The following is a 56,444-nucleotide window of genomic DNA, read 5'->3' as shown; positions in this document are numbered from 1 at the left end:
CCGCTCGCAGTCCGTCCTCGACCCACCCGCCGCACGCTCGGTTCCCGTCAGGACGGGCAACCGACCGCTCGGACGCCCGTCAGGACGACGAGCGACCGCGAGGGGCGATGCAGGTGGGGCGCGGCGCAGCAGGGCTGTGCCGGGCCGACCAGAGCAGTCTCACCACGCCGTCATGGCAGCGGTGCGAGAGCCTCGGTCGATCGAGGAGAACGGCTGGAGCGGGACGTCCCGCGTCAGTGCGAGCGGAGCGGGGTGCCGCCGATCCCACGGATTCCACGGAACGGGTTCGTCGTGAAGATCATCATTGTGTCGGCCCCCTCTCGGTCTCGTACAGCCGGTGATGCTCGTGAACACTATCGGTGTCGGGAATGCGAGCGCAACCCCTTTCTCGAACATTTCCGGAATTGCATCCACGAGGACGTCGCAGGACGCGGAACGGCCCCGGTACCGATCGGGTACCGAGGCCGTTCTGTGCGAGCGGGTCGGATCAGACCGTCGCCGGGGCGGACACGTGGGCGACGAGCCCGCCGTCCTCGACGTCGATCCGGACGGTGTCGCCGTCGTGCACCTGCTCGTCCACCACAAGGGTCGCGATGCGGTCGTCGACCTCGCGCTGGATGAGCCGACGCAGGGGGCGGGCGCCGTACTCCGGCTCGTGGCCGTGCTCGGCCAGCCAGTCGGTCGCCGCGGCGGACACCGACAGGGTCATCCCCTGCGCGACCAGCCGGAGCGCGGTGTCCTGCAGCAGCAGGTCCACGATCGACCGGAGCTGCGAGCGCTCCAGCTTGCGGAAGAGCACGATCTCGTCGATGCGGTTGATGAACTCCGGTCGCATCGCCTCGCGCAGCCTGCCCATCACGCGGGCGCGGAGGTCCTCCTCGGCGTACCCGTCGGAGGACCCGACTGCCGAGAACCCGAGCGCACCGGAGCGCGACGCCAGGAACTCGGACCCGATGTTCGACGTCATGATGACGACCGTGTTCCGGAAGTCGACCGTCCGCCCCTGCCCGTCGGTCAGGCGACCGTCGTCGAGCACCTGCAGGAGCAGGTTGAAGACGTCCGGGTGGGCCTTCTCGACCTCGTCGAGCAGCACGACCGAGTACGGGTTGCGGCGCACGCGCTCGGTGAGCTGGCCGGCCTCGTCGTAGCCGACGTACCCGGGAGGGGCACCGACCAGGCGCGACACGGTGTGCCGCTCGCCGAACTCGCTCATGTCGAAGCGCAGCATCGCCGACTCGTCGCCGAACAGCGACCCGGCCAGGGCCTTCGCGAGCTCGGTCTTGCCGACGCCGGTCGGGCCGAGGAACAGGAAGCTGCCGACCGGGCGACGCGGGTCGCCCATGCCGGTCCGGCTGCGCCGGACCGCGGTCGCGATCGCGCGCACGGCGTCGTCCTGGCCGACGACGCGCTCGTGGAGCTCGTCCTCGAGCGCAGCGAGCCGGGACCGGTCGCCCTGGGACAGGCGGGTGGCCGGGATGCCGGTGGCGCGGGACACCACCTCCGCGATGTCCGCCTCCGTGATCACGCGGTCGGCGGTGGTCGGACGGGAGGCGCTGCTCGCGTCACCCGTCGAGGCTGCGGTGATCCGCGCCTCCAGGCCGTCGATCTCGTCGCGCAGGCGCGACGCCTCCTCGTACAGCTCCTCTGCCACCGCACGGTCCTTGTCGGCCTGCAGTTCCGCGACCTGGTCGCGGAGCGCCTCGACGTCGACGTCGCCCGACAGGGCGAGGCGACGACGGGCACCGGCCTGGTCGACGAGGTCGATGGCCTTGTCCGGCAGGTGTCGGTCGGTGACGTAGCGGTGCGAGAGCTCCACCGCGGCGCGCAGGGCGTCGTCGGTGTAGGTGACGTCGTGGTGCTCGGCGTACCGAGGGGCGAGCCCCGTGAGGATCGCAACGGCGTCCTCGACGCTCGGCTCCCCCACCGTGACCGGCTGGAAGCGGCGCTCGAGCGCGGCGTCCTTCTCGATCCGGCGGTACTCGTCCAGGGTCGTCGCGCCGACCAGGTGCAGGTCGCCGCGGGCGAGACGGGGCTTGAGGATGTTGCCCGCGTCCATCGAGCCGCCCTCGCCACCGCCACCGGCGCCGACGACGGTGTGGAGTTCGTCGACGAACACGATCAGCTCGTCGGCGTGCGCGGCGATCTCGTCCATCGCCGTGGTCAGGCGCTCCTCGAAGTCACCGCGGTACCGGGTGCCGGAGAGCATGCCGGCCAGGTCGAGCGCCACGACGCGCTTGCCCTGGAGCAGCGCGGGCACGTCGCCGTCGGCGATGCGCTGCGCGAGCCCCTCGACGATCGCGGTCTTGCCCACGCCGGGCTCGCCGATGAGGACGGGGTTGTTCTTGGTGCGGCGGAGCAGGACCTCGACGGTCTGCTCGATCTCGTCCGCACGGCCGATGACCGGGTCGATGCGCCCGTCGCGGGCGCGCTCGGTCAGGTCGGTGCCGAACCGGTCGAGCGTCGGGGTGTCGCTCGTGGACTCGGCGGTGGTGTCGGTGGCTCCGGGCATCGGACGCCCCTCTCGTGCTGCTGCCGCGGCCTGCTGGGCGTGCTCCTGCAGGTGCTGCGGGGTGACGCCGGCGCTCGCGAGCAGCTGCCCGGCGACGGTGTCCTGGTCGGTGACGAGCGCGAAGAAGACGTGCTCGGGGTCGGTGTACGTGCTGCCGAAGGCCCGGGCGGCCTGCGTCGCCTCGAGCAGGATCCGCTGCGCGGTGCCGGTCAGCGCGGGCTGTCCGGTGCGCTCGGGACGGGACTCCGCCGGGACGGGGAGCCGCTGCTCGACCTCGGCGGCGAGCTGCTCCGGGTCGACGCCGGCGCTGCGCACGACTGCGGTGAACGGCTCGGTGTGCACGAGGACGTGCAGGACGTGCAGGGCGTCGATCTCGAGCTGGCCCTGCGCGACGGCGTACTCAGCGGTGCGCTGGAGCAGTTCGTGGGTGCGTCGACTGAGGAGTCGCGTGATGTCGACCGGGCGTCCCAGCGGTACGGATCGCTGGGCACCGGCCTGCTGGGCCGCGATGAGCCGGGCGAGGAACGCGTCGAACGCGTCGTCGCCACCGGTCGGGCCGAACGTTGCTGGCAAAGGGACCTCCTGGGAACTTGAGTGCCTTCGACTCAATGCAACGCAGGGGGCCCGCTCCATTCCCGGCAGGCGCAGAAAGTTGCGTCAGACCGACTCAGGTCCGAGCGATGGGCGCCGTCGAGGCCTCGGTGACCCGGACGAGATCCTCGGGAGCGACCTCGATGTCGAACCCGCGGCGGCCACCGGAGACGAAGATGCTCGGGTGCTCGAGGGCGGATGCGTCGACGACCGTGCGCAGGCGCGTCTTCTGGCCGACCGGGCTGATCCCGCCGACCACGTAGCCCGTCCGCTTCTCGGCGAGGGCCGGCTGCGCGAGCGTGGCCTTCTTGCCGCCGAGTGCCGCTGCGATCGCCTTGAGGTCGAGCCGGTTCGCGACGGGCACGACCGCCACCGCCAGCTGACCGTCCACGGAGACCACGAGGGTCTTGAACACCTGGTCCTCGCGGAGCCCGAGCGCCGCGGCTGCTTCTTCCCCGAAGTTCGTGGCGGTCTCGTGGTGCTCGTACACGTGCGGGGTGAACGGGATCCCCGCCCGCTCGAGGGCGAGGGTCGCTGGGGTGCTCGGCGATCCTGCGGTCATGGCCCGATCCTGCCCGTTGCGGACCTGCCGGTCCGCTGCGGCACGCGGGGGTTACGCTGAACGGACCATGACCGTCGTCGAACTCCTCCTGCGCGCCCTCGCGGTGCTGCAGACCGGCGACGCTGCCCTGCTCGGCCCGGGTGGGTCGCCGGCACCCCTGCTCGCCGTGGCGGCGCTCGGGCTCGCCGCGGTCGCAGTCACGGTGCTCGTCGTCCGGCTGCTCGCGACGGCGCTCGGTGTCGATCCCGACGTCGGGGCCGCCGAGCGGACCGGCGCGGCGGTGGAACGGCCGACGCGCATCGCGTGGAGCCACCCGGACGCCGACGGCCAGGTGCGGTCGCGAGCACCGGGAGTGCCGACACCGGCCTGACCACCCGCGAGTGGTCGGGTCACGTCGTCACCGACCCCTCCACCGAACGGAACGTCATGGACCTCTCCACCCTGCCCGTCGTCAGCGGCCTGCTGCACGTCGGCGCCGACCTGCTCACCACCCTCACCGACGCCCTCTCCCCCGTCGCCGGGGGCACGGCCGCCGCACTGGCGGTCGTCGCGCTCACCCTGGGCGTGCGCATCGTGCTCGTCCCGCTCTCCGTCCTGCAGGTCCGGGCCGAGCGCGACCGTCGACGGCTCGCGCCGCAGCTCGCCGCACTGCGCCGACGGTACGGGTCCGACACCCGCCGCCTGCAGGAGGCCGTGCAGCGGCTGTACACCTCGGAACGCGTCTCCCCGCTGGCCGGCTGCCTCCCGGTGCTCGCGCAGGCACCCGTGCTGTCGCTCGTGTACGCCCTGTTCACCCACGCGTCGATCGCCGGCGCCGCGAACGCCCTGCTAGACGCGACGCTGGTCGGGATCCCGCTGGGGCACACGCTGCTCGCCGTCGTCACGTCACCGCTGTGGGGTCACGCCTGGGTGGTGCTCGTGCTGCTCGCCGTCCTGGCGGTCGCGATCGAGGCGTCGCGCCGGGCCGCGGCACACTGGAACCCGGTCGAGGCCCCGGCAGCCGGGCAGCCGGGAGCCGGAGCGACCGCGGTGCTGGTCCGGTGGGTGCCGTTCGTGTCCGTCGTCTTCGCCGCGGTCGTCCCGCTGGCCGCCACGCTGTACGTCGTCACGAGCGCCGTCTGGGCCGTCGGTGAGCGCGCCGTGCTGCGGCGTCTGGTGCACTGAGGACGAAAGGCGTCAGCCGCCCTGGCCCTCCTGCTGCGGGCCCTGGTCGACCGGGTCGTACTCGGTGCCGCGGCCCTGTTCCTCGTCGGGGGTGGGGACGTGCCGTTCCGTGCCGGTGCCGCCCGGACTGGTCGCCACGTAGTCGGCCTCGCCGGACTGCGTGTCGTGGCTGAGCGCCTCGAGGGTCTCGGGATCAGCGTCGTGGCGGACGGTGTCGTGCCGGGTGCCGTCGTGCTCCGGGGCGCTGGGGCCGGTTCCTGCGTCGGTGGTCATGCGTCCCGTCTACCCCTCGGGCACTGGACGGCACCCCCTCGGCGACCGGACAGCACCCACTCGGGGGCCGGACGCGACGCCGTCGGGGTGGGAGCATGAGGGTGTCCGGTGCGTCCGGACCGGGAGCGCGCATGGCCGACGAGGACGTCACGGCGGAACGGGCACGACTCGAGGCCCTCGCCTGGGGTGCCGGGGTCGAGCCCGAGGTCGCCGCGCGCGCTCGGCTGGCACTCCGCGACCTCGGGGGTTCCGGGGCCGACGTCGCCCGCGGCACCGTGTCGGCAGCGACCCCGACCACCGCGGAGTCGGACGCGACGCGACCGGCACCGGCGCCCGGCGCGACGCGACCGGAACCGGCGCCCGGCGCGACTCGAGCGGTACCGGTGGCGGCGCCCGACGCGATGCGACCGGCAGCGGACGCACCGCTGACCGCCACCGGACCGGGCGGGCCGACCGTGGACCGGCAACCGACCACGGGACCGGGCGTGCTCCCCGACGACGGTGGGGCGGGCCTCCCGGCCGAGCGGACCACGTGGCGGACGCGGGCGAGCGGGCTGCTCTGGACCGCGCGACCGCGCGTGTGGATCGCGCTCGGCGCGGCGGTCGTCGTCGGCCTGGCGTTCGCGGCGGGCACGCTGGTCGGGACCTCCGACGGGCAGCAGGTCGCCGCACCGAGCACGACGCCGACGCCGGGGGCGATCACGCTCGAGGAGCTCCTCGACATCCCGCAGACCTACGCGGACCAGCTGCCCGGTCCGGTCGAGGCCCCGGTGAGCCTCCGGTCGACGCGACTCGTCTTCACGAACCGGGCCCTGGACGGCAGCTCGTTCGAGACCCCCTGGAACGTGTGGGCCGGGGTCGGGACCGACCGCGAGACGATCTGCCTGGTGGCCACCGCGAACCGCCTCGAGTCGACCACGGCCTGCTACCCACGCGAGGACGCCCTGCACGGGAACGTGTCGCTCTCCGCACAGTCCACGAGCGGGACGCTGACGATCACGCTGCGCGGTGGCGGCGTGCAGGGCACGGTCACGAACGAGAACTGACCGGGCCCGATCGGGAATGTGTTCCCGTGCATCTCGTTGGAGCGCTACAAGAATCTTCGGCGACCCCCTCGCGCGATCCGGATGCTCCGTGCAAGACTGGAGGAGCGCACTCGCCGTGGAGTCGTCACATCACCGGGTCGTCCGACCCGCACCACACCCACCGCGAGCGCGCTCCGCGCACCGCCGTCACGACGGCCGGTCCGACGCGCGCTCCGGCGTTCCCCGGAGGAGGTCAGCAGCGTGTCCACGAACACCACCACCTCGGCCGTGTCGACGAACACGCGGCCGATCACCGTCACCACCCAGTCGATCGTCGGCATCGCCGTGCTCGGGCTCGCCACCTTCTTCGCGATCACCACGGAGCTCATGCCGGTCGGGCTGCTCGGCACGATGAGCCGTGACCTCGACGTCAGCGAGTCGACGATGGGCATCGTCGTCACCGTCTACGCGGCGGCCGTGGCGATCCTCGCCCTCCCGCTGACCTCGCTGACGGCACGGCTCCCCCGCAAGGCGGTGCTGGTCGCGACGCTCGTCGGCTACGCGGTCTCGAACGTGCTCGTCGCCGTCGCACCGAGCTTCGCCGTCGTGTGCGCGGGCCGCGTCGTCGGCGGTGTCGCGCACGCACTCTTCTTCTCGGTGGCGTCCGCGTACGCAACGCGCATCGTGCCGCCGCGACTCGCGGGGCGGGCGATCGCCTTCGTCTACTCCGGCAGCTCGCTCGGGTTCGTCCTCGGCGTACCGCTCGCCACGTGGGTCGCGCAGACGATCGGGTGGCGCCCCGCCGTGGGCGCCGTGGCGCTCGCCGCGGCCGTGCTCGCGGTGGTCGCCCTCGCGTTCCTGCCGGCGGTGAGCGGGACCGCCTCCCCGCACATCGGCTCGCCGCGGGCCTGGGCACGGACCGGCCTGCTCTCGGTCGTCGTCGCGGACCTGCTGCTCTTCGCCGGGCACTACGTCGTCTACACCTACATCGGCCCCTACGCGATCGACGCCGGACTCGACGCCGGCATGGTGAGCGGCGCGCTGCTGGTGCTCGGCGGGACCGGCATCGTCGGGCTGTGGCTCGCGGGCACGTTCGTCGACCGGGCACCGCGGCAGACGCTGATCGTCGCCGTCGCCGTGATGGCCGTCGCGTTCGCGGTCCTGCCGTTCGTGCACGGGTCGCTGCTCGGCACCATGGTGGTCGCGGGCGTCTGGATGGCCGCGAACGGCACGACGGGCACGCTGTTCATGGCTGCGGCGATCCGGACGGGAGGCGTCTCCCCCGACATCGCCGGTGCCCTGGTGAACGGCGCGTCGAACATCGGCATCGCGGGCGGTGCAGCGGTGGGCGGTCAGGCGCTCAGCGCGGTCGGTCTGCAGTACCTGCCCTTCGCCGGAGCCGTCGTCCTGGTCGGCTCGCTCGGCGTCGTGCTCGCGGCGCGCCGTGGCTTCCCGGTGCACACGCACGCGCAGGAGCACCTGTCCACCACCTCGGTCGAGGCGATCACCTCGTCGCTCGCCGTCGTCACGTCCTCGGTGCCCGTCGTCGGTCGGGCGATCGCGACCATCACCGGGTCCGTCGGCGTGGTCACCGGATCCGTCTCGACCGCGACGGGGTCGATACAGGCCCAGCGGCGGCGCTGACGCGTTCGGACGGGAGCGGGGCGGGTCGACCGGTGTCGACCCGCCCCGCTCGCGTGTCCCAGCGTCTCGGCGTCCGGGTCAGCCCTCCGGGAGCGGCCGCTCCACCGCCACGAGCAGCCGGTCGAGCGCGGCGACCTGACCGGCCACGAGCAGCTCGCGCGCCTCGTCGACGGTCACCCACCGTGCGTCGTCGACCTCGGGCACCTCGACGAACCGGCCGGACCCGCGCGGCAGCTCGACCAGCGCCGTGTTGCTCCGGACCGCGTCGACCGCGAAGTCGTCCGCCCGCACGGCGAAGACCCGGACACGCTTCCCCGACGCCTGTCGGACCTCGCCGAGGTCCAGTGCCGGGCCGTCCGGCGCGGCGACGCCGATCTCCTCAGCGAACTCGCGGCGGGCCGCGGCCAGGGGGTCCTCCCCGTCCTCGAGGAGCCCCTTGGGGATCGACCACGCCCTCGCACGACCCCGCCACAACGGTCCGCCCATGTGCGCGACGAAGACCTGCGTCGTCCCGTCGACGCGTGCACTGCGGTGGAGCAGGAGTCCGGCGCTGGTGACCACGCCCCGAGCGTACGACGACCGGCCCCGGACCGGCCGGCGACGGCCAGTGCGGCGTACGCTGCGCCCCAGGAGCGCCAGGCGACGCCCCGCTGGACCTGCACGACGAGGAGGTCGGTCGGGATGGACGGACGGTGGAGGGCGGTCACGCTCGCGGCGGACGCGGCACGACCACACGACGAGGCGGTCCGGTGGCTCGCTGCACGTGCCGGGACCGGTGTCGAGCGGGTGCACGTGATCGGGGCGGACCCGGCGAGCGAGAGCAGGACCGGACCGACCGGTGCGGGGGTCGCGGACGCCGTCGCGGCAGCGGTCCGGTCGGCGCTGCCGCAGGCCCGGGTGGTGGTCCGTCGGCATGCCGGGCACCCGGCGCACGCGCTGGTCGAGGAGTCCGACGACGGTGACGTGCTCGTCGTCGGGACCTTCCGGAACCGGCGCGGATCGACGGCCGGCGGCGAGGCGGCCCGGATCGCCGAGCGTGCGGCGGTGCCGACCGTGGTCGTGCCGGAGGGGCCGCACCCGATCGCGGGCGACGTGGTCCTGGCGGTCGACGAGCCGGTCGACGAGCACGCCGAGGCGATCGCCGTCGCCGAGGCACGCCGCACGCACCGCCGGTTGACGCTCCTGCGCGCCTGGGAGATGCCGGTGCTCACCCGCACCGGGCTCACCGACTTCGCCGAGGACCCCCTGCGGTGGCGGTCCCGGAACGCCGAGCTGCTCGAGCGGATCACCGTCGAGGTCCGCGCTCGACACCCGGACGTCCGGGTCCACGCGCTGCTCGTGGAGGGCCACCCTGGTCGGGCGATCGCCGCGCACACGCGGCGGGCCTCGCTCGTCGTGCTCGGCGTCGGCCACGTGCACGCGCTGTCGGGGTCGGTCCTGCACGACGTGCTGCGCGAGACCGTGGCGCCCGTGTGCGTCGTGCCGCCCGCGGCCCACACCGGTGCGGCCGCCGGAGGCACCGCCTGACGCCGACCGCCGCCGTCGAACGCCGGTGGTCAGCCCACAGCCGTCGGCCGTCAGGGGCGGGGTCGTCCGCTGTCCGCCGCAGGGTCCGACCGTCAGCCCGCGAGCGTCCGCAGCTCCGCCGCGAGCTGCCGCGTCAGCCAGGCGACCCCGCGACCGTTCGGGTGCAGGGCGCCGGGCTCCATGTCGATGCTGCTGAGGTCGCCCGTGCCGGAGAGCGAGACGCCCGACACGTACGGTCGGTCGGTCGCGCACGCGGAGTGCGCCTGCGACTCCGCGAACACGTCGACGAACGGCACCCCGGCCGCCTCGGCCGCGGACGCCGAGACCTCGTCGAGCGACTCCTGGATCCCGTGCAGGTACCGGACGTCGCTGTTCGTGAACGGGTACGTGTCCCGGGGGAACGACCCGACGAGCGACCCGAGGTCGAGCGCCGAGCGGAAGCAGCCCTTCGCCGGCGTGTGCGCTGCGTCCGGGAAGATCGCCGGGTAGCCGAGGAACACCACGACCGCGTTCGGGGCGGCCTGTCGGACCGCGGCGAGGGTGTCCGCGATCCCGAGGGCCACCCGCGACCGGATGCGCACCTCGAGGTCGTCCACGCCGTCGTGCACGAGCGTGCTGCGGCAGGACGGCGCGTCCCGGCCGGAGAACACCGGGCCGCGGGACGACAGCGCGAGGCAGGACGCGGCGGTGCCGAAGAGGTCGGCGTCGTTGCCGCCGATCGTCAGCGTGACGAGCCGGGTGTCCTCGGACAGCGCACGGACCTGCGGCGGCACACCGCGGAACTGGTACCCGGACACGACGTCGCGGCTGGTGGCGCCGGCACAGGTCACGTCGGTCAGGGCGAACCCGAACCGCGCGGCGAGCCGGTGCGGGTAGTCCCGCGCCGACTGGCCGCACGCGCTCGTCGGCAGGTGCGTGGGGTCGGACAGGCCGTAGCCGGCCGAGTACGAGTCACCGAGTGCGACGTACTCGCTGCCCGGCGGCAGGTCCGCCAGGGTCTCGACCGGGTCGCCCGTCACCGGGTACGGCGCCGGCACGGGCCACATCGGCGCCGCCACGGCACCGTCGGTCGACGCCCCCACGACGGGACCCCACGGTGCGACGACCGCCGCGGCGAGGACCGCGAGCACGGCGGCGACGGCGGTCAGGCGCTTCGGGCGGGCGGTGCGGTGCAGGGGGGCCTCCGGATGAGCGCGACGACGGGACGGGCAAGGGTACCTGCCCGACCCGAGCGTCGGTGTCAGCGGCGTCCCAGGCGCCGCTCCCCGTTGCTGCCGGTCTGGTACTGCAGGCCGTAGTGCTCGTACAGCACCGGCTCGGTCGAGGCCTCGAGCTCACCGTCGGTCGGGATCGACGGCGCGTCCTTGACGAGCTTCTTCGGGAAGGTCACGAGCAGGTGCTTCGGCGCCACCGTCGCGCCGACGAGCGGGACGAAGAGCAGCTTCTGGAACCCGGGCAGCCCGGTCGTGACGGCGCCGAACGCGGGCTCCGACGTCGCGGTGTCGTAGTAGATGCTCTCGAGCGTGCCGATCTTGTCCTCGGTCTCGTCGACGACGGGCAGGCCGATCCAGTCACGGATGTTGGCGGCTTCGAACACGGGGCGCTCCCTTCGAGCAGGACAGGTACTCCTCGACGCTACCGACGCATGCCCGGCGCGTTCACGGCGACGGGACCGGTCCGGCCGGAGCGGCGGCGGCGGCGGCAGCGGCAGCGGCGGGATCGACCGGCAGCGAGTCGACCGCGGCGAGCACGTCCTCGACCCCGACCGCGAGCAGCGCCGGGTCCGGGTCCTCGGCGAAGACGTCGCCCCGCCGGACGGATGCATCGGTGAGCACCACGTGCGGACCCGTTGCCGGTGGGCCCCACGCCTCGGGCGGCGCCGGACCGAACACCACCACCGACGGGATCCCGTAGGCGGAGGCGAGGTGCGCTGCCCCGGTGTCGACCGTGACGACGAGCGCGGCCGACGCGATGACGCCCGCGAAGGCCTGCAGTTCCAACGCACCGGCGAGGACCGCCTCCGGCGGCAGGCCGGCTGCCTGCGCGACGGCGGTGGCGCGCTCGACGTCGTCCGCGCCTCCCGTCAGGACCACGTCGAGGCCGCGCTCGCGCAGGCCGCGCACCACGGCGGCGAAGCGGTCCGTCGGCCAGTGCCGCGCGCCGTGGAAGGCGCCGATGTGCACGACCGCCGCGCCGGGCGCCACCGACGGGGCGACGGGGCGTGCGATGGCGACCTCGTCCGGGTCGGCCGGGATGCCGTGCCAGGTGAGCAGGTCCGCCCAGCGCTCCCGCTCGTGCACGTCGTCGGGCCACACGGGACCCTCGTACCCGTGGGTCGGGTCGGCGTGTCCGATCACGCGACGGGCACCGAGGGCGGCGACGAGGTCGGACGACTCGGGACCGGCGCCGTGCAGGTTGACCGCGACGTCGACCGCACCGGCCGGTGCGGCGATGGGGTGGTCGAGCCCGTGCTGCGCGAGGTGCACGTCCACCGGCAGGAGCTCGACGACCGGGGCCAGCCACGCGGTCGTGGCCAGCGTGATCCGGTGGCCGGGGAACGCCCGGCGCAGCGCGTGCAGGGCGGGGACGGCGACGAGTGCGTCACCGAGCTTGATGGCGCGGAGGACGAGCAAGTCGGGGCGTCCGTCGGACGGGGGCAGGGCGGGGACTGCGGTCACGGTCCGACGGTATCCGGCGACGCCTGGGCCGGTTCCCGGCCTCCGGGCGGTACCAAGGAGCATGGCTCTCGCGAAGGACCGCACCGTCCGCGGTCTGCTCTTCGACCGTGACGACACCCTCGTCATCGACGTCCCGTACAACGCCGACCCGCACAGGGTCGTCCCCGTGCCCGGAGCGCACCGCGCGGTCGAACGTGCCCGCGCGGCCGGTCTGCGCGTCGGGGTCGTGACGAACCAGTCGGCGATCGCGAAGGGCCTGGCCACGCGCGAACAGGTCGACGCGACGAACGCCCGCGTGGACGAGCTGGTCGGCCCGTTCGACGTCTGGTGCGTCTGCCCGCACGACGCCGGGGACGGCTGCGACTGCCGGAAGCCCCGCCCGGGCATGGTGCTCGACGCGGCCCGCCGCCTCGGGCTCGACCCGTTGGAGCTCGTCGTCGTCGGGGACATCGGCGCCGACGTCGCGGCTGCCGCCGCCGCGGGCGCGCAGGGGATCCTGGTGCCGACCCCGCGGACGCGCACCGAGGAGGTGGACGCGGCCGAGACGGTCGCGGGATCCCTCGACGACGCGGTGTCCCTCGTTCTGGCACGCGTCCCGGCAGCACACGCGTGAGCGGCGCCGAGGAGTCCCGACGCACCGACGCCGCGCGCTCCGGCCCCCGCATCCTCGTCGTCCGGCTCGACTCGTTCGGCGACGTCCTGGTCGCCGGTCCCGCCGTCCGTGCCGTCGCCGCCGGCGCCTCGCACGTCACGATGCTCTGCGGCCCCCAGGGCTCCCCGGCCGCCGACCTGTTGCCCGGTGTCGACCGGGTCCGGGTCTGGGCGGCCCCGTGGGTGACCGAGACCGCCCGTCCGATCGACGACGCGCTGCTCGGCGAGTTCCGCGCGCTCGTCACCGAGGAGCAGCCCGACGAGGCCGTCGTGCTCACCTCGTTCCACCAGTCACCCCTGCCGGTCGCCCTGCTGCTCCGCCTGGCCGGGGTACCGCGGGTGTCCGGCGCGTCGGTGGACCACCCCGGGTCGCTGCTCGACGTCCGGCTCCGTCCGGGCGAGGACCTGCCCGAGGACCTGCCCGAACCCGAGCGTGCCCTCCGCATCGCCGAGGCCGCAGGGTTCGTCCTGCCGCCGGGTGACGACGGGAGGCTCGCAGTGCGGCACGACGCCGTCGCACCGCCCGAGGTGGCCGCGCTGGACCGCTACGTGGTCGTGCACCCCGGAGCGAGCGTCCCGGCGCGCTCCTGGCCGGAGGACCACCACCGCGCCCTCGTCGCGGCCTACGCCGAGCGCGGGGTCCCGGTGGTCGTCACCGGCAGCCCCGGCGAGCGGGCGCTCACGGCGGCCGTCGCAGGCGACAGCGCGGTCGACCTCGGCGGTCGCACCTCGCCCGCGGAGCTCGCCGCCGTGCTCGCCGGCGCCGAGGTCGTCGTCGTCGGGAACACCGGGCCGGCGCACCTCGCCGCCGCGGTCGGCGCGCGGATCGTCAGTCTGTTCTCCCCGGTCGTGCCCGCCGTGAAGTGGGCGCCGTACACGCCGGACGTCGAACTGCTCGGTGACCAGGCGGCTGCCTGCCGCCTCAGCCGTGCGCGGGAGTGCCCGGTCCCGGGGCACCCGTGCCTGTCCGGAGTGCGCGTCGAGGACGTCCTCGCGGCGCACGATCGCCTGCTGGCACGCGGTTCCGGGTCCCGGCCGGTCGCCCGCGGCACTGCGCTCAGTGGATGAAACAGGAGAAGCTGCGAGGAGCGCCAGCAGTGCGTGCGTAGCGTGCGCCACTGCTCCTCCTGCTCCTCGCACGGGCGCCCGCGCACCTCGCGCGGACCCGCGTCACGAGCCGTCCGGAGGGGCACCGAACGAACGGAAGGCCCTGCATGCGGATCCTCGTGTGGCACGTGCACGGCGGCTGGATGGACGCCTTCGTCCGCGGCCCCCACGAGTACCTCATCCCGACCACCCCGGCCCGCGACGGCTGGGGGCTCGGACGCGGCGGGCGCGACTGGCCGACGAACGCGATCGAGATCGACCCCGCGGACGTCGCCGACGCCGAGGTCGACGTGGTCGTGCTGCAGCGCACCGAGGAGCTCGAGGAGGCCAGACGACTGCTCGGTGGCCGCGAGGTGCCGATGGTCTTCGTCGAGCACAACGCCCCGCGGACCGACGTCCCGAGCAGCCTGCACCCGATGCGGGACCGCGACGACCTGGTGATCGCGCACGTCACGCACTGGAACGCCCTGATGTGGGAGTGCGGCACGACCCGCACCACGGTCGTCGAGCACGGCGTCGTCGACCCGGGCCCGCTGTACACCGGCGAGCTCGAACGCTTCGGCGTCGTCATCAACGAGCCGGTCCGTCGCGGCCGGGTGGTCGGCACCGACCTCCTCCCCCGCTTCGCCGAGGTCGCACCCGTCGACCTCTGGGGCATGGGCACCGACCGGCTGCCCGAGCTCGGCTTCGGCGACCGCGTCGTCGCCCTCGGTGACGTCCCTGCCGACCCGATGCACGCCGCGCTCGCGCAGCGACGCGCCTACGTGCACCCGAACCGCTGGACCTCGCTCGGTCTCTCGCTCATCGAGTCGATGCACATGGCGATGCCGGTCCTCGTGCTCGCGACGACCGACGCACCCCGGACGGTGCCCGCCGAGGCAGGCGCGATCGCGACCGACGTCGACGAGCTGGTCCGCGCCTCCAGGACGCTCCTGGAGGACCCCGAGGAGGCCCGCCGCCGCGGTGCCGTCGCGCGTGAGGCCGCGCTCGCGCGGCACGCGCTCGGCCGGTACCTGGCGGACTGGGACGACCTCCTCGACGACGCCGTCGCGCGGGGTGCGCGGCGCGGACGCGCGGCGGACGCCGCGCTGGAAGGGAGCCTCCGATGAAGATCGCGATGGTGTCCGAGCACGCGAGTCCGCTCGCGGTGCTCGGCGGAGTCGACGCCGGTGGACAGAACGTGCACGTCGCCGAGCTCTCCGGGGCCCTGGCGGACCGCGGCCACCAGGTCACCGTGTACACGCGGCGCGACGACGCCGACCAGCCCGTCCGGGTGCTGTTGCGCCCCGGGGTCGAGGTCGTGCACGTCGACGCCGGTCCCGCGCGGCACGTGCCGAAGGACGACCTGTTCCCGTTCATGGACACGTTCGCCTCGGTGCTCGCGGCGGAGTGGTTCGTGGACCGCCCGGACGTGGTGCACGGCCACTTCTGGATGTCCGGGCACGCCGCGCTCGAGGCGGTCAAGCAGGTCCACGCCCGCACCGGCGGCGTCCGGATCCCGGTCGTGCAGACCTTCCACGCGCTGGGCGTCGTGAAGCGCCGCCACCAGGGCACCGCCGACACGAGCCCCGCCGAGCGCGAGTGGATCGAACCCGCGGTGGGTCGGAGCGTCGACCAGGTCGTCGCGACGTGCTCCGACGAGGCGTTCGAGCTCAAGGCGCTCGGCGTCCCGCTGCACGCGATCTCGGTCGTGCCGTGCGGGGTGGACACGGACCTGTTCCGGCCGGACGGCCCCGTCGAGGAGCGCGGCCGCCCCTTCCGGGTCCTCACCGCGTCCCGCCTGGTGCGCCGGAAGGGCGTCGGCACGACCATCGCCGCACTCGCGAAGCTGCTCGACGAGGGCCGCGAGGCCGAACTCGTCGTCGTCGGCGGTGCCGGCACCGCCGGGGCGGACCTGGCCGACGACCCGGAGTACCAGCGCCTCGACGCCCTGGCCCGGTCGCTCGGCGTCCGCGAGCACGTGACCTTCCGCGGCCAGCTCGGGCAGCACGACATGCCCGCCGTGTACCGCAGCGCCGACGTCGTCGTGTGCGCGCCCTGGTACGAGCCCTTCGGCATCGTGCCGCTCGAGGCCATGGCCTGCGGTCGTCCGGTCGTCGCGTCGAGCGTCGGTGGCCTGATCGACACCGTCGTCGAGGACGCCACGGGCCTGCACGTCCCGCCGCGCGACGAGGACGCCGTGGCCGCCGCCGTCGGTGCGATCCTCGACGACCCCGAGCGCCGAGAGGCCTACGGGCGCGCCGGACGCGAGCGCGCCGAGGCCCGGTACACCTGGCACAAGGTCGCCGCCGAGAGCGAGCGCGTCTACGAGCGGCTCGTCGCCGGGGCCGCGAACGCCCTCGCCGCCCCCGCGGCTGCGGCCACCGGGACCGACACGGCCCCCGTGTCGAACGACCCCGTCACGATCACCCCCGCCACCACCATCCCGGGCGCCCGTCCCGGACGCGCCGGACGGACCGCCCGCCCGACGCCCGCGGTGCTGCCGCACCAGACGGAGAGGACCGCACGATGACCATCGAGCAGCAGACCGGCACCCGCGAGCCGGAGACCGGGAGCGCCAGCGTCCGGACCGTCGTCGACCACATCGCCGCCTCGGTCCCCGTGATCGCGTCGCTCGTCGACCACAAGGACCACATCGCCGCCTGGGCGGACGACATCGCCGCGCGCCTCGTCGCCGGTCGCCGCCTGCTGGCCGCGGGCAACGGCGGGTCGGCCGCCGAGGCGCAGCACCTGACCTCCGAACTGACCGGCCGCTTCGACGGGGACCGTCCGGCGTACTCGGCGATCTCCCTGCACGCCGAGAGCTCCGCCGTCACCGCGATCGGCAACGACTACGGCTACGACCAGGTCTTCGCCCGGCAGGTCACGGCGCACGCCCGCGCCGGCGACGTCGTCGTGCTGCTCAGCACGAGCGGCAAGAGCCCGAACCTGCTCCGTGCCGCTGAGGCCGCGCGGGCCGTCGGCGCCCGCTCGATCGCGATGACCGGCCCCGGCCCGAACCCGCTCGCCGACGCGGTCGACGACGCGATCTGCATCGAGGGGCCCTCGGCCAACGTGCAGGAGGCGCAGCTCGTCCTCGTGCACGCCCTCTGCCGTGCGATGGAGCCCGCCCTGCGCCGAGGCGGCCGCCGGTGACCGCGCACGACGGCGTCGCCCCACTGCGCGCCGAGGAGTCCGGGACCGCGTCGCAGCGCACGGTCGACCGCGCGCAGGCCGACGGCACGCGGCGCCGCATCGTCGTCGTCGGCGACACCCTGCTCGACGTCGACGTCTCGGGCACGAGCGAGCGGCTGAGCCCGGACGCCCCGGTGCCCGTCGTCGACGTCCGCACCGACGACCGCCGCGCCGGCGGTGCCGGTCTGGTCGCCTCGATGCTCGTGCGCGACGGCCACGACGTGACGCTCGTCACCGTCCTGAGCGACGACGACCGCGCCGAGGAGATCCGCGCCCTGCTGCCCGACGTCCGGGTGGTCGCCGGTCCCTCCGGCGCCCCGACCCCGGTGAAGACCCGTGTCCGCGTGGTGGACCACGCACTCGTCCGCATCGACGAGGGGTGCGCCACCCCGCCGGTACCCGAGGCGACCACGGAGATGACCGCTGCGCTCGAGGGTGCCGACGCGATCGTCGTCGCCGACTACGGCCGCGGTGTCGCCGCGTCCGAGGGGCTGCGGAGCGCCCTGGCCGCCGCTGCCCGCACGACGCCGGTGGTCTGGGACCCGCACCCCAAGGGCGCCGCCCCCGTCGCCGGGACCGCCGTCGTGACGCCGAACACCAGCGAGGCCCGCCGCTTCACCGACCTGTCCGGCGAGGGCGTCCCGTTCGCCACCGACGCCGCCGCCGAGCTGGTCCGCACCTGGGACGTCGACGCGGTCGCCGTCACCATGGGCGACCGCGGTGCACTCGTCGCGTCGCGCCGCGGCGGTGACGGCACCGAGCCGGGAGCGCTGGACAGCCGCTTCGTCCCGGCCCCGTCCGTCACCGCGGGCGACCCCTGCGGCGCCGGCGACCGCCTGGCCGCGGGCGTCGCGATCGCCCTGGCTGAGGGTACGGACGTCGCCGAGGCCGTCGCCGCGGGCGTGCTCGCGGCGTCGGAGTACCTGGCGGCCGGCGGTGTCACCGCGCTCTTCGCCGACGACGGTCCGGCCCCGGTCCCCGTCCCGGGTGTCGACCGCGACGCGCTGCGCGTCGTGCACGAGGTCCGCAGCGCCGGCGGGACGGTCGTCGCGACCGGCGGCTGCTTCGACCTGCTGCACGCCGGGCACGCCCGCACGCTCTCCGCCGCCCGGGCGCTCGGCGACTGCCTGGTGGTCTGCCTCAACTCGGACGAGTCGGTCCGCGCGCTCAAGGGCCCCGAGCGACCGATCATGACGCAGGACGACCGGGTCGAGCTGTTGCTCGCGCTCGACTGCGTCGACGCGGTCGTCGTCTTCGACGAGCACACGCCGGACGAGGCGCTCCGCCGCTTCCGGCCGGACGTGTGGGCGAAGGGCGGGGACTACGCCGCGAGCGAGCTGCCCGAGGCGGCCACGCTCGCCGAGTGGGGTGGTCGGGTCGTCACGGTCCCGTTCCACCCCGGTCGGTCCACCACCCGGCTCGCCGCGGCACTCGCCGCGGTCGGCTGACCCCCGACACCCCCGACCACGTGCCGGACGGGAGGCGCGGTGCACCGCCGCCACGAGCCTCCCGTCCGGCACCGGTCACCACACACGTCCGTCGGCACCGCCGACGGACCGGCACCACGCCACTCCCGGAAGGAAGTCCATGCCCGTCCCCACCACCCCCATCGGCCGCGTCCTCGTCACCGGCGGCGCCTCGGGTCTCGGCGCGGCGGTCGTCGCCGCGGTCGCCGAGGCCGGCGGCACCCCGATCGTCCTCGACCTGCGCGTCGACGGCGTGCCGGAGGGCACCGACGCCGTCGCCGTGGACGTCACGGACACCGAGGCGACCGAGCGCGCCGTCCGCGAAGCAGCCGAGCGCCACGGCGGCCTCGACGCCGTCGTGACCGCCGCGGGCATCGACAAGCCCGCGCCGATCGGCGGGATCTCGTCGGGCGACTGGGAGCGCATCGTCGGCGTGAACCTGCTCGGCACCGCCGCCGTCGTGCGCGCCGCGCTCCCCGCCCTCGAGGCGACGCACGGCCGCGTCGTGACGATCTCGTCGTCGCTCGCGCTGAAGGGCGTCGGCGACGGAACGGCCTACTCGGCGTCGAAGTTCGGTGTCCGCGGGTTCTCGCAGGCGCTGGCCGCCGAGACCGCGGGCCGCATCGGCGTGACGAACATCATCCCCGCGGGCATGCGCACCGCGTTCTTCGAGGGCCGGACCGAGCAGTACAAGCCGGGCCCGGACGCACAGCTCATCGAGCCGGAGTACGTGGCGAACTCGATCCTGTTCGCGCTGTCGCAGCCGGCCGGGTGCGAGATCCGGGAGCTGTCGATCATGCCGGCGACGGAGCCCAGCTGGCCGTAGGCCCCGCGTTCACTGGCCGGACCCGCTCGGGGTCGCACGACATGCCGCTCGACTTCCGGTCGGGCGGCATGTCCCGCCCGCTCGAAGTTGCACGACGTGCCGCTCGACTTCCGGTCGGGCGGCACGTCGTGCGACCTGAGCGACCGCTGTTGCCGCGTCAGGCGACCGGCGCGGCCTCGCGCTCCCGGGGCCGCACCGTGGCGAGCAGGTCCTCGACGTCGGCGAGCACGGCCTCCGGCTGCACCTCGTCGACGTAGGACGGGTCGTGCTCGCAGCGCTCCGCGGTCCACCCGACCTGCGTGACGTCGACGCCGCACACCGGGCACCGGGTGACGAAGGACAGGTGCACCCGGTGCCGGCCACGGTCCACCGGGCCCGCGTTCACCACGTTGCCGAACCAGAACACGCCGACGGTGGGAGTACCGACCGCGACGGCGAGGTGCCGCGGGCCTGAGTCGTCGCCCACCATGACGTCCGCCGCCGCGAGCACCGCGGGGAGCTCGGCGAGCGGCAGGGCGTCGGTCAGGTCGTGGAGCCGGTCGTGCAGCGCGGTCGGCACCGCCCCGCGGATCGCCTGCGCGGCGGGGACGTCGGTGGCGTCGCCGACGAGCACGACGTCGTCGCCGGCGTCGAGCCGGGCGGTGACGACGGCAGCGAACCGCTCGGGGCTCCAGCGCCGGCGGGGGTCGGTGGCGCCGGGGTGCACCGCGACCAGGTGCCCGCGCACGCCGAGCCGGTCCCGCACCTCGTGCCGCTCCTCGGCGGTCACGTGCACGCGCGGGTCGAGGGTGATCGGTGCGGCGCCGGCCAGCGACACGACCTCGAGCCCGCGGAGCACCTCGTGCTGGTAGTACACGTAGCGGACCCACCGCTCGAGGACCTCGGCGTCCTCGGTGGCGGTCCCCACGGTGTGCGGCGCGGCGAGGCGCAGCAGGAACGGGTTCGAGTTCCGACCGCCGCCGTGCAGCTGGACGGCGAGGTCGAACCGCCCCCGCACCCGCGACTCGAAGTCCTCGAGTGTGGGGGCTCCGCTGCCGCCGTCGCGCACGCCGGGGACGACCGGGAGCTCCTCGAACGCGTGCACGGCGTCGGTGCGTCCACGCAGGACCGCCGGTGCCAGCGGGCTGCCGAGCAGCGTGATGCGGGCGTCCGGGTACGCCGCGTGCAGCGCCTCGATCGCGGGGACCGCGAACAGCAGGTCTCCCAGGCCACCGCCGCGGAGCACCGCGATCTCCCGGACGTCGTCGAAGCGGTCTCCACCGTTGCCGATCAGTTGCACCAGACCCGTCTACCCGGGACCAGCCGTGAGGACTGCCGGGACCGACCCGGCGGGGGCCCGGGCAGTGCGTTCCGCGGACCTCGTGCGCGGAACCGTGACCCCGCACAGGTACCTCCGGGCAGCGTGGAGCGGTACGCCAGTCTCCGGAAGGACACCATGAGCATCGCCACCCCGTCAGCGACCGCGACCGACACCGACCACCTGGTCGTCACCGACCCCGTCGACGGGTCGATCGCCACGACGACCCCGCGCTCCACGAGCGAGGACGTCGCGAACGCTGTCGCGCGCGCTCGGGCGGCCGCCCCCGGCTGGGCGCGCACGGCCCCGGCGGAACGGGGCGCCCTGCTCCACGCCGCAGCCGCGCACCTCCGTGACCACGCGAAGGAGCTCGCCGACCTGAACACCCGCGAGACGGGCAAGGTCCCCGGCGACGCGATGGGCGGGGTCGAAGCCGGCATCGGGACCCTCGTGCAGTACGCCGAGCTCGGCCCGGTCCACCGCGGCGAGGCCCTCCGCGGGCGGTTCGGCGCCGCGGACTGGTCGGTCCCCCACCCCCGTGGTGTCGTGCTCGCCCTGACCCCGTGGAACGACCCGGTGGCCGTCGCACTCGGCATCCTCGGTGCGGCGATCGTCACCGGCAACACCGTGGTGCACAAGGGCAGCGAGCGGTGCTCCGGCACGATCGCCCGCCTGAACGCGCTGCTCGCCGAGGTCCTGCCCGAGGGCGTCCTGGTGGGCGTCGACGGCGATGCGGCGACCGGCGAGGCCCTGCTCGAGCAGGACGGCATCGACGTGTACGCCCACGTCGGCTCCACCGCGACCGGCGACCGCCTGACCGAGGTCGCCGCCCGGACCCGCGCGCACGTCATCCGTGAGAACGGCGGCAACGACGCGGTCGTCGTGGACGCCGACGTCGACCCGGCCTGGGCCGCAGCGCAGGTGGCACTCGGCGCGTTCGCCAACACGGGCCAGATCTGCACGAGCGTCGAGCGCGTCTACGTGCACCGCGACGTCGCCGAGGAGTTCACCGCGGCGCTCGTCGCCGAGGCCGAGCGTCGGACGGCATCGCCCGCCGCGGAGTTCGGTCCCCTCGTCGACGACCGGCTCCGCGCCACGGTGCAGGCCCACGTCGACGACGCGGTGCAGCGCGGCGCGGTGGTGCGCACGGGCGGCACGACGCCCGGTGGCGTCGGCACGTTCTACCCGGCGACCGTCCTGGCCGACTGCACGGACGACATGGTCGTGATGACCGAGGAGACCTTCGGCCCGATCGCCCCCGTCCGGGTCGTCGAGTCGTTCGACGAGGGGCTGCGCCTCGCGGCGGCCGACCGCTACGGCCTCGCCGCGACGGTGCTCACCGGCGACACCGGCCACGCGCTCCGTGCGGCGGCCGAGCTGCCCGTCGGCACCGTCAAGGTGAACGCCGTGTTCGGCGGTGCTCCGGGCGGCAGCGCCCAGCCCCGTGGCGCGTCGGGTGCCGGCTTCGGCTACGGCCCGCACCTGCTCGACGAGATGACGACCACGACCGTCGTGCACCTCGAACCCGCTCCCGCCCGCACCACCTCCGGAGGAACCCGATGACCGCCGACGTCCGTCTCGTCCGCGACCTGGTCGCCTCGGTCGACGACCGTGAACCCCTCGTCGTCGTCATCGGCGACTGCATCCTCGACCGGTGGACCGTCGGCGAGGCCGAGCGCGTCTCCCGCGAGGCACCGGCTCCGGTGGTCCGCGTCACCGAGACGGTCGCCGTGCCGGGCGGCGCCGCGAACACCGCGGTGAACGCCCGCGCCCTCGGCGCCCGCGTCCGCATGGTCGGCCTGATCGGCGACGACGAGTCCGGCCGCGTGCTCCGCGAGCGGCTCGAGACCGCCGGTGTCGACACGAGCCACCTGGTCGAGGTCACTGGCGCACGCACCACGACGAAGTCGCGGGTGGTCGGCGGCGACCGCGTGGTCGTCCGTGTCGACGAGATCGCAGCGACCCCCGACGCGCACGCCGGAGCCCGTCTCGCGGAGGCCGTCGCCCGCGCCGTCCGCTGCGCCGACGCCGCCGTGGTCTGCGACTACGGCCTCGGCGTGCAGCCCGACGACGTCGTGCCCGTGCTCGACCGCGACCGCCCCGGTGCCGTCGTGGTCGACGCCCACGACCTCACCCGCTGGGCCGACCTGCACCCGGACCTCGTCACGCCGAACGCCGGCGAGACCGCCGGGCTGCTCGGACGCGACCTCGGCGCCGGCTCCGCGCGGGTCCCCGTCGTCGTGGACGCCCGCCACGAGGTCCTCGCCCGCAGCGGCGCCCGTGCGGCCGTCGTCACCCTCGACCGCGACGGCACCGTCCTGCTCGAGCCCGGCACCGACCAGGCCTTCCGCACCCGTGCCACCCCCGCGTCCGAGCAGCAGGCGTCCGGCGCCGGCGACACCTTCTGCGCCGCAGCCACGGTCGCCCTCGCCGTCCGGGCCCCGCTCCGCGACGCGATCGCCGTCGCCCAGGCAGCCGCCGACGTGGTCGTCCGCGAGGCCGGCACCTCGGTCTGCACCGCCGCCGCACTGATCGACTCCGTGACGGCGCCCGCCGCGACGGTCGTCGACCACGAGGACCTCGCGCTGGCCGTCGAGGCGGCCCGCGCCGCCGGACGCCGGGTGGTCTTCACGAACGGCTGCTTCGACGTCGTGCACCGCGGACACACCACCTACCTGCGGCAGGCCCGCGAGCTCGGTGACCTGCTCGTCGTCGCCCTGAACGACGACGACTCGGTCCGCCGACTGAAGGGGCCGGAGCGCCCGATCAACACCGCCGAGGACCGTGCCGGTGTCCTCGCCGCCCTGGCCTGCGTCGACCTGGTCACCGTGTTCGCGACCGACACCCCGATCCCGCTCATCGAGCGCCTGCGACCCGAGGTCTACGTCAAGGGCGGCGACTACTCCCCCGAGATGCTCGAGGAGACCGGCGTCGTGCGGGCGTACGGCGGCGAGGTCGTGATGGTCGACTACGTGCCGGAGCACTCGACGACCGCGGTCGTGCGCCGCATCCGCGAAGCCACCGCAGCGGCGGCCGCCGCAGCGACCGGTCCGGCGCAAGCCGACACCACGGACGCACCGGCACCCGCCGTCGAGCCCGACCCGGCACCGTGACCGCCGCCCGCTGGTCCGGCGCCTGGGCGCGTCCCCTGACGGACGACCGCGGTCCGGCCGAGGTCGACGTCCTGGTGCCGACCGTCGGGAGACCCGCCGAGCTCGCCACGACGCTCGCCGGGCTCGCCGCACAGACCGACGTCGACCTCCGCCTGGTCCTCAGCGACCAGTCCGCGGGCCAGGACGCCGCCTCCGAGCCGGCGGTCGCCGCCATGCTGCGCGTCCTGGAGGCGCAGGGCCGGCCCGTCACGCTCCTCGCCCACCCGGAACGGCGTGGCCTGGCAGAGCACCGCCAGCACCTCCTGGACCACGCCACCGCCCCCGCGGTGCTCTACCTCGACGACGACGTCTGGCTCGAACCGGGCACCGTCCGCCGGATGCTCGACGCGCTTCGCGACCTCGGGTGCGGGTTCGTCGGCAGCGCCGTGCAGGGGCTCTCGTACCTGCAGGACCGCCGTCCGCACGAGACAGCCGTGTTCGAGCCGTGGGACGGCCCGGTCGTGCCCGAGGTCGTCCGTCGCGGCACCCCCGGCTTCGACCGGCTGTCGCTGCACAACGCGGCGAACCCGGCGCACGTCGCTGCCGACCTCGACGTCGAGACCGGCGGGTGGGTCCCCTACCGGGTCGCCTGGGTCGGCGCGTGCGTCGTGTACGACCGCGCCGCCCTCGAGCAGGTGGGAGGCTTCCGCTTCTGGGACGCCCTGCCCCCGCAGCACTCGGGCGAGGACGTCGTCGCGCAATGGCGGGTCATGGAGCGCTTCGGCGGCGCCGGCATCCTGCCGTCGGGCGCCGTGCACCTGGAGAGCCCGACCACCGTGACCGACCGACGGGTCGACGCGCCCGACGTGCTCTTCGACGACCACGAGACGGCGCCGCACCGCCGCTGAGCGCCGCCCCGCCGTGCCGGGACCGGCCCCGTGGCGGACGCGCGCCGTCCCGAGGAAGCACCACGAGCCTCCCGGCCGGTCCACGTGACGCGGAGCGCACCGGACAAGCGCTGGGCCGCGGACCGGTCCACCGGGCAGGATGGCCTCACCACCAGTGACCAGGAGGACCACGATGGCGACGTTCACCCGCGGATTCGGCGGCCGACGCGACGACCGCGACGACTCCCGCATCCCACCCGGTCAGACCCTGGTTCGCGACTGGCCCGTGCTCTCCGCCGGGGCGACCCCGGACATCGCGCCCGAGGACTGGAGCTTCTCGATCCGCACGGAGTCGGGTCTGCACACCTGGTCGTGGGACGAGGTGCACGCGCTCGGCGTCGAGGACGTCACCGTCGACATCCACTGCGTCACCCACTGGACGAAGCTCGACATGCCCTGGCGCGGCGTCCCCCTCGACCGGCTCTTCGCGGAGGTCGAGACGTCGCTCGACTTCTGCACGGTGCACAGCTTCGGCGGCTACACGACGAACGTGCCGCTCGACGAGCTCCTCGACGGGCAGTCCTGGATCGCCTTCGAGGCGGACGGCGAGCCCCTGACCCCCGAGCACGGCGGTCCGGCCCGGCTGCTCGTCCCGCACCTGTACTTCTGGAAGAGCGCGAAGTGGGTGCGCGGCATCGTCATGCAGGCCGAGGACGAGCCCGGCTTCTGGGAGAACGCCGGCTACAACATGCACGGCGACCCCTGGAAGGAGGAGCGGTACTGGTGAGCACCTCCCCCGTCGACGGCCTGGAGGCGCGGGTCACCCCGCGCGGGACCGCCCCCGTCCGGAGGCGGCCGGCCTGGCACCCCGCCACCGTCGCCGCCGTCACGCCCGAGACCCCGGACGCGCGCCGCCTCGTCCTCGACGTCCCGACCTGGCCCGGCAACGACCCGGGTCAGCACCTGGACGTGCGGCTCACCGCCGAGGACGGCTACCAGGCGTCCCGCTCCTACTCGATCGCTTCGTCCGGCGAGGGCACCCGGGTGACGCTCGCGGTCGACCGTGTCGAGGGCGGCGAGGTCTCGCCGTTCCTCGTCGATGCGATCGAGGTCGGCGACGCCCTCGACGTGCACGGTCCCCTCGGCGGGTGGTTCGTCTGGCGTCCCGGCGAGTCGAGCCGTCCCGTGCAGCTGATCGCCGGAGGGTCGGGCATCGTCCCCCTGCTCCCGATGGTCACCGCGCACGCCGAAGCTGACGATGCGACGCCGTTCCGGTTGCTCTACGCCACCCGTACCCCGGAGGACGTGTTCTTCCGCGAGGAGCTCGAGGCCGCGCAGCACGCATCCGCGCCGCTCGAGGTCACGCACGTGTTCAGCCGGCGGGCCCCACTCGGGTCCGACGAGCCGGTGGGCCGGCTCACTCGTGAGCGTCTCGGTGCGTCGGTGCTGGGGCCCGACGTCGGCGCGCTCGTGTACGTCTGCGGCTCCACGCCCTTCGTCGAGCAGGTGCTGCGGTGGCTCGGCGAGCTCGGGCACGACCTGTCGGAGGTCCGGGCGGAGCGGTTCGGCGGCGCGTGACGGCGAGGAGCGGCTGCTGCACGACGAAGGCCCTGGTCGGTGACCAGGGCCTTCGTGTTCCGAGCGGATGACGAGATTCGAACTCGCGACCCTCACCTTGGCAAGGTGATGCGCTACCGCTGCGCCACATCCGCGTACGGGAACACCCTACCCCGGATCGGTCCCGTGCCCGTGATCTGCGGGGCGGCCGGGCGCGTCGTCCGGGCTCACGGCGGGCGGGGCGGCCGGGCGCGTCGTCCGGGCTCACCGCGTGCGGGGCGCCGCGGGATCGCGATGAGGGCGTCCCGCGCTTCCGGTGAGGGCGTTGCGGGATTGCGGGAAACCGCAAGGCCATCGGGTCCACCAATCCGAGCCTCCGTCGTCTCCGGATCACTCCTCGGTGCCCGGACCTACCCGACCGGAGCACCGGGGCCACCCACCCCTCGTCCGGCCGTTCGCGGCGACCCGAACCCTGCGAGCGGCCGGGCGGTCCCGGGCTCCCAGCGCCGACCGGGTTGACTCGGGGCATGAGCTACGTGCACGACAACCCCGGCGGTACCGAGGCCCACGGTGTCGACCTGATCGACGGCGACGCGCCCGCGGTCCGCATCCTGGTGCACGGCGACCTGCCGACGACGATCGAGCACGAGGGCCGCACCTGGCTCGCGACGGGCGACGCGCACGACGACGGCGACCCGTCCGCTCCCCCGATCGCGATCTACCGGCCGGTCTGACGAACGCCGTCCTGCCCCGTCGTCGGGCTGGCGTGTCCTGCCGGGCGGGCGTCCCCCGTCAGCCCGGCGCTGTCGCCGCTGCCTGACTCAGCAGGGAGACGACCGTCAGGTACAGCCCGGAGGACAGGACCGCTCCGGGCAGCAGGGCGAACACGGCCACGGGGACCGCCCACAGCTGGTGCTTCCCGGGGTTCTCGTCGGGCGGCGTGCTCGCCATGGCAGCGAACGAGGACGCGGACACGAGCACCGCGAACGCCGCCGTCATGCAGATGATCGGCCACGACTGGTAGCCGACGGAGAACATCGGCACGAGGAGCGGCAGGAAGAACATCGTCGGAGCAGCGACGAAGCCGGTGCGGGAGACGATCCGGTAGGTCCGTCGGTCTCGGTCCGTCACCCGGTCCGTGAGCTGGTCGTCGGTCATCCCTCGCCCACTCCCCGTAGGTCGTCGACGCTCCCGTCGAAGCACGTCGACACTCCGGTCACGCTGTAGCGCTGCGGGAAGGCATTGAACCCGATCGACGTCACCGGTCCCCCGCTCCCGCGGACGCCGAGCAGCGGGTCCGCCGCTCCACTCTCGAAGCGCTCGACGGCGATGCCCTGCTCCTCCCACGCCTGCTCGACCCGTTCGACGTCCACGGCCGGGTCGACCCCGTCCGGCGCCGTCCGCTCGACGATGTAGCTCCACCGGGCTCCAGGCGCAGCGCCTGCACGATCGCAGCTCTCCGCCGCAGGACCGCTGTACACGCTCCACTCGCCGCCGATCGACGCCGTCGTGTGCTCGACCACGTCGACGATCGACCGCTCCGCCTCGGACGCGTCCGCACGGGCTCCGCCCGGTTCGGCGCTGCACGCCGACAGCACCGCCGCCGTCGCGACCAGTACGGCGACGCACGTGTTCGATCGGCGACTCATCCTGCGTCCCCGATCTCCCCGTCGCGCAGCTCCGTCGCGTTGCCGGCGGCGCACACGCTGACGCCGGAGATCCTGGAGCGATCCGGGTTCGCGTCGAAGCCGATCGAGGTCACGGGGTCGCCGGTCCCGCGGAGGCCGACAGGCTTGCTCCCTCCGCCGCTGCTCGTGTCGACCACGTCCATGCCCGCGTCCTCCCACAGAGCTCGAACCACATCGACATCGTGCTGCAGCAGTCCGCTGACGGCTCCGGCTCGTTCCACGATGTACAAGTACCTGACGCGGTCCTCCACATCCTGTCCGCACGGCTCGACTGCCGGTCCGCGGTAGACCGTCCAGTCTCCCCCGACCGCAGCCGTCGATCGTTCGACGAGATCGACGATGGACTGCTTCGCCGTCGCCGGGTCGACGGTGGTGGTGGTCGGCGTGCTGGTGCCCGCGCAGTCGGCGAGGGCGAGCAGCACGAGCGCGGCTGCACAGACCGAACGACCGACGCGGACGCTCCGTCCGAGGGTCGTCCGCACGTACGCGTCGGTGTAGACGCTGGCGCTGGCGCTCATGAGCGATCAGGGACGTCTGCGCGTCCAGCAGCGCACTCGGAGACGCCGGTCAGGCTGGAGCGCGCGGGGTAGGCGTTGAACCCGATCGACGTGGTGGGACCACCCTTCCCCCGGACACCGAGGAGTGGTCGGTCTCCGCCGGTCTCCGTGTCGAACACCTCGATGCCGTCCTGCTCCCAGAGCTGCTTGACAGTGGTGATGTCCTGATCGGCGCTCTCAGGGGAACCGTCACGTTCCAGGACGTAGACGAACCGCACACGATCCTCGACACCCTCGCCGCACGGTTCCGCCGACGGCCCGAGGGACACCTGCCACTCTCCGCCGATCGCTTCCGAGGAACGCTCGACCAGGTCGACGATGGACTTCTCGGCTTCGGATGCCCGCACGGTGGTTCCCTCCGGCCTCGTGCTGCCGTCGGCACAGCTGGTCAGGACGAGCGGGAGGCCGATGGCTGCGACGAGTGCGAGCCCGGCGCTCGGCCGTCGCCGAGCGACGGTCCCCACCGTGTCGCCGTCGTCTGCTCCGGCTGCCCTCACGACAGCGTCCCCGTCGGCCTCGCTGTACTGCATCTCGACATGACGATCCCCCCCAGCAGCGATCGTATTCGAGTGCACTTGAGGCCGCGCATCCTTGGTCGAGCGGGTCGTGCAAGTTCCCGTCCTGCCGGTCCTCGCGGCATGAACGATCCGCTCATCGGGTACGCCCGCATCTAGACCGACGAACAAGACCCCACCGCCCAGCGCGTCGCGCTCGAACGGCGTGGAGTTCCTCCGACCACCGTCCACACCGACCGCGGCTCGACTGGCACGGATCGTTCACGACCCGGTTTCCGCGGAGCGTTCGTTCCTGCCGCGACGGCGACACCGTGGAGACCGCGCCGCTGGGCCGGTCGGCCAGGAGCCTCCGGGCTGGACACCGGTGGCTCTGTCCACGAACTTGATGACCCTGTGAGCCGCCTGCTGTTCAACGAGTCTCGTCCGTCCGGGTCCTCCCGGCGATGAACGGAGCACACGCGTGCAGCAGATCCCCCTCGGCTCACAGGGCCTGACCACGTTCCCGCTCGGTCTCGGGTGCATGGGCATGAGCGCCTTCTACGGCGGCGCCACCGAATCAGGCTCCGTCGAGACCATCCGACGCGCCCTCGACCTCGGCATCACCCTCTTCGACACCGCCGAGATCTACGGGCCGTTCGAGAACGAGCAGCTCCTCGGCCTCGGCACCGACCACGTCGACCTCTGGTACCTGCGTCGCGTCGACCCGAACGTCCCCATCGAGGAGAGCATCGGCGCGATGGGCGAAGCCGTCACCGCCGGCAAGGCCCGCTACGTCGGCGTCTCCGAGACCTCCGCCGAGACGCTACGCCGGGCGCACTCGACGTTCCCGATCACGGCGATCCAGTCGGAGTACAGCCTCTTCGAGCGTGACGCCGAACACAACGGCGTCCTCGTCACCGCACGGGAGCTCGGTATCGGGTTCGTGCCGTTCTCCCCCCTCGGCCGCGGATTCCTGACCGGAACCGTCACCCGCAAGGAGGACCTGCCCGAAGGAGACGCCCGACGGAACCTGCCCCGCTTCTCCGACGAGGCCATCGACGCGAACCTCCGCGTCGTCGACGCCCCTCGAAGCCATCGCGGATGAGAAGCGCGTCACCACCGCGCAGCTCGCACTCGCCTGGCTCATCCAAGCCGGCACCGTCCCCATCCCCGGCACCACCAAAGCCTCCCGAGTCGAGGAGAACGGCGCCGCCGCGAACATCGTCCTCACCACCAGCGACCTCGAGCGCATCGAAGCAGCCTCACCCCAAGGCGTCGCCGTCGGCGCCCGCAACACCGAAGCCGGAATGGCCCGCGACCGGACCTGACCGATCACCGCGACGGCACTCGGCGCCGAGAGCGCCGAGCGACGTCCGTCGAAGGTGTACGTCGGGACGGCAACGACCTGGACGACCTCCGTGTCCGTCGCCGGAGTGACGGCCGCGTCGGACACGAGCGTCGGGACGGCGGCTGCTGTCGCCACTGCGCATCCCGACCTGAGGGAGTTGTCAGTGTCCGGGTCGGGGGTGACCGGTGTCGTCCCGACGGATCGGCAGGCTCGAGAAGTCGTCGCCGCCTTCGAGGAGACACCCGCCGACCCAGCAGGACAGCGGGTGTCCGTGTGGTGGCCGGACGGGAACGGCAGCGAGGTGTCGGGCTCGGTCAGGGCCGGACGGTGATCCGACGCGACCGCGAGCGGTCGGCGCGACGATGCAGGGCCGGAAGCAGGATGTCCGCCGCTGCCGAGGCGAACCCGGAAACACGAGAACCCCCCGGATCTACCGGGGGGTTCTCTGCTGTGGGCGATACTGGGATCGAACCAGTGACCTCTTCCGTGTCAGGGAAGCGCGCTACCGCTGCGCCAATCGCCCAGAGATCTGCTGACCGGGGTCGTGCAGGATCTTGGAGGGGTGTTGCTGGAGGTGGGGACGGGATTCGAACCCGCGTGGACGGCTTTGCAGGCCGCTGCCTAGCCTCTCGGCCACCCCACCATCGAGGTTCACGTCTCCGTGAGTACCCGAACGGTGGGATACCCTCTGGTGAGTCGTGGTCGTCCGGGGACTCCCACACTCGAGCGGATGACGAGATTCGAACTCGCGACCCTCACCTTGGCAAGGTGATGCGCTACCGCTGCGCCACATCCGCATTCGGCGACCCGAGGGCCGCTTCTGTCTCTCCGCTGTCGCGGCGACGAGAAGAACTCTATACGAACCGGGCGGCATCCGCCAAAATCCTCCTCGTTCACCGGGCGTGTCCCCCGCCTTCATGCGGATCGAGGGGCCCTGTGGGTGCCCGTTCCTTCCCATGACAGGCGCGATGCCTGGCTCTTCCGGGCGTACCTGGTCGATCAGGAGCACCAGGTGTGCCCGGTTCCACCAGGGATGCTCGCTTCCACCACGCACCAGCACCAGCACCAGCACGAGCACGAGCACGAGCACGAGCACGAGCACCGAGCACCAGCACCAAGACCCAGCACACCCAGCAGCACCCCGCCACACCCGGGTGACGCGCCGTGTTCGGCGGAGCCCCGAACGTCCGCTACTATCGACTGGCACGCAAGTGCAGGGGGCGATTGGCGCAGTTGGTAGCGCGCTTCGTTCACACCGAAGAGGTCATCAGTTCGAGTCTGGTATCGCCCACAACCCACAAGAGCCCGGCGCAACAGCGTCGGGCTCTTGTCGTTCCCCACGCAAGGACCCCGAGCAAGGACCCAGAGCAAGGACCCATGACCGACGTCGACCTCGAGTTCTCCCGCGTGCGCGCGGTGCTCGACCGCCCGACCCTCCGGCTGATGTCCCGCCCGACGAGCGCCGCCGTCATCGCGGTGTTCCGCACGGTGTTCGACCGCGACGTGCAGTACGTCCCCGCCGACCGCATGCACCTGCAGGTCGAGGAACACGTCGCACGCCTGCAGTCCACCGGTGCCCGCGTCCCCGCGAGCGAGCACGGAGAGAGCGAGTCCGACGCCCGCCCGAACGGCCGTGCCCTCTGCCGCGACTGGGTGGCAGCGCAGTGGCTGGTCCGCTCGAACTCCCCCGACGGCGACGAGCAGTACTCGCTGACGAGCCACGCCCTCGAGGCCCTGAACCTCGTCGACGCCCTGAGCGCCGACCGCGCGCTGATCAGCGAGAGCCGCCTCGCGATGATCGTCGACGCCGTGCACCGCTGGGCGGCAAGTGCGGAGCCGGACCCGGACGTGCAGGTCCGCCGCATCGACGCGCAGATCGCCGAGCTGCAGGCCGAACGCGATCGCATCGCCCGCGGCGAGGTCACCGAGGTCGACGACGCCCGCATGCACGACGGCTACACGAACGTCGCCGACCTGATCCGGCAGCTCCCCAGCGACTTCAAGCGCGTCGAGGAGGCGGTCGCCACGATGCACCGCTCGATCGTCGAGGACTTCCGGCAGGAGGTCCGCCCGATCGGCGAGATCCTCGACGACTACCTCGCTCGGACGGACGACCTCATGCAGGCCACCCCGGAGGGCCGGGCCTTCGAGGGCGCCTTCGAGCTACTGCGCGACGACGCCCTGCTGCTCCGGCTCCGCGACGACATCGCCACGATCCTCGCGCACCCGTTCGCTCAGTCGCTCGGAGCGGGCGAACGCCGGGCGTTCCGCAACACCGTGAGCATCCTGCGCCAGGGCATCGAGGACGTGCTGGCTCAGCGACGCCAGCTCACCGCCACCCTCCGCGACCAGATCGTCGCGCACGACGTCGTCCGCGACCGCGAACTCGACGCCGTGCTCCGGTCGGTCAACCGCGGACTCGCGGCCTGGATCGACGAGGGGACCGCCCGTGACCGCGTCCCGCTCGGGCTGCTCCCCGCCACCGCCGAGGTCGGCACCCTGCGCGAACGCTTCTACGACCCCGACAACGAGGCCGTGCCCCCGCCCATCGAGGAACCCGACGACGACGTCTTCGAGGAACTCGACGTCGCGTCGCTGCGCCGGCACGGCGGCCCGCTGCTCGCCGAGCTCCGTGCCGTGCTGCGCAGCGCCCCGGACAGCGTCTCGGCCTTCCACGCGCTGCCGCCGGAGCAGCGCCGCCCGGTCGAGCTCTTCGGCCTCGCACACCTGCTCACCGGCAACGACGACTTCGAGACCGCCACGCACGTGGTCGCGCACAGCACGGTGCGTCCCGACGGCGAGACGGTCACCTTCCACATGCCCTCGGCGACCCTGACCGGCGCGCGGGCGGACGACCAGCACCACGACGACAACGGCCTGGAGGCACGGTGACCGACACCACGACGGCTCCCGTCGACGAGACGGACCCCGAGGGCACCGACCCGTTCGAGCAGGACCGGCTCGACGACCGCGACGACTCGAGCTTCGCCCTCTTCGAGGGCGACGAGGGCCGACTGGACGAGCCGCAGCGCCGTGCCCTGGTCGCGCTGCTCCGCCACACGTACGTGAGCGCACGCACCCACGCCGACGAGTGGCGCGCGATCACCGACGGCGAGCACCAGCTCCGGTCGCGGCTCAACGACCTGTTCCTCGAACTGCACGTCGACCGCGACCGCGAGGTCGCCTGGAAGCGCCAGGCACGGTCGGAGAGCCAGCGCCGGACCTTCCCGACACTGCTCCGCGACGTGCCCTACACCCGCGAGGAGACGATCGTCCTCGTCTACCTGCGCATGCGCCTGCGGGCGGACACCCGGCCGGGCCTCGACCAGGTCGTGGTGGACCGGTCCGAGATCCTCGGGCACGTGTCCGGGTTCCTCCCGGCGACGACCGACCGCACCCGCGACGAGTCCCGCGTCGCGAAGGCCGTCGAGCGACTCGTGACCGCGCGCATCCTCATCCGCACGACCGACCCGGACCGCTTCCGCGTCGCGAGCGTCGTCGAGGTCCTGCTCCCCCTCGAGCAGCTCCGAGAGCTCGACCGCTGGCTCCGGTCGGCGACCGGCAGCGCGGGCGGCGCGACCGACGGCCCGACCGGTGACGACGACGCCGACGCGAGCGGCCGGGGCGACGCGGCCGGGGCCGTGTCAGCGACCACCCTGGACGGCGCGGTGCTCGCCGGGGCCGCACCGGGCCTCCCGGCCGAGCCGACCGACACCGACGACGAAGGCGAGGCGGACGCATGACCGACACCCTGATCGACGCCGGCGGGATGCCGGCGCTCTTCGACACCGTCGCGCAGTGGCGGGCGGAGTCGATGCAGGTCGTGAACTGGGGCGGCTTCCACGGGCACCGTCAGGTCGAGCTGTCCGGCACCGCGACCCTGATCTCCGGGGCGTCCGGCACCGGCAAGTCCACCCTGATGGACGCGTACCTCGCGGTCATGATGCCGTCCGACGTGCCGTTCAACGGCGCCTCGAACGACGCGACCACCGGCCGTGCGCGGAGCGCCGACCAGCGGAACCTGCTCACGTACCTGCGCGGCAAGGTGGACACCCGCCGCGACCCGGAGACGGGCGGGCTGCGCGACGTCAACCTGCGCGGCGACGACCAGACCACGTGGGGCGCGGTGGCGGTGACCTTCCGCAACGACGACGAGCGGCGCTTCACGGTGCTGCGCGCGTACCTCGTGCCGAAGCGCGCGCGGGGCGTCGGCGACATCCAGATGACCATGGCGACGGTCGACGACACGTTCGACCTGCGCCGGCTCGAGGAGTTCGTGCCGTCGCGCTTCCACCACCTCGAGCTGACCGGGCGGGTGCCGGGGCTCGTCGTGCGCGACACCTACCAGGAACTCGCCTACACGCTGCAGACCCGACTCGGGATCGGCGACTCGGGCGGCGGCAACCGGGCGATGCGCCTGCTCGCGCGGATCCAGGCCGGGCAGCACCTGCCGACGGTCGACGCGCTGTACAAGTCGCTCGTGCTCGAGACCCCGGGGACGTACGAGGCCGCCGACCGCGCCCTCGCGCACTTCTCCGCGCTCGACGAGGCGTACGAGGCGATGGACACCGAGGAGCGCAAGGTCCGCATCCTCTCCCCCATCGTGGAGCTGCACGACGAGATCGCTCGGTCGAAGGCCGCGGCCGACGCGCTGGACGGGATCGCCACCGGCGCCGAGGTGTCCCCGTTCGCGCACTGGACGGCCTCGCGGAAGCGGGCGCTGCTCGACGCGGAGGTCGAACGCAACGGACGCGAGCGCACCGCCGCCCGCGCGGACGTCGCCGCCACCGAGGCCCGGCACGCCGCCGTCGAGGTCGAGCTGCGCGAGGCCGAGGGACGCCTCCGCGACCAGGGCGGGAGCGCCCTCGCCCAGCTCGAGGACCGCATCGACCGGCGGACCCGCGAGCGCGACGCGGTCGCCCGGGCCCGTGCGACCTTCGACGAGCGCACGACCGCGCTCGGGCTGACGCTCTCGTCGGAGCGCGCCTTCGCCGACGCACAGGCCGCGTCGCACGGGTTCCTCGGGTCGTACGCCGCCGCCCGAGCCGAGCTCGACGACCGACGTGACGCCCTGACCCGCGAGGAGTACCCGCTCCTCGACCGAGAACGGACCCTGCGCCAGGAGCGTCGGTCGCTCGAGCACCGGCAGGGGGCGATGCCGCTGCCGATGCACGAGGCACGACTCGCGATGGCCCGGGCTGCCGGCATCTCCCCCGACGCACTGCCCTTCGTCGCCGAGCTGCTCGACGTGCTCCCCGCCGAGGAGCACTGGCGCACCGCGATCGAGTCCGTGCTGGCCCCGGTCGCCCGCACGCTGCTCGTCGACGAGGACCAGCTGTCGTCGTTCAGCGAGGCGATCGACTCGCTCCAGCTGCCGGTCCGCGTGCAGTTCGAGGGGGTCCCGACGGGTCCGCACCTCGACCTCGACGGCGACCCGGCGATGGTCTCCGGCAAGCTCGCGATCAAGGACTCCCCGTTCAGCACCTGGGTGCGCGAACGCATCGAGTCGGACCGGATCGACGCGCGGTGCGTCGACTCCGCGTCGGAGCTCGGTGGCGGCGGACGCCGCGTGACCCCGTCGGGGCAGCTGCGCGACGGCCGACGCGGCGCACACGGCGACCGTCGGCAGTCGAACGTCATCGGCTTCACGAACGAAGCGCGCATGGCGTCGGTCGAGCAGGAGCTCGCCGCGATCGCCCAGGACCTCGCGACCCTCGAGGCCCGACGCACCGACGTCGCGCAGGACCTCGCCACGCTCGACGCCCTGCGCGCAGCGCACCAACACGTCGTCGACACGACCTGGGACGGCATCGACGTCGCCGGGCTCGACGAGTCGCTGGCCCGCCTCGACGCCGAGCGCCAGGCGCTGCTCGCCGCGGACGACGGCCTGCGGACCCTGCGCGAGTCGGTCGCACGGCTCCGTCGCTCGCTCGACGAAGCAGCCGACCGACGGGCCGCGGCACGGCTCTCGGTCACCCGCCTCGAGGAACGCCACGCGGTGCTCGTCGACGGCCAGGACGCCGCGGCCGAGATCCTCGCCCGGTTCGAGGACACCCCGGAGTCGCTGCCGGACGACGAGCAGTCACGCCTGCTCGCCGAGACCTTCGAGGAGGTCGGCGCACCGGACGGCATCGACGGCTTCGACGACGCCGCACGCCGGCTGCGACGTCGGCTCGAGGAGCGGCTCGCCCAGGCACTCGACGGCGCCGCCGCAGCGTCGACCGCGCTCACGCTGACGTTCCAGCGGTACCAGGACGCCTGGCCCGACCCGAACCTCGGCACCGGGGTCGCGTCGTACCCGGACTACCACGCGATCCTCGAGCAGATCCTCGCGACCGGGCTGCACGCCCGCCGCAGCGAGTGGCGTCGTCGCCTGTCGCAGTGGAGCGGCGAGGACCTCGTCCCGCTCGCCGGCGCCTTCGACCGCGCGGTCGTCGAGATCGAGGAGCGGCTGGAGCCCGTCAACGAGATCCTCCGGGAGCTGCCGTTCGGCGCGAACCGGGACCGCCTGAAGATCCAGATCCGCCGGGTCACCCGCGAGGACGTCACCGCCTTCCGCAGGGAGCTCCGCGCCCTGTCCGCGTCGGTGGACACCGAACTCACCGACGACGTGCTCGAGACCCGCTTCCGACGGCTCCGTCGGTTCATGGCGGTCATCCGGCCCGATCCGGCGGCTCCGCGCGGACGGACGACCCAGCGCGATGCCGTGCTCGACGTCCGGCGACACATGGAGATCACGGCCGTGCGGTACGACACCGAGGGCAACGACCTCGGCGTCTACTCGTCGCTCGGGGACAAGTCCGGCGGTGAGACGCAGGAGCTCGTGGCGTTCATCGTCGGGGCGGCGCTCCGGTACCAGCTGGGCGACGAGACCCGTCCGCGCCCCCGGTTCGCGCCGGTGTTCCTCGACGAGGCGTTCATCAAGGCCGACTCGGAGTTCGCCGGGCGTGCCGTGACGGCGTGGCTCCGGCTCGGGTTCCAGCTCGTGGTGAGTGCGCCGCTCGACAAGGTCACCGCGCTCGAGCCGTCGATGGAGCGCCTGCTGTCCATGCGGAAGCACCCGGAGACGGGCCACTCGTCCGTCACGGAGATCGCGCGCGCCTGACGCCGACGGGGCGCCGGGCCGAGGCCGGTTGGCCGAGCGCGGGCGGCTCTGGTCGCACGACTTGCCGCTCGACTTCCCGCGCGGCGGCACGTCCTGCGACGAGAGCGAACACGGACGGCACGTCGTGCGACGAGGGCGGCTGCGACGGGCCGCGATAGGCGGCGACAGGCCGGGCCGGGCCCGCGCGGGAGGGCGCGGTACGGTGGGCTCGTGTTCGGACGACGTGCTCGCAGCCCCCGCGACGACGACGGCGCCCGCCCCGGGGATGCCGGCGGGCTCGGGCTCGGGATCGGCGCCCTCGTGCAGGTGGTCGACACGGACCGCGGCGGCGAGCAGTGGGCCGACGAGCCGATCGGTGTGATCGTCGCGCCCGGCGGCGTGCAGCTCGGCGGGACCCAGCGCACCTGGACCGTGGCGTTCGACGAGCCCGCCTACACGAAGGACGGCCGCGGCCCCTTCGAGCGCGCGACCGTCCTGGGTCGTCAGTTGGTGCCGGTCGGACCGGCAGCCGCGGACGAGGTCTAGTACTCCTCGTTGCCGCTCTTGAGCATGGCGGCGACGGCCATGCACAGCCCCACGCCACCGAGCACGCCGATGCCGATGATGACGCCTGCGATGAGTTCGAGCATTGGTGACTCCTTGGGTTGCGGGGCCGGTGTGGCGGTGGCCGTCGTGGCCGCGTCCAGGCTACCGGATGTGCCTCGGGCCTAGCGGATGCCGCGCATGAGCCGCAGCACCGGCTTGGCGCAGAGGAGCAGCACGACCCCGACCGCGACGGCGACCAGGCCGAGGACGGTGAAGTACGGGACCTCGTTCGTCGACGAGTAGTACTGCGAGAGCACGCCCGTCGCCGCGGTGCCGAGGGACACCGAGAGGAAGAAGAGCGCGACCATCTGGGTCTGGAACCGCGCCGGCGCGAGCTTCGTCGCGACCGACTGCCCGACCGGGGAGAGCAGGAGCTCGGCGATGGTGAAGACGAGCAGGATGCCGACGAGGGCGATCAGCGGCGTGCCGTTCTCCCCCGTGCCGGAGAACGGCAGGAAGAGCAGGAACGCGATGCCCATGATGCCGGTGCCGAGCGCGAACTTCGTGGGCGTCGAGGGCTGGCGGTCGCCGAGCTTCGTCCAGATCGCGGCGGCGACACCGGACAGCACGATGATGAAGACCGGGTTGATCGACTGCACCCACGAGACCGGCATCTCCCAGTCGCCGAGCGAGCGGTCCAGCCGCTGGTCCGAGTACTGGGTCACGACGGTGAACTGCTGCTGGTAGAGCGACCAGAAGACGGCGCTGGCGATGAAGAGCGGGATGAAGCCGAGCACGCGGGATCGCTCCTCGGCCGTGATGCCGCTGGACAGGATCACCACGAAGTAGGCGATGGTCGCCACGATGACGATCGCGACGACGACCGTCGGCAGGTTCGACACCGTGAGCAGTCCGGTGAGCACGGACACGACCACGACCACGAGTGCGACGACGACGAGCGCGGCGACCAGCGGCAGCCGACGACGGTCGACCGGGTTCGTGACGTGGCGGACGGACTCGGGGAGCTTCCGCCGGCGGATGCCGTACTGCACGAGGCCCGCGGCCATGCCGACCGCGGCGAGCCCGAAGCCGTAGTGGAACCCGAGCGAGGACTGCAGCAGCCCGGTCAGCAGCGGCCCGAAGAACGCTCCGAGGTTCACCCCGAGGTAGTACAGCGAGAACCCGGCGTCACGACGCGGGTCGTCGCGGCTGTACAGCCCGCCGACGATCGTCGTCGCGGTGGCCTTGAGCCCACCGGAGCCGAGTGCGATGAGCACGAGTCCGACCCCGACGCCGGCGACGCCCGGGATCAGGGCGAGCCCGATGTGGCCGAGCATGACGACGACCGCGCTGGTGAACAGCGTCCTGTCGGCGCCGATCAGCCGGTCCGCGACCCACGCACCGATGATGGTGAAGAGGTACACGGCACCGCCGTACGCGCCCATGATCCCGTTGGCGATGCCCTCGTCGATGCCGAGGCCACCGCGCGTGACGGTGTAGTACATGTAGATCAGGACGATGCCCTGCATGCCGTAGAACGAGAACCGCTCCCAGAGCTCCACCGCGAAGGGCGTCGACAGCTCGAAGGGCTGCCCGAAGAACGTGCGTTGCTGCGCCGGAGCGCTGGGTGGGGTGGTGCGAGACATCCGTCCACTGTGCCCCGGCCCACCCCGCCCGTCCGAATCGGAGCGGGGCGCGTACAAACTTCCGCGGTGCGGTCTTGGAGGATTCCCACCACGGCTCTCCCGCTCCGTCGGCACCGGTTGTGCGCCCGCACGGCGTTCGCGCAACACTCGGGCGAGGTGCCTAGCGTGTGGAGTGCAACACGGACAGAGCAGTTCAGGAAGGCTCCCCCATGGTCGACACCGCACCCGCACGCCCCACCTCGACGACCGAGGCCCCGAACGCCGACGCCATGGGCGACCCGGCAGCGGGGACCCCGACGGGCGGCACGGACACCGACGTCCGGATCGACTCGACGCTGCTCGGGGAGCTCCTGCTCGGACGCTGGGCCGAGGACCGCCGGATCTCGCGTCGCCTGTCGCTCGACCCCGGTCTGCACAAGATCGAGGGACAGCCGATCGCGGAGCACCGTGCCCGTGTCCTCGAGCAGCTGCGGGTGCTCGTCGACGCCGGCGCGATCCAGCGGCCGTACCCGACCGAGTTCGGCGGCCAGGAGAACCACGGCGGCAACCTCGCCGCGTTCGAGGAGCTGACCACGGCGGACCCGTCGCTGCAGATCAAGGCGGGCGTGCAGTGGGGGCTCTTCGGCTCCGCCGTGCACCACCTCGGCACCGAGCGCAACCACAGCGAGTTCCTGCCGGGCATCATCCGCTTCGACGTCCCCGGCTGCTTCGCGATGACCGAGACCGGGCACGGCTCCGACGTGCAGAGCATCGCGACGACGGCCACGTACGACCCGGACACGCAGGAGTTCGTCGTGCACACGCCGTTCCGCGGCGCCTGGAAGGACTACATCGGCAACGCGGCACTGCACGGTCGCGCAGCGGTGGTGTTCGCGAAGCTCGTGACGCAGGGTGTCGACCACGGCGTGCACGCGTTCTACGTGCCGCTGCGCGACGAGGACGGCGCGTTCCTGCCGGGTGTCGGCGGCGAGGACGACGGGGTCAAGGGCGGCCTGAACGGCATCGACAACGGTCGCCTCTGGTTCGACCACGTCCGGGTACCGCGCACGAACCTGCTGAACCGGTACGGCGACGTGGCCGAGGACGGCACCTACACCTCCCCGATCGCCTCGCCCGGTCGCCGGTTCTTCACCATGCTCGGCACGCTCGTGCAGGGCCGGGTGTCGCTCGACGGCGCCGCGGTGGTCGCGCAGAAGGTCGGGCTGCAGATCGCGCTCACCTACGCTGCGGAGCGTCGGCAGTTCCCGACGGGCGGCGGCGACGAGGGGGTGCTCCTCGACTACGGCCGCCACCAGCGCCGCCTGATCCCCCGGCTCGCGACCGTGTTCGCGCAGTCGTTCGCGCACGAGAAGCTGCTGCAGACCTTCGACGACGTGTTCAGCGGACGCGAGGACACCCCGCAGCGTCGAGAGGACCTGGAGACCCAGGCGGCCGCCTTCAAGGCGATGTCCACGTGGTCGGCGCTCGACACGCTCCAGGAGTGCCGCGAGGCCTGCGGCGGCGCCGGGTTCCTCGCCGAGAACCGGCTCACGAGCCTCCGCGCCGATCTCGACGTCTACGTCACGTTCGAGGGCGACAACACGATCCTGCTGCAGCTCGTGGGCAAGCGGCTGCTCACCGACTTCCGGGCGAAGGCACCGCGCGACGCGGCCTCGACCGCCCGGTTCGTCGCCGTTCAGGCAGCGACGAAGCTCGCCGACGCGTCGGGCATCCGTCGGCTCGGGCAGACCGTCGCCGACCGCGGCTCCCTGGCGGCGAGCGTCACCGACCTGCAGGACCCGCGCACGCAGCGCGCACTGCTGGCCGGCCGGGTCGACACGATGGTCTCCGAGATCGGGGTGCGCCTCGCCTCGGCCGGCAAGGACCGCGCCCGAGCAGCGAAGCTGCTCAACCGCTCGCAGCACGAGCTCATCGAGGCGGCGAAGGCCCACGCCGAGCTCATGCAGTGGGAGGCCTTCACGGACGCCATCGAGGCCGTCGCCCCCGGCGACACCCGTCGGGTGCTCGTCTGGCTGCGCGACCTCTTCGCGCTCGGGCTCCTCGAGCAGCACCTCGACTGGCACCTGCTGCACGGCCGACTGTCGACGCAGCGTGCCCGTGCGGTCTCGGCGTACGTCGACCGACTGGTCGCTCGGCTCCGCCCGGTGGTACCGCAGCTCGTCGAGTCGTTCGGCTACGCTCCCGAGCACGTCCGCGCGCCGATCGCCCTCGGCGAGGAGCGGGCCCGCCAGGAGGAGGCGGCGGCGTGGTTCGCCGCCGAGGCCGCCGCGGGCCGCCTGCCGGAGCAGGAGAAGAAGCCCCGCCCGTGATCAACCTCGTAGGGTTGATATCGGCGAAATCAACCTTGTAGGGTTGATGGCGGAGGTGCAATGTTCGCAGTGACCGTGGACCAGGTGGGCAGCCGCTCGGACGACGACCGGGTCGAGCAGGCCATCGACGTCGTCAGCACCACAGCCGCCGGGCGCCTGGTGCTGCCGCCGGAGCGGACCGCCGGCGACGAGTTCCAGTTCCTGCTCGACGATGCGGGCACCCTGCTCGACGTCGTGTTCGCCCTCGCGCGCTCGGACGGGTGGAGCATCGGGATCGGCGTCGGGGACGTCGAGGAACCGGTACCGGACTCGACGCGGGCTGCGCGCGGTGACGCCTTCGTCACCGCCCGTGCGGCCGTCGACCGGGCGAAGGACGTCCCCGAGCACCTGGCACTCGAGGTGGCTCCGGGGCGTCGACTCGGCACCGCCGACGTCGAACCCCTCGTGACGCAGACCGTCCGGGCCCGACAGCGGCGCTCCCGGGAGGGCTGGGAGCTCGCCGACCTCCTGCGCGCCGGGCACTCCCGGACCGAGGCCGCCGAACTGCTCGGGGTCACACCGCAGGCGGTCGCCAAGCGCTGGTCGGCCGCGGACCTGCGCTCCGACGACGCCGTGCACGCGGCACTCGCACGGCTCCTGACCGAAGCAGACACCCCGGCCGGAGCGGACACCCCCGCATGACGCTCTGGCTCGTCGGAGCGCTCGTGCTGCTCGCCGTCGCCGCGCTCAGCGCCGTGCACCGCGTCCCACCGCTCGCCCGCGCCGTCCCGGCGGTCGTGGTGGTCGCCGTCGTGCTGGCCGCAGAACTCCTCGGCCTCGTGCCGGTCGCCCCGTCGACGGCCCTCCGCGTGCTCGGGACGACTGCGGTGGTCGCGATCGGCGTGCTCGCGGGCAGCGCCGTCACGGGCGCGGTGCTCGGCGTCGCCATGCGCGAGGGCGTCGAACGGGGGCAGCACGGCGGGATCCTCGTGACACGAGCGGACGAACCCGTCGTCGAGCGGCGCCGTCCCGAGGTGCTCCGGGGCGGAGCGGCGATCGGCTTCCTCGAGCGCTTCGCCGTGATCGGCGCGGTGCTGGTGGGGCGGCTCGAGATCGTCGCGGCGGTCGTCGCGGTGAAGGGTCTCGGCCGCTTCTCGGAGCTCGACTCCGCCGAGGCGCGCGAACGGTTCATCGTCGGGACGCTCACGAGCACCTGCTGGGCGGGACTCGCCGCATGGACCGCGATCGGCCTGCCCCACTGACGCGACGCGACGCGACGACCCGCGACGCCCCTCGAGCTCAGCCCTGGTCCGCGGCCCGGCCCCGGTCACCGAGGGCTGCACGCAGACGGGCCTCGGCGTCGTCGCTGCCCGCCGTCGCGGGAGCCGCGGCCGCAGCAGCAGCCTCGGCGTTCGCCTCGATCACGGCGCGCACGACCTCCTCGCGCTGGATCTTGACCCCGCGCGGAGCGTCGATGCCGATCCGCACGCCGTCGCCGCGGCTGTCGAGGACCGTGATGACGACGTCGTCACCGATGAGGATCCGCTCCCCGACCTTCCGCGTGAGTACCAGCACCCCGTCAGCCTAGCGACACCACCGGCAGGCCCAGCTGGTGCACGGACTCCGGCGTGGCGGTCTCCCGCGCACCGATCGCGACCACACCCGCGACGGGCACCCGACCGGCGACCGCGAGCACGACGGCCCGCGAGTCCTCGGTCTTTCGGCCGACGTCCACCACGACCCACACCTGGTCGGCGGCGAGCCCCTCGATCGTCGCGCCGTCGTCCCATGCGGACACCCCGAGCAGCGCGTGCCCGTTCCTGACCCCCTCGGCGCGTGCGAGGATCCCGGCCCGACGGTCGGCGGCATCGGTCGGCCGCAGCCCGTACCGTCCGGCGAACACGCCGGCCGCCGCGTCGACGTCACCGGGCCGCCCGACGAGCAGCACGAGGTCCCCGTCGGCCGACCGCACGGCCGGCACGGGCAGCACCGGCGCGACCAGCAGGTCGACGGCACGCGGTCCCGGGACGGGGTGCGTGCCTCCCGTCCGGTCCGTGTCGTCACCCGGGACGGTCGCGACGGGTGCGGACCCGTCCTGGAGGCGCACCCCGGCTCCGGCGACGGGGCGCGGGTCGATCCCGTGGCCGCTCGGGCGCGGGGCGCCGGCCGTGGTACCGGCCGTCCCGATCCCGTCCGCCGCGAAGCCGTCGAGCACGGACGCGAACGCGTCCGCCCGCGTCGAAGCGGTGCCGTCACCGGCGGCGATGCGTGCCTCGGCCGCTTCCGCGTCGGCGAGGAGCGCGGCGATGCCGATCCGCGTGACCGGACCGTCGGCGATGGCGACGCGTGCGGTCGGCGGGTCGAGCGGGTCCGGTACCTCGACGACGGCCTCGACGTGGGTGCGGCGGAAGAGCCCACCGATCCCCGGGGTGGACACGCGCTCCGCCGAGACGATCCGGGCGCCGGCGCCGAACTCGGCGCGCAGGGCGTCGCGGACCGCCTCGAGCGTGGGGCCGCTACGCAGCGATCGGGTCGGCGGCACGGACGACTCCCACGGTCTCGATGGTGGAGCCCGCGGCGGTGGCCTCCTGGTAGGAGAGCACGGGCAGGCCGTTCGCCTGGGCCGAGACCATGCGGTGCACGGCCGGCCGGAGCTGCGGCGCACAGACGAGCACGGCGGACAGGCCCTGCTCCTCGACGCTGCGCACGGCGTCGCGCAGGGAGCCGAGGACCTGCTCGATGCGGTGCGCGTCGAGCACGATCTGGGTGCCCTGCTCGGACGGCCGCAGCCCCTCGAGCATCGACTGCTCGAGCAGCGGGTCGATCATGATGACCCGGAGCGTGCCGGCCTCCGCGTGCCGGGCGGGCAGCGCCGGGCCGAGGGCGGCGCGGGCGGCCTCGACGAGTCCCTCGGGGTCGGTCGACACCTTCGCGCGGAGGGTCAGCGCCTCGCAGATGCGGCCGAGGTCGTTGATCGGCACGCGCTCGGCGAGCAGCCCCTGGAGCACCCGCTGGACCTCGGCGAGGGACAGCATGCCGGGGACGAGTTCCTCGACCGCGGCGGGGTTGACCTGCTTGACGCCGTCGGTGAGCACCTTGACGTCCTCGCGGGTGAGGAGCCGCGCGGCGTTGTCGCCGATGACGGCCTGCAGGTGCGTGACGAGCACGGACACCCGGTCGATGACGGTCGCGCCGGTCATCTCGGCCGCGTGCCGGAGCTCTGCGGGGACCCACTTGCCGGCGAGGCCGAACACCGGCTCCACCGTGGCGGTCCCGGGCAGCCCGTCGAGCTGGTCGCCGAGCGCGAGCACGCTGCGGGACGGCGCGGTGCCCCGTCCGGCCTCGACGCCGGCGATCCGGATGGCGTACGTCGACGGCGGCAGCTCGATGCTGTCCCGGGTCCGGACGGGCGGCACGACGATCCCCATGTCGACCGCGATCTTCCGACGGAGGGCACGCACCCGGCCGAGCAGGTCGTCGGAGGAGCCGGACACCATGTCGACCAGGTCCGGCGCGAGCAGGATCTCGAGCGCGTGCACGCGCATCTGCTCGAGCAGGTCCTCGGGGCTGTCCGCCGAGGGCGCCGCGGCCTCGAGCGCCTGCTGCTGCTCGGCCGCCGCCGCCTGCTGCGCGGCCTGTCGCGAAAGCCGCCACCCGGCGAACAGCAGCCCTGCGCCGATGAGCAGGAACGGGACGATCGGCATGCCGGGGATGAAACCCATCGCGATCGCGGCGACCCCGGCGATCATCAGCGCGTTCCGGGACTGCGTCAGCTGCGTGGTGGCCGAGGCGCCGATCTCGGTCTCCGCGCCGGACCGGGTGACGATCATGCCCGTGGACACCGCCATGAGCAGCGCGGGGATCTGCGTGACGAGCCCGTCGCCGATCGTCAGGATGCCGTACTTCGACAGCGCGTCGGTGACCGACAGCCCGTTCTGCAGCATCCCGATGGCGATGCCCCCGACCAGGTTGATGACGATGATGAGGATGCCCGCGATCGCGTCGCCCTTGACGAACTTCGACGCGCCGTCCATCGCGCCGTAGAAGTCGGCCTCGGCGGAGACGGCCGCGCGACGCTCCTTCGCCTCGGCGTCGGTGATGAGCCCGGCGTTGAGGTCCGCGTCGATCGCCATCTGCTTGCCTGGCATGGCGTCGAGGGTGAACCGCGCCCCGACCTCGGCGACGCGTTCGGCGCCCTTCGTCACGACGACGAACTGGATGACGACGAGGATGAGGAAGACGACCGCGCCGATGATGATCGAGCCGGACACCGCGACGTGGCCGAACGCCTGGATGACGTCGCCCGCGAACCCCTCGCCGAGCACCAGGCGCGTCGACGCCACGTTGAGCCCCAGTCGGAAGAGCGTCGCGACGAGGAGCAGCGACGGGAACACCGAGAAGTCGAGTGGCTTCTTCACGAACAGTGTCGTGAGCAGGATCACCAGCGCCAGCAGGATGTTCAGGATGATGAGCACGTCGAGCAGGAACGACGGCACGGGCAGGATCAGCAGCAGGACGATGCCGACGATGAAGACCGGGACGGCGAGCTTGGGCAGGTCCTTGCGGTTCATGCGGGTGCCCCTTCGGTGGTGGACGGACGGGTGCGGAGACGCCGAGGTCGGGCGTCGCCGGTGAGCGTGGTGGGGTCGAGGACGGTCGCGACCTCGTCGGCGGTGGTCGGTGTCGGCGCGGCGTACGTGCCGGCGGCGGCACCGCGGGCCTTGAGGGCCATGACGAACGAGAGCACCCGGGCGACCGGCGTGTAGAGGTCGACCGGGACCTCCTGCCCGAGCTCGCAGGCCGCGTGCAGGGCCCGGGTCAGGGGGACGTCGCGGACGATCGGCACGCGGGACGTCTCTGCGGTGGACCGGATGACGTCTGCCACGGGGCCGGCGCCCTTCGCGACCACCCGGGGCGCGGACTTCCCAGGCTCGTAGCGGAGCGCGACCGCGTAGTGCGTCGGGTTGGTCATGACGACGTCGGCGTCCCCGACCGCGGCGATCATCCGGTTGCGGCTCATCGCGAGCTGCCGGGACCGGCGCTGCCCCTTCACGAGCGGGTCGCCGTCGGTGCGCTTCGCCTCGTCCTTGACCTCCTGCTTGGTCATCATCGTGCGCTTCCGGTTGCGGCGCACGACCACCAGGACGTCGACCGCGGCGAGCACGAGCCCGGCGGCGACTGCGGCACGGAGCAGGGTGCCCGTGCCCTCGCGCGCCGCGTCGAGCACCGACGACAGCGGCAGCGAGCCGCTCGTCATCAGGACGGGCACGAGCGACTGCACGGCGAACCAGAGGACGAGGCCGACGACGGCGGTCTTGAGCAGCGCCTTCACGCCGTTCCACAGCGCCTGCACCCCGAAGACCCGCTTGAACCCGGCGACCGGGTCGAAGTGGTCGGGCTGCGGGGTCATCCGTCGGAAGTGCACGCCGCCCTGCGCGACCGACACGGCGGCGACGGCGACCGCGACGACGGCGAGCATCGGGCCCACGGTCGCGGCGACGGACCCGAGCGCGTCGGACAGGGCCTGCCGGACCGCGGGGATCGTCGGGTCGGCGATGACGTGCTGCACGACGCGGAGCTGCTGCTCCCCCGCGCCCGCGGCGTTGCCGATGGCTGCGGGCATCACCAGCGCGGCCATCGCGATGCCCACCCAGGCGCCGAGGTCCTGCGACCGGCCGAGCTGCCCCTTGCGGTGCACCTCCTGCATCCGCTTCTGGGTGGCCTTCTCGGAGCGTTCCCCGCTCCCTCCGTCGGACACGTCGCCTCACCCCCGCCCGGTGATCGCGGCCACCGCGTCGCCGGTCAGGGACGACACGACGGCCGGCAGGGCCATGAAGAGCGCGCCGACGAAGACGACGGTGAGCCCGATCTTGATCGGGAAGCCCAGCTGGAACGCGTTGAGCGCAGGCGCGACGCGGGTGAGGAGCCCGAGCCCGACGTCGGCGAGGAAGAGGACGACGACGAGCGGGCCGGCGATCTGCAGCGCCGCGAGGAACATCTGCGACGCGGCGTGCACCAGGACCGATGCGAAGCCGCCCATCGCGAGGGTCCCGGGCGACCCGTCCGCGGCGACGAGCGGCACCGCGTCGAAGGACCGGACGAGCCCGGCGACGATGAGCTGGTACCCGCCGCTGGCGAAGAGCAGCGCGAGGGACGCCATCTGGAACAGCCGGGTGAACTGGGCGCCGTTCACCTGGGACTGCGGGTCGTACGCCTGCGCCAGGGTGAAGCCGCCGAACAGGTCGATCAGCCCACCGGCCGACTGCACGGCGGCGAAGACGAGGTAGACGAGGAAGCCGAGGCCGAGGCCCACGAGCAGCTGGGTGAGCAGGGCGAGCAGGAACCCGCCGGTGTCGAGCGCGGTGTACCCGAGCCCGACCCGTGGTGCGACGCCGATCGCCAGGCCGAGCCCGAGGATCACCTTCACCGTGCCGGGGAACGCCTTGTAGGCGAACGGCGGCGCGATCACGAAGAAGGCGACCAGTCGGACCCCGGCGAGCATGGTCGCTTCGAGCTGGTCGGCGTCGATGGCGAGGTCCACGGCTACGTCCCGAGGAGCTTCGGGATCACGTCGAACGCGGCGTGGGTGAACGCGATCATCTCGGCGATCATCCAGTTGCCGCAGACGACCAGTGCGATCGCCACGGCGACGGCCTTCGGCACGAACGAGAGCGTCACCTCCTGGATCTGCGTCACGGACTGGAAGAGCGAGATCGCGAAGCCGACGACGAGGGACGTCACGAGCACCGGTGCCGCGAGCTTGCCCGCCACCACGAGCGCCTGGAGGGTCAGGTCGATGACCGCCTGCTGGTTCATCAGTGCACCACCTGGTAGCTCTCGATGAGGGACGTGATGATGAGCCCCCACCCGTCGACGAGGACGAACAGCAGGATCTTGAACGGCAGCGAGATCATCACCGGCGGCAGCATCATCATGCCCATCGACATGAGCGCGGCGGAGACGACGAGGTCGATGACGAGGAACGGGATGAAGATGACGAACCCGATGATGAAGGCGCTCCGGAGCTCGGAGATCACGAACGCCGGGATGACGGTCGTCATGGGCACGGCGTCGAGGTCCTTCGGATTCGCCTGGCCGGCGGCGCGCGTGATGAGCGCGACGTCCTCCTCGCGGGTCTGGTGCAGCATGAACGTCCGCAGCGGCTTCGTGCCGACCTCGACCGCCTTCGCGAAGTCGATGTGCCCGGCCAGGTAGGGCTGCAGCGCGTCGTCGTTGATGTGCCCGAGCACCGGCGCCATCACGAACAGGGACAGGAACAGTGCGAGCCCGGCGATCACCTGGTTCGGCGGGATGCCCTGGAGCCCGAGGGCGTTCCGGGTCATCGCGAGCACCACGAAGATCTTCGTGAACGACGTCATCATGAGCAGCAGCGCCGGTGCGACGCTGAGCAGGGTGATGCCGAGGAGCGTGACGATCGCCGAGGACGGCGTGCCGTCGGGACCGTTCACGCTGACGCTGAAGTCGCCGCTGGCGGGTGCGGTCGGGGTCGCCGGGGCGGTCGGCTCCGTCACGCCGACGGCGTGCGCGCCGGTGGCAGTGAGGAGGACGAGGCCGGCGACCGTCGCGAGCCCGAGGACGACGAGGGTTGCGGTGCGGCCGGTCCGGACGGCGGCCGTCACCCGGCCCGCCGGCCTCGGAGCGCGGCCGCGGCCTGCCGCCACGTGTCGGCGGAGAGCACGGAGCCCTGCAGCTGCTGCGCGGTCGGCACGACGGCGCGCGCGGGCCGGCGGGCGCTGCCACGGGGCCGCATCGGGAGCGGCGTCGCGGTCGTGCCCGTCACGGCGTCCGTCGCGCGCTCGGCCGGCATGTCCGCCGGGAGGCCCGTGGTCGCGTGCTCCTGCCGCTCCAGCTCCGCGCGGAACCGGTCCGCGGTCGTGGCCGGCGCCGGCGTGCGCGGCTCGGTAGGCAGGACCACCGGGCCGGTCACGATGGTCAGCTCGGGCGCTGGCGTCGGGCCGCTCCGGAGCAGCGAGACGCTCTGCTCGGACACACCGAGCACGAGTCGCTCGCCCTCGACGTCCACGACGACGACGCTCGCCTTGCCGCCGATCCCATGCCGGCCGACGACCTCGACCGCGGCGGAGCGGCGTCCGCGGGCCTTCGCGGCTCCGAGTCCGCCCTTCGTCGCACGGCGGTGCAGCACCCACATGAGGGCGAGCACGACGCCGAGCGAGACGGCGACCCGGAGGGTCATCCAGAAGGTGTCCACGGGTCAGACCGCCTCGGCGACGTCGAGGATCTTGGTGATGCGGACCGCGTAGTCCTGGTCGACGACGACCACCTCACCGTGGGCGATGAGCCGGCCGTTGAGCAGCACGTCGGCGGGGGCGCCGGCGCTGCGATCGAGCTCGACCACCGCACCGGGCTCCATGCCGAGCACGTCACGCACCGACATCCGGGTGCGGCCGATCTCGACGGTCAGGGTCATCTCGACGTTGTTGATGCGGCCGAGGTTGCCGGCGGGGACCGCGCCGGCGGCGAGCGGTGCCGAGACCGTGCCGTTCTCGCGGACGCGCAGGCCGAACCAGCCGCCGGGGACCCCGCCCGCGGTGAGTTCGAACACGACCGTCTCCGGGTCGGCGAACAGGGACGCGGCGGACTCGCGGCGGGCGTCGCCCAGCACGCCGACGCCGAGCACGGTGGCCGCTGCCTCGAGCGACGGACGGAGCACGTCGGTGACGTCGACGAGGCCGGCGTCGGCGCCGCCCGCGGCGACGACGGCGCCGAGGTCGGTGAGGACCAGCGCGAGGTCCGCGGAGAGTCCGCCGACGAAGGACGCGACCACGCCGTCGACCGCGGCCTCGAGGACGACCGGGGTCGCGCCTCCCGGCAGGGGCACTGCGGTCAGGGGCGCCGCCGTCGGGAGCTGCGCGGCGAGCTGGTCGGCAGCGGTGGCGTGGAGGGTGGTGGTGGCGCTCATGCGTGCTGCTCCGGATCGGTGGTGGTGACGACGATGCCGGCCAGGCGCGACCCGTTCGCGCCGACGGCCGCGGTGCCGACGGGTTCGCCGTCGACCGCGATGGTGAGGGGCCGGTGCTGCGGGTGCGGCAGCGGCAGGACGTCGCCGACGGCCAACCGGAGCACCTGCGTGGGCAGCACGGCGGCGGGGGCGAAGTGCAGGCTGACGCCGACCGGGACGTTCGCGAGCTGGGCGTCGAGCAGGGCGCGGGCGTCGGCGGCGGAGACGCTCGTCGTGTCCTCGCCGAGCTGCGGCAGCACGGCCTCGGCGGGCAGCGCGACCGTGCCGGGGGCGACCCGGTCACCGACCCGGATCGAGAACGCGGCGACGATCATCAGGTCGCCCTTCTGCGCGGCCTGGGCGAACTGGCTGTTGAACTGGAAGCCGCCGGTGGTGACCTCGTGCGCGAGGAGCCCGCCGAACGAGTAGCGGAGGTCGTCGAGGGCGTCCTCGACGATCTTCCGCACGAGCGCCTGCTCGATGGGCGTGAAGGTGCGCTCCGGGGTCGGCAGCGGCTTCGAGGCGCCGAGCGCGTGGGAGACCCACGTCAGCGCGGCGTCGAGCGGGACCTGGAGCACGCCCTTCGGCGCGGTGTCGGCGATCGGCAGCAGGACCATGCCGGTCAGGGCGGGCAGGGACGCGGCGTACTCGTCGTACGTCGTCATCGAGACCTGCTCGCAGGTGACCTGGCTGACGGCACGCACCTTCGCGGTGAGCTGCGTGCCCCACTGCCGCGCGAACGTCTCGAAGGCGAGCTCGAGCACCCGTGCGTGCTCGCGGGCGAGCGTCGACGGGCGCGCGAAGTCGTACACCTCGGGCGCGGGCAGGGTCTCGGTCACGGGTGCGTCTGTCGGACGCCGGCGGGCAGGCGTCAGCGCTGTGCCCTGTTCTGGGGCGGTCCTGTCGTCAGCCCTGGCGTGCTCCGTCCTGCGCGGTCGCGAGGGCCGGCATCAGCTCGCTGACGTCCTGGTCCTGGTTCGACAGCACCACGATGTCGACCCGGCGGTTCAGGGTGTTGTCCGCGTCGCTGGCGCCCTTCGCGAGCGGGCGACTCGACCCGAACCCGACGCTCTGCACGTGGTCGGCCGGCATCCCGCCGCGCTCGACCAGGTCGCGGAGCACCCCGGTCGCGCGGGCGGCACTGAGCTCCCAGTTCGTCGCGTACGGCGCGGTGGAGTTCCGCTGGTCGGCGTGGCCCTCGACGCTGACGTCGTGCCCGCTGGTCTTCAGGACCGGGGCGATGGCGTCCATGATCCGGCGGGCCTGGTCGGACAGGTCGGCGCTGTTCGTCGCGAAGTACGTCTCGCTGCCGACGAGCCGGACCGTCAGGCCACGGTCGTCGACGGCGAACTGCACCTTCGACGACTCCCCCGCCTGGTCGAGGTTCCCCTGGATCGCCGCCTCGATCGCCTTGAGGTCGTCGAGCTCCCGCTGCGCCGCGGCCAGGTCGGCCTTCGACGCCACCGGCGGCACGGCGGTCGACGCCGGGTCGACGTTCGTGTCGTCGGCGCCGGACGCAGCGGTCGAGTGGTCGGCGTCCGACTTGTCCGTCGCGTACCCCTTGCCGTCCTTCGTCACCTGGGACTTCGACACGATCGTGCCCGAGGCGGTGTCGACCTTCTCGGACTTGACCTCGCCGAAGCCGGTCGCGAGTGAGTTCTTCAGCGCGATGTACTTCTCCTGGTCGACCGACGACATCGCGAAGAGCACGAGGAACATGCACATGAGCACCGTGATCATGTCCATGTAGGACGCCATCCAGCGCTCGTCCGGGTGCTCGGCCTCGTCGTGGCCCTTCTTCCGGCCGCGACCACGTCCGCGGGGGTTCGCGCTCATGCTCACGCCGCCAGCTGCTGGTCGTCGGCGGAGGCCTTCGCGGCCTTCCCGTCCTTGCCGCCGGCACCGCGGGCGGCGGGCGGGACCATCGCGGTGAGCCGCTCGCCGAGCAGTCGGGGCTGACTGCCGGCCTGCACCGCGAGCAGGCCCTCCATGAGCAGGGTCTGCCGGTCGGCCTCGAGCTGCGCGAGCTTCCGGAGCTTGCCGCCGAACGGCAACCAGAGGAAGTTCGCGGTGAGCAGGCCCCAGAGCGTCGCGACGAACGCGCTCGCGATGAGCGGGCCGAGCTCGTCGGGCTTTCCGAGGTTCGCCAGCACGTGGGTGAGCGACACGACGGTGCCGATGATGCCGACCGTCGGGGCGAAGCCGCCGAGGCCCATGAAGAACGCGCTGGCGCTCCGCATCGGTGCCGCGTTCGACTCGATCTCGTCCTCGAGCAGGATCCGGAGCTCGTCGCCGTCGGTGCCGTCCGCGATGTTCTGCAGGGCCTTCTTCATGAACGGGTCGTCGTGCTTGTCGGCCTCCTGCTCGAGCGCGAGCAGTCCGTTCGCACGGGCGGTCTCGGCGAGCCCGACGACGTCGTCGATGACGGTCTGCGGCGGGGTCACCTTGCCGGTGAACGCCTTCGGAACGGTCTTGAAGGCGGCGAGGGCGTCCTTCATGGTCGTGCTCGCGACGCCGCAGCCGATGGTCGCGACGAAGACGAGGAGCATCGGAGCGGGCAGGAACAGGCCCGCCATCTCGACGTGCTCCATCTGCGCCATGCCGAACAGGGCGCCGAAGGCGAGGAGGATCCCGACGATCGTTGCGATGTCCACGTCAGCGACCCCCGTCCCGGCGTCCGGCGGCGAGCGGCGCGACCGGGGCGAGCGTGGGCTGCGGTCCGGTCGCGGTCGTCGCGGTGTCCGTGCCGTAGGCCATGCCGACGATCCGGGCGCGGTAGGCGGCGACGAGGCCGATGACCTCGGCCATGGACTCGCGGACGATGTACTTGGCGCCGTCGACCATGATGAGCGTCGTGTCCGGCGTCTCCTGGATGCGCTCCACGAGGTCGGGGTTGACAGCGAATGCGCTGCCGTTGAGTCGTGTGACGACGATCATGGCCCGTCCTGGTTCTCGATCGTCCCGCCGCCGTCCGTGGGGCGGGATGCAGACCCGTCCGTGGGTGTGCACCGATGCCTATCGGCGGGCGGACGAGCGACGTAAGCGGGGCTGCCACTGCGGTTGAACACCCGTCGGACAACTTCTCATGGACGAGTTATTCCCGATCCGATCCTGCGAATCAGCCGCATGATGTCTCCTGTTTTATCTCACCACCGTGTTACCGTGACGTCCATGTCCGACACCACCACCGTCGTCACGCCCGCCGAGCCGACCGGCACCGCGCCCGCCGCTCCGCTGCGCGAGGTCGGCGCCCTGATCCGGGGCGCCCGCAAGGGCCGCAACATGACCCAGTCCCAGCTGGCCGAGCGCGTCGGGACCAGCCAGAGCGCGATCAACCGCATCGAGCAGGGCGGTCAGAACCTGTCGCTCGAGATGCTCACGCGCATCAGCGACGCCCTCGACCAGCAGATCGTGTCCATCGGTGGCGCCCCGCAGCGCGCGCACCTCCGCGTGCAGGGCGGTCGGAAGCTCAGCGGTTCGATCGCGGTGAACTCGAGCAAGAACGCCGCGGTCGCACTGCTCTGCGCGTCCCTGCTCAACCGCGGGGTCACCCGCCTGCACAAGGTCGCCCGCATCGTCGAGGTCGACCGCATCATCGACGTGCTCCGCAGCCTCGGCGCGACCGTCACGTGGTCCGAGGGCGGCGAGGTGCTCGAGATCGTCGCGCCGTCCGACCTGCACCTCGACGCGATCGACGCCGACGCGGCTCGCCGCACCCGCAGCGTGCTCATGTTCCTCGGTCCGCTCAGCGGCCGCTACGGCTCGTTCCGGCTGCCCTACGCCGGCGGCTGCGACCTCGGCACCCGGACGGTCGAGCCGCACCTCATCGCACTCCGCCCGTTCGGCGTCGACGTCGAGGCGACCTCCGGCTGGTACGAGGTCGACGTCGCGAACACCGAGGTGCCGACGAAGTCCGTCGTGCTGACCGAGCGTGGCGACACCGTCACCGAGAACGCGATCCTCGCCGCGGCCGCACGCGACGGCGTCACGACGATCCGCAACGCCAGCCCCAACTACATGGTGCAGGACCTCTGTTTCTTCCTCGAGCTCCTCGGTGTGCAGGTCGAGGGCATCGGCTCGACGACGCTCCGCATCACCGGCAAGAGCCGGATCGACGAGGTCGTCGACTACTGGCCCAGCGAGGACCCGGTCGAGGCGATGAGCCTGCTGACCGCGGGCATCGTCACCGAGTCCACCCTCACGGTGACCCGTGCGCCGATCGAGTTCCTCGAGATCGAGCTGGCGACCCTGGCCGAGATGGGCCTGCGCTTCGACGTCAGCGACGAGTACGCCGCCGCCAACGGCCGCACCCGCCTGGTCGACATCACGGTGCACCCGTCCGAGCTGCACGCGCCGATCGACAAGATCCACGCGATGCCGTTCCCCGGCCTGAACATCGACAACCTGCCGTTCTTCGTCGTCATCGCGGCGATGGCCGAGGGCACCACGCTCGTGCACGACTGGGTGTACGAGGGCCGGGCGATCCACCTGCTCGACCTCACGCGCCTCGGTGCGAGCGTGACCCTGCGTGATCCGCACCGTCTCGACGTCACCGGTCCGACGCACTTCTCGGGAGCCGAGGTCAGCTGCCCGCCGGCGCTGCGTCCCGCGGTCGTGATCCTGCTGGCGATGCTCGCGGCGAAGGGCGAGAGCGTCCTCCGCAACGTCGGCATCATCGCCCGCGGCTACGAGCAGCTGCAGGAGCGCCTCAACTCACTCGGCGCGTCGATCGAGACGTTCCACGACTGAGGTCGCGACCGCCCCTCGGTGACCCACCGGTCACCGGACCCGACGGCCCGTCCCCGCAAGTGGGGACGGGCCGTCACCCGTCCCGACGAACGCACCGGTGCCTCCTGGGCGTCTGCCAGACGGGACGGACGCGCGGTCCAGGCGACCGGTGCTGCATGGGGACATGGCCACGAGATCGCTCCTGACCGTCCCGCTCCTCCTCACCGCGGCTGCCGCTGCTGTCGCGTGGATCGCGTTCGGCCCCGCAGCCGCCCTGGCGTTCGCTGCGCTCGCCGTCCTCGAGATCGCGATGGCCGCCGACTCGTCGGTGCCGATGGCCGGCATCGCCGGTCGTCTGCACTCCCCCGCCCGGCGGCTCTTCCTGTCCCTCGGCATCGTCGCCGGGGTCCTCGCCATGCGCCTGCTCCTACCGCCGGCGGCCGTCGCCGTCGGCGGGGCGACGGACCCCGCGACCGCCGTCGACGAGGCGGTGTTCGCCCCCGGGTCCTTCTCCGCGCACCTCGCCGAGGTCCGGCCCGCGCTGGCCGCGTTCGGCGCGGCCTTCATCTGGCTGGTGTTCGCCGAGTACCTGTTCAACACCGACCGTCTGACACGACGGTCCTGGCTGGGCGGCCTGGAGGCGCGACTCGCCCGCGTCGCCCGGCCGCGCGTCTGGTCGGTGGTCACCGCGGCGACCGGCGTGCTCGTGACCACCGTCCTCGTCGGGCAGCAGGATGCCTGGGCGCCCGGCACGGTGCTGCCCGTCGCCCTCGGTGGTGTGTCCGGCGTCGCGGCGTACCTGGCGTCGAAGCGCATCGCGCGCCGGGCGCTCCGGGGTGTCGACGGCACGGCGACCGGAGCGGTCGGGACACGCGGGTCGTGGCGGATCCACGTGTACGCCTCGACGGTCGTGTTCGAGCGTGGGCTCGTGGTCTTCATGCTGTTCGAGATCCTCGACGGCGTGTACAGCCTGTCCGGCTCTGGTGTGCTCGGCGCCGACGGGCTCGGTGCCCTCGAGCAGGCCGCACTCGCGGTCGCGGCGATCGCCGTCGGCG

The 56,444-nt window shown here is 73.2% G+C and carries 53 protein-coding genes, 5 tRNA genes and 1 pseudogene (1 of these 59 running past the window's edge); 29 read left to right on the top strand and 30 right to left on the bottom strand.

The genetic code is table 11. The features are described 5' to 3' along the window. Positions 1-487: 487 nt before the first annotated feature. Both LCG91_RS07890 and ybaK read right to left on the bottom strand, forming a co-directional pair. Positions 488-3,082 (bottom strand): ATP-dependent Clp protease ATP-binding subunit, encoded by a 2,595-nt coding sequence (locus LCG91_RS07890; RefSeq protein WP_224443056.1) that lies wholly within the window; start codon positions 3,080-3,082, stop codon positions 488-490. Positions 3,083-3,176: 94 nt separating this feature from the next. Beyond that, entirely contained in the window at positions 3,177-3,662 is a 486-nt protein-coding gene (ybaK, locus tag LCG91_RS07885) for a Cys-tRNA(Pro) deacylase (protein ID WP_058750132.1), read from the bottom strand. A 67-nt stretch (positions 3,663-3,729) separates the two neighbouring features. Between ybaK and LCG91_RS07880 the strand changes: the two genes are divergently transcribed. Together LCG91_RS07880 and LCG91_RS07875 are read left to right on the top strand one after the other, a co-directional pair. Beyond that, positions 3,730-4,032: a hypothetical protein gene (locus LCG91_RS07880; RefSeq protein ID WP_224443055.1), complete on the top strand. Its 303-nt coding sequence runs from the start codon at positions 3,730-3,732 to the stop codon at positions 4,030-4,032. 56 nt (positions 4,033-4,088) lie between these two features. After that, a complete protein-coding gene (locus LCG91_RS07875; RefSeq protein ID WP_224443054.1) occupies positions 4,089-4,826 on the top strand; it encodes a YidC/Oxa1 family membrane protein insertase in 738 nt (245 codons plus the stop codon). A 12-nt stretch (positions 4,827-4,838) separates the two neighbouring features. Here LCG91_RS07875 and LCG91_RS07870 read toward each other — a convergent pair whose 3' ends face one another. Beyond that, positions 4,839-5,099, bottom strand: a complete 261-nt coding sequence (locus tag LCG91_RS07870) for a hypothetical protein (protein WP_224443053.1) — start codon at positions 5,097-5,099, stop codon at positions 4,839-4,841. A 131-nt stretch (positions 5,100-5,230) separates the two neighbouring features. On the opposite strand from LCG91_RS07870, the gene LCG91_RS07865 reads away from it, so the two are divergent. Together LCG91_RS07865 and LCG91_RS07860 are read left to right on the top strand one after the other, a co-directional pair. Beyond that, positions 5,231-6,145, top strand: a complete 915-nt coding sequence (locus LCG91_RS07865) for a hypothetical protein (protein ID WP_224443052.1) — start codon at positions 5,231-5,233, stop codon at positions 6,143-6,145. 240 nt (positions 6,146-6,385) lie between these two features. After that, positions 6,386-7,768 (top strand): MFS transporter, encoded by a 1,383-nt coding sequence (locus tag LCG91_RS07860; protein WP_224443051.1) that lies wholly within the window; start codon positions 6,386-6,388, stop codon positions 7,766-7,768. Between the two features lie 78 nt (positions 7,769-7,846). On the opposite strand, the gene LCG91_RS07855 is transcribed toward LCG91_RS07860, so the two are convergent. After that, positions 7,847-8,329, bottom strand: coding sequence for an NUDIX domain-containing protein (locus LCG91_RS07855; RefSeq protein WP_224443050.1), 483 nt, complete (start codon positions 8,327-8,329; stop codon positions 7,847-7,849). A gap of 120 nt (positions 8,330-8,449) precedes the next feature. Between LCG91_RS07855 and LCG91_RS07850 the strand changes: the two genes are divergently transcribed. Then, positions 8,450-9,295 (top strand): universal stress protein, encoded by an 846-nt coding sequence (locus tag LCG91_RS07850; RefSeq protein WP_224443049.1) that lies wholly within the window; start codon positions 8,450-8,452, stop codon positions 9,293-9,295. 92 nt (positions 9,296-9,387) lie between these two features. On the opposite strand, the gene LCG91_RS07845 is transcribed toward LCG91_RS07850, so the two are convergent. The 3 genes from LCG91_RS07845 to LCG91_RS07835 form a co-directional block, all read right to left on the bottom strand. Next, positions 9,388-10,425 (bottom strand): SGNH/GDSL hydrolase family protein, encoded by a 1,038-nt coding sequence (locus tag LCG91_RS07845; protein WP_058727883.1) that lies wholly within the window; start codon positions 10,423-10,425, stop codon positions 9,388-9,390. 110 nt (positions 10,426-10,535) lie between these two features. After that, positions 10,536-10,892: a PRC-barrel domain-containing protein gene (locus tag LCG91_RS07840; RefSeq protein WP_058727884.1), complete on the bottom strand. Its 357-nt coding sequence runs from the start codon at positions 10,890-10,892 to the stop codon at positions 10,536-10,538. Between the two features lie 61 nt (positions 10,893-10,953). Next, complete coding sequence (locus LCG91_RS07835; protein WP_224443048.1) at positions 10,954-11,973, bottom strand: glycosyltransferase family 9 protein; 1,020 nt, start codon at positions 11,971-11,973, stop codon at positions 10,954-10,956. A gap of 61 nt (positions 11,974-12,034) precedes the next feature. On the opposite strand from LCG91_RS07835, the gene LCG91_RS07830 reads away from it, so the two are divergent. From LCG91_RS07830 to LCG91_RS07800, 7 genes are all read left to right on the top strand, one after another. Then, entirely contained in the window at positions 12,035-12,586 is a 552-nt protein-coding gene (locus tag LCG91_RS07830) for a D-glycero-alpha-D-manno-heptose-1,7-bisphosphate 7-phosphatase (RefSeq protein WP_224443047.1), read from the top strand. Further along, complete coding sequence (locus tag LCG91_RS07825; protein WP_224443046.1) at positions 12,583-13,692, top strand: glycosyltransferase family 9 protein; 1,110 nt, start codon at positions 12,583-12,585, stop codon at positions 13,690-13,692. Before LCG91_RS07830 ends, LCG91_RS07825 begins: the two co-directional genes overlap by 4 nt. A 146-nt stretch (positions 13,693-13,838) precedes the next feature. Further along, on the top strand, positions 13,839-14,840 hold the full coding sequence (locus tag LCG91_RS07820) for a glycosyltransferase (protein ID WP_224443045.1): 1,002 nt from the start codon (positions 13,839-13,841) through the stop codon (positions 14,838-14,840). Continuing rightward, entirely contained in the window at positions 14,837-16,243 is a 1,407-nt protein-coding gene (locus LCG91_RS07815) for a glycosyltransferase (protein ID WP_224443044.1), read from the top strand. Before LCG91_RS07820 ends, LCG91_RS07815 begins: the two co-directional genes overlap by 4 nt. Continuing rightward, positions 16,240-16,866, top strand: coding sequence for an SIS domain-containing protein (locus LCG91_RS07810; RefSeq protein WP_224443043.1), 627 nt, complete (start codon positions 16,240-16,242; stop codon positions 16,864-16,866). Before LCG91_RS07815 ends, LCG91_RS07810 begins: the two co-directional genes overlap by 4 nt. A 98-nt stretch (positions 16,867-16,964) precedes the next feature. Then, on the top strand, positions 16,965-18,353 hold the full coding sequence (locus tag LCG91_RS07805) for a PfkB family carbohydrate kinase (protein ID WP_058727949.1): 1,389 nt from the start codon (positions 16,965-16,967) through the stop codon (positions 18,351-18,353). Positions 18,354-18,492: 139 nt separating this feature from the next. Continuing rightward, entirely contained in the window at positions 18,493-19,197 is a 705-nt protein-coding gene (locus LCG91_RS07800) for an SDR family oxidoreductase (protein WP_058727890.1), read from the top strand. A 157-nt stretch (positions 19,198-19,354) separates the two neighbouring features. Here the strand turns inward: LCG91_RS07800 and LCG91_RS07795 are convergent, their stop codons facing one another. Further along, entirely contained in the window at positions 19,355-20,476 is a 1,122-nt protein-coding gene (locus tag LCG91_RS07795) for a glycosyltransferase family 9 protein (RefSeq protein WP_224443042.1), read from the bottom strand. 156 nt (positions 20,477-20,632) lie between these two features. Here LCG91_RS07795 and LCG91_RS07790 point away from each other — a divergent pair, with 156 nt between their 5' ends. From LCG91_RS07790 to LCG91_RS07770, 5 genes are all read left to right on the top strand, one after another. Further along, positions 20,633-22,057 carry an aldehyde dehydrogenase family protein gene (locus LCG91_RS07790; RefSeq protein ID WP_224443041.1) on the top strand — a complete coding sequence of 475 codons (1,425 nt, stop codon included), beginning with the start codon at positions 20,633-20,635 and terminating at the stop codon, positions 22,055-22,057. Continuing rightward, complete coding sequence (rfaE2, locus tag LCG91_RS07785; RefSeq protein WP_224443040.1) at positions 22,054-23,607, top strand: D-glycero-beta-D-manno-heptose 1-phosphate adenylyltransferase; 1,554 nt, start codon at positions 22,054-22,056, stop codon at positions 23,605-23,607. The genes LCG91_RS07790 and rfaE2 overlap by 4 nt, the downstream gene beginning before the upstream one ends. Further along, positions 23,604-24,494: a glycosyltransferase family 2 protein gene (locus tag LCG91_RS07780; RefSeq protein WP_202596843.1), complete on the top strand. Its 891-nt coding sequence runs from the start codon at positions 23,604-23,606 to the stop codon at positions 24,492-24,494. The genes rfaE2 and LCG91_RS07780 overlap by 4 nt, the downstream gene beginning before the upstream one ends. A 172-nt stretch (positions 24,495-24,666) precedes the next feature. Beyond that, positions 24,667-25,260 carry a molybdopterin-dependent oxidoreductase gene (locus LCG91_RS07775; RefSeq protein WP_224443039.1) on the top strand — a complete coding sequence of 198 codons (594 nt, stop codon included), beginning with the start codon at positions 24,667-24,669 and terminating at the stop codon, positions 25,258-25,260. Then, positions 25,257-26,051, top strand: a complete 795-nt coding sequence (locus tag LCG91_RS07770) for an FAD-binding oxidoreductase (protein WP_082688281.1) — start codon at positions 25,257-25,259, stop codon at positions 26,049-26,051. The genes LCG91_RS07775 and LCG91_RS07770 overlap by 4 nt, the downstream gene beginning before the upstream one ends. Before the next feature lie 62 nt (positions 26,052-26,113). On the opposite strand, the gene LCG91_RS07765 is transcribed toward LCG91_RS07770, so the two are convergent. Next, positions 26,114-26,185: transfer RNA gene (locus LCG91_RS07765), tRNA-Gly, on the bottom strand. A 372-nt stretch (positions 26,186-26,557) separates the two neighbouring features. Between LCG91_RS07765 and LCG91_RS07760 the strand changes: the two genes are divergently transcribed. After that, entirely contained in the window at positions 26,558-26,764 is a 207-nt protein-coding gene (locus LCG91_RS07760; protein ID WP_058727894.1) for a hypothetical protein, read from the top strand. Positions 26,765-26,822: 58 nt separating this feature from the next. Here the strand turns inward: LCG91_RS07760 and LCG91_RS07755 are convergent, their stop codons facing one another. The 4 genes from LCG91_RS07755 to LCG91_RS07740 all read right to left on the bottom strand — a co-directional run bounded on the left by LCG91_RS07755 (position 26,823) and on the right by LCG91_RS07740 (position 28,850). After that, on the bottom strand, positions 26,823-27,188 hold the full coding sequence (locus LCG91_RS07755) for a hypothetical protein (protein WP_224443038.1): 366 nt from the start codon (positions 27,186-27,188) through the stop codon (positions 26,823-26,825). Further along, entirely contained in the window at positions 27,185-27,679 is a 495-nt protein-coding gene (locus tag LCG91_RS07750; protein WP_224443037.1) for a hypothetical protein, read from the bottom strand. Before LCG91_RS07750 ends, LCG91_RS07755 begins: the two co-directional genes overlap by 4 nt. Next, the gene (locus LCG91_RS07745) at positions 27,676-28,140 is read right to left on the bottom strand and encodes a hypothetical protein (protein ID WP_224443036.1); all 465 of its coding nucleotides are present in this window, start codon (positions 28,138-28,140) and stop codon (positions 27,676-27,678) included. The genes LCG91_RS07750 and LCG91_RS07745 overlap by 4 nt, the downstream gene beginning before the upstream one ends. Positions 28,141-28,232: 92 nt before the next feature. Beyond that, positions 28,233-28,850: a hypothetical protein gene (locus LCG91_RS07740; protein WP_224443035.1), complete on the bottom strand. Its 618-nt coding sequence runs from the start codon at positions 28,848-28,850 to the stop codon at positions 28,233-28,235. Positions 28,851-29,250: 400 nt separating this feature from the next. Between LCG91_RS07740 and LCG91_RS07735 the strand changes: the two are divergent. Further along, a pseudogene (locus LCG91_RS07735) lies at positions 29,251-30,097 on the top strand (aldo/keto reductase). Between the two features lie 471 nt (positions 30,098-30,568). Here the strand turns inward: LCG91_RS07735 and LCG91_RS07730 are convergent. The 3 genes from LCG91_RS07730 to LCG91_RS07720 all read right to left on the bottom strand — a co-directional run bounded on the left by LCG91_RS07730 (position 30,569) and on the right by LCG91_RS07720 (position 30,914). Next, positions 30,569-30,640 (bottom strand) — tRNA-Val (locus tag LCG91_RS07730). 46 nt (positions 30,641-30,686) lie between these two features. Continuing rightward, positions 30,687-30,760 (bottom strand) — tRNA-Cys (locus LCG91_RS07725). Between the two features lie 82 nt (positions 30,761-30,842). Beyond that, a tRNA-Gly gene (locus LCG91_RS07720) sits at positions 30,843-30,914 on the bottom strand. Positions 30,915-31,335: 421 nt separating this feature from the next. On the opposite strand from LCG91_RS07720, the gene LCG91_RS07715 reads away from it, so the two are divergent. From LCG91_RS07715 to LCG91_RS07695, 5 genes are all read left to right on the top strand, one after another. Continuing rightward, positions 31,336-31,408: transfer RNA gene (locus tag LCG91_RS07715), tRNA-Val, on the top strand. 86 nt (positions 31,409-31,494) lie between these two features. Continuing rightward, on the top strand, positions 31,495-33,009 hold the full coding sequence (locus tag LCG91_RS07710; RefSeq protein WP_224443034.1) for a DUF3375 domain-containing protein: 1,515 nt from the start codon (positions 31,495-31,497) through the stop codon (positions 33,007-33,009). Then, on the top strand, positions 33,006-33,860 hold the full coding sequence (locus LCG91_RS07705) for a DUF4194 domain-containing protein (protein ID WP_224443033.1): 855 nt from the start codon (positions 33,006-33,008) through the stop codon (positions 33,858-33,860). The genes LCG91_RS07710 and LCG91_RS07705 overlap by 4 nt, the downstream gene beginning before the upstream one ends. Further along, complete coding sequence (locus tag LCG91_RS07700; RefSeq protein WP_224443032.1) at positions 33,857-37,222, top strand: ATP-binding protein; 3,366 nt, start codon at positions 33,857-33,859, stop codon at positions 37,220-37,222. Before LCG91_RS07705 ends, LCG91_RS07700 begins: the two co-directional genes overlap by 4 nt. 210 nt (positions 37,223-37,432) lie before the next feature. Continuing rightward, a complete protein-coding gene (locus tag LCG91_RS07695; protein WP_224443031.1) occupies positions 37,433-37,747 on the top strand; it encodes a hypothetical protein in 315 nt (104 codons plus the stop codon). Positions 37,748-37,929: 182 nt separating this feature from the next. Here the strand turns inward: LCG91_RS07695 and LCG91_RS07690 are convergent, their stop codons facing one another. Next, entirely contained in the window at positions 37,930-39,393 is a 1,464-nt protein-coding gene (locus LCG91_RS07690) for a peptide MFS transporter (RefSeq protein WP_224443030.1), read from the bottom strand. 209 nt (positions 39,394-39,602) lie between these two features. Between LCG91_RS07690 and LCG91_RS07685 the strand changes: the two genes are divergently transcribed. From LCG91_RS07685 to LCG91_RS07675, 3 genes are all read left to right on the top strand, one after another. Then, the gene (locus LCG91_RS07685; protein ID WP_224443029.1) at positions 39,603-41,702 is read left to right on the top strand and encodes an acyl-CoA dehydrogenase; all 2,100 of its coding nucleotides are present in this window, start codon (positions 39,603-39,605) and stop codon (positions 41,700-41,702) included. 69 nt (positions 41,703-41,771) lie between these two features. Continuing rightward, entirely contained in the window at positions 41,772-42,383 is a 612-nt protein-coding gene (locus LCG91_RS07680) for a SatD family protein (RefSeq protein WP_224443028.1), read from the top strand. Continuing rightward, complete coding sequence (locus tag LCG91_RS07675) at positions 42,380-42,943, top strand: hypothetical protein (RefSeq protein WP_224443027.1); 564 nt, start codon at positions 42,380-42,382, stop codon at positions 42,941-42,943. Before LCG91_RS07680 ends, LCG91_RS07675 begins: the two co-directional genes overlap by 4 nt. 37 nt (positions 42,944-42,980) lie before the next feature. Here LCG91_RS07675 and csrA read toward each other — a convergent pair whose 3' ends face one another. The 13 genes from csrA to LCG91_RS07610 form a co-directional block, all read right to left on the bottom strand. Next, positions 42,981-43,256, bottom strand: a complete 276-nt coding sequence (gene csrA / locus LCG91_RS07670) for a carbon storage regulator CsrA (RefSeq protein ID WP_224443026.1) — start codon at positions 43,254-43,256, stop codon at positions 42,981-42,983. 4 nt (positions 43,257-43,260) lie between these two features. Continuing rightward, the gene (locus tag LCG91_RS07665; protein ID WP_224443025.1) at positions 43,261-44,223 is read right to left on the bottom strand and encodes a hypothetical protein; all 963 of its coding nucleotides are present in this window, start codon (positions 44,221-44,223) and stop codon (positions 43,261-43,263) included. Continuing rightward, positions 44,198-46,252 carry a flagellar biosynthesis protein FlhA gene (locus LCG91_RS07660; RefSeq protein WP_224443024.1) on the bottom strand — a complete coding sequence of 685 codons (2,055 nt, stop codon included), beginning with the start codon at positions 46,250-46,252 and terminating at the stop codon, positions 44,198-44,200. Before LCG91_RS07660 ends, LCG91_RS07665 begins: the two co-directional genes overlap by 26 nt. Continuing rightward, complete coding sequence (locus tag LCG91_RS07655; RefSeq protein WP_224443023.1) at positions 46,249-47,439, bottom strand: flagellar biosynthesis protein FlhB; 1,191 nt, start codon at positions 47,437-47,439, stop codon at positions 46,249-46,251. Before LCG91_RS07655 ends, LCG91_RS07660 begins: the two co-directional genes overlap by 4 nt. Before the next feature lie 6 nt (positions 47,440-47,445). After that, positions 47,446-48,222, bottom strand: coding sequence for a flagellar biosynthetic protein FliR (locus tag LCG91_RS07650; RefSeq protein WP_058750162.1), 777 nt, complete (start codon positions 48,220-48,222; stop codon positions 47,446-47,448). A 2-nt stretch (positions 48,223-48,224) separates the two neighbouring features. After that, positions 48,225-48,497 (bottom strand): flagellar biosynthetic protein FliQ, encoded by a 273-nt coding sequence (locus LCG91_RS07645; protein WP_058750163.1) that lies wholly within the window; start codon positions 48,495-48,497, stop codon positions 48,225-48,227. Next, positions 48,497-49,321 (bottom strand): flagellar type III secretion system pore protein FliP, encoded by an 825-nt coding sequence (gene fliP / locus LCG91_RS07640; RefSeq protein WP_058750185.1) that lies wholly within the window; start codon positions 49,319-49,321, stop codon positions 48,497-48,499. The genes LCG91_RS07645 and fliP overlap by 1 nt, the downstream gene beginning before the upstream one ends. Beyond that, positions 49,318-49,911, bottom strand: a complete 594-nt coding sequence (locus LCG91_RS07635) for a FliO/MopB family protein (RefSeq protein WP_224443022.1) — start codon at positions 49,909-49,911, stop codon at positions 49,318-49,320. Before LCG91_RS07635 ends, fliP begins: the two co-directional genes overlap by 4 nt. Before the next feature lie 3 nt (positions 49,912-49,914). Continuing rightward, entirely contained in the window at positions 49,915-50,622 is a 708-nt protein-coding gene (gene fliN, locus LCG91_RS07630) for a flagellar motor switch protein FliN (RefSeq protein ID WP_224443021.1), read from the bottom strand. Continuing rightward, entirely contained in the window at positions 50,619-51,500 is an 882-nt protein-coding gene (locus LCG91_RS07625) for a flagellar motor switch protein FliM (RefSeq protein WP_058750166.1), read from the bottom strand. The genes fliN and LCG91_RS07625 overlap by 4 nt, the downstream gene beginning before the upstream one ends. Positions 51,501-51,567: 67 nt before the next feature. Continuing rightward, positions 51,568-52,497, bottom strand: coding sequence for a flagellar motor protein MotB (locus LCG91_RS07620; protein WP_224443020.1), 930 nt, complete (start codon positions 52,495-52,497; stop codon positions 51,568-51,570). Between the two features lie 2 nt (positions 52,498-52,499). Continuing rightward, a complete protein-coding gene (locus LCG91_RS07615; RefSeq protein ID WP_058727918.1) occupies positions 52,500-53,315 on the bottom strand; it encodes a motility protein A in 816 nt (271 codons plus the stop codon). Between the two features lies 1 nt (position 53,316). Next, complete coding sequence (locus LCG91_RS07610; RefSeq protein ID WP_058727919.1) at positions 53,317-53,598, bottom strand: flagellar FlbD family protein; 282 nt, start codon at positions 53,596-53,598, stop codon at positions 53,317-53,319. A 234-nt stretch (positions 53,599-53,832) separates the two neighbouring features. On the opposite strand from LCG91_RS07610, the gene LCG91_RS07605 reads away from it, so the two are divergent. Both LCG91_RS07605 and LCG91_RS07600 read left to right on the top strand, forming a co-directional pair. Further along, the gene (locus LCG91_RS07605; protein WP_224443019.1) at positions 53,833-55,410 is read left to right on the top strand and encodes a helix-turn-helix domain-containing protein; all 1,578 of its coding nucleotides are present in this window, start codon (positions 53,833-53,835) and stop codon (positions 55,408-55,410) included. A gap of 163 nt (positions 55,411-55,573) precedes the next feature. Then, positions 55,574-56,444, top strand: the 5' portion of a protein-coding gene (locus tag LCG91_RS07600; RefSeq protein ID WP_224443018.1) for a DUF475 domain-containing protein. 251 nt of this gene lie beyond the right edge of the window; 871 of the gene's 1,122 nt are visible here — the first part of the coding sequence; it begins with the start codon at positions 55,574-55,576; its stop codon lies off the right edge, out of view.

Origin of the sequence: Curtobacterium sp. TXMA1, assembly GCF_020162095.1 — a bacterium.
GTDB lineage: Bacteria > Actinomycetota > Actinomycetes > Actinomycetales > Microbacteriaceae > Curtobacterium.
This window is presented reverse-complemented; position numbering and strand designations above follow the sequence as displayed.

What these genes read in the sequence shown, in the direction of transcription:
- ybaK (WP_058750132.1), bottom strand. Translation starts at nt 3,662, where the DNA reads ATGACCGCAGGATCGCCGAGCACCCCAGCGACCCTCGCCCTCGAGCGG.
- LCG91_RS07880 (WP_224443055.1), top strand. Translation starts at nt 3,730, where the DNA reads ATGACCGTCGTCGAACTCCTCCTGCGCGCCCTCGCGGTGCTGCAGACC.
- LCG91_RS07875 (WP_224443054.1), top strand. Translation starts at nt 4,089, where the DNA reads ATGGACCTCTCCACCCTGCCCGTCGTCAGCGGCCTGCTGCACGTCGGC.
- LCG91_RS07870 (WP_224443053.1), bottom strand. Translation starts at nt 5,099, where the DNA reads ATGACCACCGACGCAGGAACCGGCCCCAGCGCCCCGGAGCACGACGGC.
- LCG91_RS07865 (WP_224443052.1), top strand. Translation starts at nt 5,231, where the DNA reads ATGGCCGACGAGGACGTCACGGCGGAACGGGCACGACTCGAGGCCCTC.
- LCG91_RS07850 (WP_224443049.1), top strand. Translation starts at nt 8,450, where the DNA reads ATGGACGGACGGTGGAGGGCGGTCACGCTCGCGGCGGACGCGGCACGA.
- LCG91_RS07830 (WP_224443047.1), top strand. Translation starts at nt 12,035, where the DNA reads ATGGCTCTCGCGAAGGACCGCACCGTCCGCGGTCTGCTCTTCGACCGT.
- LCG91_RS07820 (WP_224443045.1), top strand. Translation starts at nt 13,839, where the DNA reads ATGCGGATCCTCGTGTGGCACGTGCACGGCGGCTGGATGGACGCCTTC.
- LCG91_RS07815 (WP_224443044.1), top strand. Translation starts at nt 14,837, where the DNA reads ATGAAGATCGCGATGGTGTCCGAGCACGCGAGTCCGCTCGCGGTGCTC.
- LCG91_RS07810 (WP_224443043.1), top strand. Translation starts at nt 16,240, where the DNA reads ATGACCATCGAGCAGCAGACCGGCACCCGCGAGCCGGAGACCGGGAGC.
- LCG91_RS07800 (WP_058727890.1), top strand. Translation starts at nt 18,493, where the DNA reads ATGCCCGTCCCCACCACCCCCATCGGCCGCGTCCTCGTCACCGGCGGC.
- LCG91_RS07790 (WP_224443041.1), top strand. Translation starts at nt 20,633, where the DNA reads ATGAGCATCGCCACCCCGTCAGCGACCGCGACCGACACCGACCACCTG.
- rfaE2 (WP_224443040.1), top strand. Translation starts at nt 22,054, where the DNA reads ATGACCGCCGACGTCCGTCTCGTCCGCGACCTGGTCGCCTCGGTCGAC.
- LCG91_RS07775 (WP_224443039.1), top strand. Translation starts at nt 24,667, where the DNA reads ATGGCGACGTTCACCCGCGGATTCGGCGGCCGACGCGACGACCGCGAC.
- LCG91_RS07760 (WP_058727894.1), top strand. Translation starts at nt 26,558, where the DNA reads ATGAGCTACGTGCACGACAACCCCGGCGGTACCGAGGCCCACGGTGTC.
- LCG91_RS07755 (WP_224443038.1), bottom strand. Translation starts at nt 27,188, where the DNA reads ATGACCGACGACCAGCTCACGGACCGGGTGACGGACCGAGACCGACGG.
- LCG91_RS07750 (WP_224443037.1), bottom strand. Translation starts at nt 27,679, where the DNA reads ATGAGTCGCCGATCGAACACGTGCGTCGCCGTACTGGTCGCGACGGCG.
- LCG91_RS07710 (WP_224443034.1), top strand. Translation starts at nt 31,495, where the DNA reads ATGACCGACGTCGACCTCGAGTTCTCCCGCGTGCGCGCGGTGCTCGAC.
- LCG91_RS07700 (WP_224443032.1), top strand. Translation starts at nt 33,857, where the DNA reads ATGACCGACACCCTGATCGACGCCGGCGGGATGCCGGCGCTCTTCGAC.
- LCG91_RS07690 (WP_224443030.1), bottom strand. Translation starts at nt 39,393, where the DNA reads ATGTCTCGCACCACCCCACCCAGCGCTCCGGCGCAGCAACGCACGTTC.
- LCG91_RS07685 (WP_224443029.1), top strand. Translation starts at nt 39,603, where the DNA reads ATGGTCGACACCGCACCCGCACGCCCCACCTCGACGACCGAGGCCCCG.
- LCG91_RS07675 (WP_224443027.1), top strand. Translation starts at nt 42,380, where the DNA reads ATGACGCTCTGGCTCGTCGGAGCGCTCGTGCTGCTCGCCGTCGCCGCG.
- LCG91_RS07660 (WP_224443024.1), bottom strand. Translation starts at nt 46,252, where the DNA reads ATGAACCGCAAGGACCTGCCCAAGCTCGCCGTCCCGGTCTTCATCGTC.
- LCG91_RS07645 (WP_058750163.1), bottom strand. Translation starts at nt 48,497, where the DNA reads ATGAACCAGCAGGCGGTCATCGACCTGACCCTCCAGGCGCTCGTGGTG.
- fliN (WP_224443021.1), bottom strand. Translation starts at nt 50,622, where the DNA reads ATGAGCGCCACCACCACCCTCCACGCCACCGCTGCCGACCAGCTCGCC.
- LCG91_RS07620 (WP_224443020.1), bottom strand. Translation starts at nt 52,497, where the DNA reads ATGAGCGCGAACCCCCGCGGACGTGGTCGCGGCCGGAAGAAGGGCCAC.
- LCG91_RS07610 (WP_058727919.1), bottom strand. Translation starts at nt 53,598, where the DNA reads ATGATCGTCGTCACACGACTCAACGGCAGCGCATTCGCTGTCAACCCC.
- LCG91_RS07605 (WP_224443019.1), top strand. Translation starts at nt 53,833, where the DNA reads ATGTCCGACACCACCACCGTCGTCACGCCCGCCGAGCCGACCGGCACC.